The organism is Kitasatospora sp. NPDC038210, from assembly GCF_055600605.1.
In genome coordinates this window covers 287,244-330,410 of sequence record NZ_JBVJYK010000009.1, presented here as the reverse complement: position 1 = coordinate 330,410, position 43,167 = coordinate 287,244, and the positions used below count along the sequence as shown (strand labels likewise).

The 43,167-nt window shown below is 72.7% G+C and carries 35 protein-coding genes and 2 pseudogenes; 8 read left to right on the top strand and 29 right to left on the bottom strand.

Features of this window, described 5'->3' with window-relative positions; translation table 11 throughout:
* From ACZ7KX_RS20880 to ACZ7KX_RS20825, 12 genes are all read right to left on the bottom strand, one after another.
* Window positions 1-309 (bottom strand): hypothetical protein (locus ACZ7KX_RS20880; protein ID WP_470327720.1); only part of this gene is annotated, 309 nt, incomplete at its 3' end.
* Window positions 310-485: 176 nt separating this feature from the next.
* Complete coding sequence (locus ACZ7KX_RS20875) at window positions 486-1,982, bottom strand: hypothetical protein (protein WP_470327719.1); 1,497 nt, start codon at window positions 1,980-1,982, stop codon at window positions 486-488.
* Between the two features lie 301 nt (window positions 1,983-2,283).
* Window positions 2,284-3,441: an RICIN domain-containing protein gene (locus ACZ7KX_RS20870; RefSeq protein ID WP_470327718.1), complete on the bottom strand. Its 1,158-nt coding sequence runs from the start codon at window positions 3,439-3,441 to the stop codon at window positions 2,284-2,286.
* A gap of 258 nt (window positions 3,442-3,699) precedes the next feature.
* The gene (locus ACZ7KX_RS20865) at window positions 3,700-4,374 is read right to left on the bottom strand and encodes a response regulator (RefSeq protein WP_470327717.1); all 675 of its coding nucleotides are present in this window, start codon (window positions 4,372-4,374) and stop codon (window positions 3,700-3,702) included.
* On the bottom strand, window positions 4,371-6,947 hold the full coding sequence (locus ACZ7KX_RS20860; protein ID WP_470327716.1) for an ATP-binding protein: 2,577 nt from the start codon (window positions 6,945-6,947) through the stop codon (window positions 4,371-4,373). The genes ACZ7KX_RS20865 and ACZ7KX_RS20860 overlap by 4 nt, the downstream gene beginning before the upstream one ends.
* A 127-nt stretch (window positions 6,948-7,074) precedes the next feature.
* Window positions 7,075-7,710: a potassium-transporting ATPase subunit KdpC gene (gene kdpC / locus ACZ7KX_RS20855; RefSeq protein ID WP_470327715.1), complete on the bottom strand. Its 636-nt coding sequence runs from the start codon at window positions 7,708-7,710 to the stop codon at window positions 7,075-7,077.
* Between the two features lie 17 nt (window positions 7,711-7,727).
* Window positions 7,728-9,842: a potassium-transporting ATPase subunit KdpB gene (kdpB, locus tag ACZ7KX_RS20850; RefSeq protein ID WP_470327714.1), complete on the bottom strand. Its 2,115-nt coding sequence runs from the start codon at window positions 9,840-9,842 to the stop codon at window positions 7,728-7,730.
* On the bottom strand, window positions 9,842-11,506 hold the full coding sequence (kdpA, locus tag ACZ7KX_RS20845) for a potassium-transporting ATPase subunit KdpA (RefSeq protein ID WP_470327713.1): 1,665 nt from the start codon (window positions 11,504-11,506) through the stop codon (window positions 9,842-9,844). Before kdpA ends, kdpB begins: the two co-directional genes overlap by 1 nt.
* A gap of 1 nt (window position 11,507) precedes the next feature.
* On the bottom strand, window positions 11,508-11,597 hold the full coding sequence (gene kdpF / locus ACZ7KX_RS20840) for a K(+)-transporting ATPase subunit F (RefSeq protein WP_396531890.1): 90 nt from the start codon (window positions 11,595-11,597) through the stop codon (window positions 11,508-11,510).
* Window positions 11,598-12,114: 517 nt separating this feature from the next.
* Window positions 12,115-12,189, bottom strand: coding sequence for a 50S ribosomal protein bL37 (locus ACZ7KX_RS20835; protein WP_373313685.1), 75 nt, complete (start codon window positions 12,187-12,189; stop codon window positions 12,115-12,117).
* 68 nt (window positions 12,190-12,257) lie between these two features.
* Window positions 12,258-13,076 carry an SDR family NAD(P)-dependent oxidoreductase gene (locus ACZ7KX_RS20830; RefSeq protein ID WP_470327712.1) on the bottom strand — a complete coding sequence of 273 codons (819 nt, stop codon included), beginning with the start codon at window positions 13,074-13,076 and terminating at the stop codon, window positions 12,258-12,260.
* A 397-nt stretch (window positions 13,077-13,473) separates the two neighbouring features.
* Complete coding sequence (locus tag ACZ7KX_RS20825; RefSeq protein WP_470327711.1) at window positions 13,474-13,872, bottom strand: hypothetical protein; 399 nt, start codon at window positions 13,870-13,872, stop codon at window positions 13,474-13,476.
* Between the two features lie 304 nt (window positions 13,873-14,176).
* Between ACZ7KX_RS20825 and ACZ7KX_RS20820 the strand changes: the two genes are divergently transcribed.
* Both ACZ7KX_RS20820 and ACZ7KX_RS20815 read left to right on the top strand, forming a co-directional pair.
* The gene (locus ACZ7KX_RS20820) at window positions 14,177-14,968 is read left to right on the top strand and encodes a GNAT family N-acetyltransferase (protein WP_470327710.1); all 792 of its coding nucleotides are present in this window, start codon (window positions 14,177-14,179) and stop codon (window positions 14,966-14,968) included.
* Between the two features lie 186 nt (window positions 14,969-15,154).
* Window positions 15,155-15,652: a universal stress protein gene (locus tag ACZ7KX_RS20815; RefSeq protein WP_470327709.1), complete on the top strand. Its 498-nt coding sequence runs from the start codon at window positions 15,155-15,157 to the stop codon at window positions 15,650-15,652.
* On the opposite strand, the gene ACZ7KX_RS20810 is transcribed toward ACZ7KX_RS20815, so the two are convergent.
* The 3 genes from ACZ7KX_RS20810 to ACZ7KX_RS20800 all read right to left on the bottom strand — a co-directional run bounded on the left by ACZ7KX_RS20810 (window position 15,649) and on the right by ACZ7KX_RS20800 (window position 20,445).
* Window positions 15,649-18,189 (bottom strand): ATP-binding protein, encoded by a 2,541-nt coding sequence (locus ACZ7KX_RS20810; protein ID WP_470327708.1) that lies wholly within the window; start codon window positions 18,187-18,189, stop codon window positions 15,649-15,651. The two genes, ACZ7KX_RS20815 and ACZ7KX_RS20810, sit on opposite strands and share 4 nt — an antisense overlap.
* A 947-nt stretch (window positions 18,190-19,136) precedes the next feature.
* A complete protein-coding gene (locus ACZ7KX_RS20805) occupies window positions 19,137-19,907 on the bottom strand; it encodes a class I SAM-dependent methyltransferase (protein WP_470327707.1) in 771 nt (256 codons plus the stop codon).
* Window positions 19,908-19,914: 7 nt separating this feature from the next.
* A complete protein-coding gene (locus ACZ7KX_RS20800) occupies window positions 19,915-20,445 on the bottom strand; it encodes a hypothetical protein (protein ID WP_470327706.1) in 531 nt (176 codons plus the stop codon).
* Window positions 20,446-20,525: 80 nt separating this feature from the next.
* On the opposite strand from ACZ7KX_RS20800, the gene ACZ7KX_RS20795 reads away from it, so the two are divergent.
* Window positions 20,526-21,299, top strand: coding sequence for a class I SAM-dependent methyltransferase (locus tag ACZ7KX_RS20795; protein ID WP_470327705.1), 774 nt, complete (start codon window positions 20,526-20,528; stop codon window positions 21,297-21,299).
* Here ACZ7KX_RS20795 and ACZ7KX_RS20790 read toward each other — a convergent pair.
* From ACZ7KX_RS20790 to ACZ7KX_RS20775, 4 genes and pseudogenes are all read right to left on the bottom strand, one after another.
* On the bottom strand, window positions 21,280-21,642 hold the full coding sequence (locus tag ACZ7KX_RS20790; RefSeq protein WP_470327704.1) for a DUF5958 family protein: 363 nt from the start codon (window positions 21,640-21,642) through the stop codon (window positions 21,280-21,282). The genes ACZ7KX_RS20795 and ACZ7KX_RS20790 overlap by 20 nt on opposite strands.
* A gap of 212 nt (window positions 21,643-21,854) precedes the next feature.
* Window positions 21,855-23,072 carry a glycosyltransferase gene (locus ACZ7KX_RS20785; RefSeq protein ID WP_470327703.1) on the bottom strand — a complete coding sequence of 406 codons (1,218 nt, stop codon included), beginning with the start codon at window positions 23,070-23,072 and terminating at the stop codon, window positions 21,855-21,857.
* Window positions 23,073-23,239: 167 nt separating this feature from the next.
* Window positions 23,240-24,007, bottom strand: a pseudogene (locus tag ACZ7KX_RS20780) (MerR family transcriptional regulator); the annotation flags it as partial.
* A 123-nt stretch (window positions 24,008-24,130) separates the two neighbouring features.
* Window positions 24,131-24,804: pseudogene (locus ACZ7KX_RS20775) on the bottom strand (DUF6745 domain-containing protein); the annotation flags it as partial.
* 411 nt (window positions 24,805-25,215) lie between these two features.
* On the opposite strand from ACZ7KX_RS20775, the gene ACZ7KX_RS20770 reads away from it, so the two are divergent.
* Window positions 25,216-25,596, top strand: coding sequence for a VOC family protein (locus ACZ7KX_RS20770; RefSeq protein ID WP_470327702.1), 381 nt, complete (start codon window positions 25,216-25,218; stop codon window positions 25,594-25,596).
* 236 nt (window positions 25,597-25,832) lie between these two features.
* Here the strand turns inward: ACZ7KX_RS20770 and ACZ7KX_RS20765 are convergent, their stop codons facing one another.
* From ACZ7KX_RS20765 to ACZ7KX_RS20750, 4 genes are all read right to left on the bottom strand, one after another.
* Window positions 25,833-28,553 carry a ligand-binding sensor domain-containing protein gene (locus ACZ7KX_RS20765; protein WP_470327701.1) on the bottom strand — a complete coding sequence of 907 codons (2,721 nt, stop codon included), beginning with the start codon at window positions 28,551-28,553 and terminating at the stop codon, window positions 25,833-25,835.
* A 189-nt stretch (window positions 28,554-28,742) separates the two neighbouring features.
* Entirely contained in the window at window positions 28,743-29,453 is a 711-nt protein-coding gene (locus ACZ7KX_RS20760; RefSeq protein WP_470327700.1) for a rhomboid-like protein, read from the bottom strand.
* 253 nt (window positions 29,454-29,706) lie between these two features.
* Entirely contained in the window at window positions 29,707-30,135 is a 429-nt protein-coding gene (locus ACZ7KX_RS20755) for a hypothetical protein (RefSeq protein ID WP_470327699.1), read from the bottom strand.
* 88 nt (window positions 30,136-30,223) lie between these two features.
* On the bottom strand, window positions 30,224-31,123 hold the full coding sequence (locus tag ACZ7KX_RS20750; RefSeq protein WP_470327698.1) for a helix-turn-helix transcriptional regulator: 900 nt from the start codon (window positions 31,121-31,123) through the stop codon (window positions 30,224-30,226).
* A gap of 273 nt (window positions 31,124-31,396) precedes the next feature.
* Here ACZ7KX_RS20750 and ACZ7KX_RS20745 point away from each other — a divergent pair, with 273 nt between their 5' ends.
* The 4 genes from ACZ7KX_RS20745 (at window position 31,397) to ACZ7KX_RS20730 (ending at window position 33,400) form a co-directional block, all read left to right on the top strand.
* On the top strand, window positions 31,397-31,597 hold the full coding sequence (locus ACZ7KX_RS20745; RefSeq protein WP_470327697.1) for a hypothetical protein: 201 nt from the start codon (window positions 31,397-31,399) through the stop codon (window positions 31,595-31,597).
* Window positions 31,598-31,602: 5 nt separating this feature from the next.
* Entirely contained in the window at window positions 31,603-31,815 is a 213-nt protein-coding gene (locus ACZ7KX_RS20740) for a response regulator transcription factor (protein ID WP_350522705.1), read from the top strand.
* Window positions 31,816-31,964: 149 nt separating this feature from the next.
* Entirely contained in the window at window positions 31,965-32,609 is a 645-nt protein-coding gene (locus ACZ7KX_RS20735) for a response regulator transcription factor (RefSeq protein WP_350522706.1), read from the top strand.
* Window positions 32,609-33,400, top strand: coding sequence for a thioesterase II family protein (locus ACZ7KX_RS20730; RefSeq protein ID WP_470327696.1), 792 nt, complete (start codon window positions 32,609-32,611; stop codon window positions 33,398-33,400). Before ACZ7KX_RS20735 ends, ACZ7KX_RS20730 begins: the two co-directional genes overlap by 1 nt.
* A gap of 46 nt (window positions 33,401-33,446) precedes the next feature.
* Here ACZ7KX_RS20730 and ACZ7KX_RS20725 read toward each other — a convergent pair whose 3' ends face one another.
* Genes ACZ7KX_RS20725 through ACZ7KX_RS20700 form a run of 6 tightly spaced genes read right to left on the bottom strand, consistent with a single transcriptional unit; the run spans window position 33,447 to window position 43,001 of the window.
* Window positions 33,447-35,681 carry a pyridoxal-phosphate dependent enzyme gene (locus ACZ7KX_RS20725; protein ID WP_470327695.1) on the bottom strand — a complete coding sequence of 745 codons (2,235 nt, stop codon included), beginning with the start codon at window positions 35,679-35,681 and terminating at the stop codon, window positions 33,447-33,449.
* A gap of 34 nt (window positions 35,682-35,715) precedes the next feature.
* A complete protein-coding gene (locus ACZ7KX_RS20720; RefSeq protein WP_470327694.1) occupies window positions 35,716-36,624 on the bottom strand; it encodes a GHMP family kinase ATP-binding protein in 909 nt (302 codons plus the stop codon).
* The gene (locus tag ACZ7KX_RS20715) at window positions 36,621-38,204 is read right to left on the bottom strand and encodes a lyase family protein (protein ID WP_470327693.1); all 1,584 of its coding nucleotides are present in this window, start codon (window positions 38,202-38,204) and stop codon (window positions 36,621-36,623) included. Before ACZ7KX_RS20715 ends, ACZ7KX_RS20720 begins: the two co-directional genes overlap by 4 nt.
* Window positions 38,195-39,805 carry a condensation domain-containing protein gene (locus tag ACZ7KX_RS20710; protein ID WP_470327692.1) on the bottom strand — a complete coding sequence of 537 codons (1,611 nt, stop codon included), beginning with the start codon at window positions 39,803-39,805 and terminating at the stop codon, window positions 38,195-38,197. The genes ACZ7KX_RS20715 and ACZ7KX_RS20710 overlap by 10 nt, the downstream gene beginning before the upstream one ends.
* A complete protein-coding gene (locus ACZ7KX_RS20705; RefSeq protein WP_470327691.1) occupies window positions 39,802-40,800 on the bottom strand; it encodes a TauD/TfdA family dioxygenase in 999 nt (332 codons plus the stop codon). The genes ACZ7KX_RS20710 and ACZ7KX_RS20705 overlap by 4 nt, the downstream gene beginning before the upstream one ends.
* Entirely contained in the window at window positions 40,797-43,001 is a 2,205-nt protein-coding gene (locus ACZ7KX_RS20700) for a non-ribosomal peptide synthetase (protein WP_470327690.1), read from the bottom strand. Before ACZ7KX_RS20700 ends, ACZ7KX_RS20705 begins: the two co-directional genes overlap by 4 nt.
* Between the last annotated feature and the right edge of the window lie 166 nt (window positions 43,002-43,167).

Genomic DNA, 43,167 nt, shown 5'->3' with positions numbered 1-43,167 from the left:
CCGACGACAACGACTGACGCACACCATCCAGCGAGACCAACGGATGGCCCACAACTGACCCGCTGGAACCGGCCCGTTTTGAGCCGTTGCCGACACCTTCGACGGTGGGAAGCGGAACATCTGCCGACGTAGCCGCCCGTCCGGCAGGACGGCCCGGCCGAACATGGTCAGGCCGATTCCGAGCGAGGCGTCGGCGCCGTAGACGCAGACCGTGGACAGCCAGCCGATCCCGCGCTCCTCGGCGATGCCGCCCACGGCGGCGACGACGACGAACGAGACGGCGCAGGCCGCGCTGAACAGCCCGTACACCCACCGTGGACGCATGGAAACCCCCCGATCGTCCGCTCACCCGCGATGTGCGGGGGGCCCGTTCCTGCGCACCTCGGACGCGGCAGCGCCTTGGTGTCCCTCGGACTGTAGGGCAATCCCGATCCGGACCACCGGGGAAGAAGACGAACCGGATGTCGGCCGCCCCGCCTGCCCGGTCAGGCGAACTCGCGCAGGCGGGGCCGCACTCCCAGCGCGGTCAGGGCCAGCGCCGCCGCCAGTGCCGCCCCGCCCAACCCGGCGGTGATGGCGTCGAGGTCATTGTCGGTCGTCGCGACCGCGGCCTCGAAGGCGCGCTGGTTGATGGCCTGGTTGTCGTCCAGGGCTGCGCTGAGGACGCCGAAGTCGGCGTTGGACTGACCCGGGGTGAGGCCGGTGTTGTAGGTGACGGCGTCCTTGAGCTTGCCCTGGGCGTTCAGCTCGCGGATCTTCCGGTCGTCGCGCTGGTACTGCTGGAAGGCGGCCAGCACCCGCTCCGCCGCGTCCTGTTCACCGGGGAACGTGATGTTGCGCAGTTCGTCGCCGAGGTACCCGCCGAAGCCCACCTGGCCGTGGTCGGCCCGGTGCTTGTCGGCGAGCGCGGCGAGCCTGTCGTTGTACGTGGCCAGGGTGGCGCCGTCGACACGGGCGAAGGACTGGGTCTTGTCGAGGAAGCTCTGCTCGTAGGCCGCCGCCCGGACGGGGTCGGTGAGGTAGCGGCTCTCGTCGGCGTTCAGGTCGTACGCCACCGCTCGGGCCCGGCTGAGGGCGATCACCGAGTCGAAGGAGTTGCTCTTGGCCACCACCAGCTGGTGGTCGGCGCGGGACGTCAGGGTCAGCGCGGTGATCAGCCCCGCGAGGGCGAGCACACTCGTGACGGCCAGCGGCACGTTCACCAGCCGCCGGAAGCGCACCGCCAGCAGCCGCTGCAGCAGGCCGAGCACGGCCAGCGCGAGCAGACCGGTGAGCAGGATCCACCACCAGCCGCCCGCCAGGGCGTCGCGCTGAGCGGTGTAGTTGCCCTCCACGACGGCCGCGTTGGCCTTGGTCACCTCGTCGACCGCCGGGAGCAGCTGCTGGCGCAGCAGGTCGGTGGCCTGCCGGTAGGCCGTGAGCGCGTCCGCGGAGGGGCGGCCGGCCGGCGCGTGGGTCTGCTCCTCCAGCAGCTGGGCGCGGGCCACCAGCGCTTCGTAGCGCCCGAGTTCACCGATGACGGTCTGGACGGCCCGCTGCCCGGCCGCATCACCCGCGACCGCCTCCGTGACGCGCTGCAGGTCGGTGTCGGCCTGGGCGCGCCGCTGCTCGTAGGTGTCCAGGGTCTCCTTGCACAGCGCCGTGAAGTCCGGGTCGGCGCCGAACAGCAGCAGGTTCGCGGCCTGGGCGTCCATGTCGTTGAGCGCGAAGTAGAGGTCCGCCGAGCGCACCACCTGCGGGGCGGCCTGGTGGCCGATGACGTCGGTGCCGTCCCGGGCGCCGCCCAGGACGGTCGCGGTCGCCGTCGCGGCGACGATCAGCGAGGCGAGGCAGAGGCCGGCGAGCCCGCGCACCAGGCGCGGGGTGTTCCACCAACCCCGGCTGCGCCAGGAGCGGCCGAGCCAGTGGCGGGGGGCGCGCGGCGCGGGGAGTGGTACGGCTGTCTCCTGTCGCGCCGTCTCCGGCGTGACCGTTTTCCCCATGACCGCCGTACCGCCCGACGTTCCCGTTGGCATCGCCGCGCGCCCCCTCCCCTGTTTTCACTGGCCGCCGAACCTTTCCCGGAGGAACCCGCCGGGGTCGGGGTTCGGCAAACGGTCCGCCGCCAGGCCCCACGCCCGGGCAGCGAACCGTTTCCTCGCAGCTCACAGTAGGTGCGACCGAACACCTGTCCGCCCGCCCTGACGGGTCCTTGACGCGGCCGAAGGCCATCTTGACGGGGCATTCACGCGGGATCCGTCCAGGTGCGCGGACCCGGCACGGTGCGTGCGGCGCTGCTGGCTCTCAGTGCGCGATCGTCCACTGCTGTTCGGCGGACCCGTCGCAGGTCCACACGCCGAGCGCCTTCCGGTCCTCGTGGTAGGTCAAGCAGTCCTGGTCGGTGATCCTGATCTGGTAGGTGTCACCCGTGACGTTGATGACCTCCCACTTCTGCTCCGCGCTCGCCTTCCAGCCGTTGACATTGGCGAAGTAGGTGCCAGCATTCTCGGTGAGCTCCGGGCCGAGGCCGTTGGTGATCCGGTAGCGACCGCCGCCCGCGTCCTTGAAGGTCCAGCGGGAGTCGGCACCGCCGGGCTTGCCGGCGATCACCGTCGAGCCGGGGGCGTCACCGGTCGCGACGGCACCGAGACCGTTGACCGTCCGCAGGTACACCGGGGTGTCGAGCGGCGGCCGGCCCGAGCCGGACGGCTTGCCCGGCTTGGCGGGCTTCCCGGGCTTGGCGGGCACGCCCGGCGTCCCGGGCTCGCCAACGGGTACGGCGGGCACCACCACGGGCACGGCCGGTACCGCCGGAGAGGCGGTCTGGCCAGGCACGCCCGGGGAACCGGACGGGACGGCACCGGTCAGCGTCCGCCGGAAGTTCACCACGGCGTCGGTGTGGTTGTACCGCTGGCCGGGGCGGCTGGTGCCCGGCGGGTAGGCCCAGTTGTGCTCGCGGCTGGTCCGGTCGAACAGGCCGTAGAAGGCCCAGTTGCCCCAGCCTCCGTCGAAGCCGTTGGCGAACGTGCCGCCGCCGTGGAAGATCCAGATTCGGTAGGTCTGGTCCTCCCGGGAGGTCTGGTCGTGGTAGGTGACGTCGTACGTGAAGTCGACGTCCTCCAGGTGCTCCTCGTAGTTGTGGACGTACCACGGGTCCCCGAAGGCGTTGTTGCCCTTGATGTCGAAGATCATGACGTTGTAGTAGCCGCCGGTCTTGTTCACCAGCAGGTCGAGCAGGCCCTTCACGAAGCCCTCGCGGGCCAGCCGCTTGGCCTCTCCGCTCTGCTGGGCCGCCTGGATGCACCAGACGAAGGCGGTGGAGCCCGGTGTCACCACGTTCGCGGCGTTGCAGTTCTCCTTGACCGGGTCGACGCTCCCGTCGGCCGCCGCCGGCCCGGCCAGGCCTGCGACGGCCAGGGTGCTGAGGCCCGCGGCCGCAGCCGCCAGCTTGATCCTCGACAACACGTGCGCTCCTTCGACTTCGGACCCGAACGGATCCGCCTGGGGAGCACGATGGCAGCGCAGAACGTCGGTTCCGGGGTTCCGTCGGTGATCCTTACGGGATCCATGCGAGCGGGATCAAGAAGGCGCGAATTCCTTTGAACTCCCTCTTCTGAAAGGGCCGTTGGTACGTAAAGGAGCCCCAGGTCGGATGGGCGGAAGCGACGCGACCGCCGGTTCCGGCCGTGCCTGGGCACGGCCGTCCCGGGCACAGCCGGATCAGGGCTGGAAGCGGTAGCCGATCCCGGGCTCGGTGATCAGGTGGCGCGGCCGGGATGGGTCGGGTTCGAGCTTGCGCCGCATGCTGGAGAAGAAGACCCGCAGGTAGTTGCTGTGGTGCGCCGAGTCCGGGCCCCAGACCTCCCTCAGGATCTGCTGCCCGGGCACCAGTCGTCCGGGGTTGGCCAACAGCAGGACGAGGATCCTCCATTCGGTCGGGGTCAGCCGGACCGGGCCGTCCGGACCGGTGACCGTGCCCGCGGCCAGGTCGACGGCGCTGGGCCCGATGCGGGTCGACGCCGGGGGGTCGTGTTCGACGGGCCTGCGCAGCACCGCGCGGAGCCGGGCCAGCAGTTCGTCCATCACGAAGGGCTTGGTCACGTAGTCGTCCGCGCCCGCTTCGAACGCACGGAGCTTGTCCTCGATCTCGGCCCGGCCGGTTAAGACGATGATCGGCACCTTCAGCGTGGAGCGGATGCCGTGGATCACGTCCACCCCGTCGAAGTCGGGCAGCCCGAGGTCGAGCAGGACGGCGTCGGGCGGCGTCCGGCCCACCGAGTCCAGTGCCCGCTGGCCGGTGTCCGCGGTGAGCACCGAATAGTGGCCGGCCTGGAGGGTGATCCGCAGGGTGCGCAGCAGGGCGGGTTCGTCGTCGACGACGAGGATGTGGCTCACCGGTCCTCGTCCCTCTCCGACTCGACGGTGACGAGCCCGTGCCCCGCCTGCGGCGCTACCGGCAGGGTGAGCAGCATGGTGGTGCCGCCGCCGGGGGTGTCCTCGACCTCCAGGCTGCCGCCCATGGCCTCGGCGAGGCCGCGGGAGAGGGCGAGGCCGAGGCCGACGCCGGTGGTGTTGTCGGTGTCGCCGAGGCGCTGGAAGGGCAGGAAGACCCGGTCGCGGTCCTCGGGGGCGATGCCGGGGCCGCGGTCGATCACCCTGATCTCGACCTGGTCGGCGTGGTGGCTGGCGGTGACCAGGACGGGTGCGCCGGGGGCGTTGTGGCGCAGCGCGTTGGTGATCACGTTGGCGAGGACGCGTTCCAGCAGCGGCGGGTCGGCGAGCACCGCTGGGGCGGTGTCCAGGTCCAGGGGCTGGATCGGCGCGTACGGGTCGGGAAGTGAGTCCATGGCACGCACCAGAACGCCCTCCAGCGGGATGGGCGCCAGGTGCAGGGTGAGCGCGCCGGCCTGGAGGCGGCTCATGTCGAGCAGGTTGTCGACCAGTCGGGTGAGCTTGACCAGTGACTCGTCGGCGGTGGCGAGGAGTTCGGCCTGGTCCTCGGGCGAGAACTCGACGTCGGGACTGCGCAGCGAGCCGACCGAGGCGCGGGCGGCGGCGAGCGGGGTGCGCAGGTCGTGGCTGACGGCGGCGAGCAGGGCGGTGCGCATCCGGTCGGCGGCCTTGATGGGCTCGACCTCGGCGGCGACCACGGCGAGCCGGTCGCGTTCCAGGGCGGCGGCGACGTGCGCGGCGAAGGCGGTCAGGACGCGCTGGTCGGCGGCGGGCAGCCGGCGGCCGGTGAGGACGAGCCTGGCCTGCTCCCCCACCGCGACCTCCGTCACCTCCCCTCCGTCGCCGTCCTCGGTGCCCTCCGCCATGCCGTCGTTGCGGGAGATGGTCTCCCCGGTCACGTTGTCGAGCAGGGCGACGGTCCGCATGCCGAAGGCCGTCCGGGACTTCTCCAGCAGGGCGGGCAGTGCGTCGGCGCCACGCAGCACGCTGCCGGCCAGGGTGGAGAGGGTCTCGGCCTCGGCGGTGGCCCGGGCGGCCCGGGCGGTCAGCCGGCCGGCGTGGTCGACGACGGTGGAGACGGCGAGCGCGACCGTCGCGAACACCAGCAACGCGACGATGTTGTTGGCCTCGCCGATGGTCAGATTGTGGATCGGCGGGATGAAGAAGTAGTTGAGGAGCACCGAGGCGATCAGCGCGGCCACCACGGCTGACACCGCACCACCGAGCAAGGCCACTGCCACGACGCCGAGTTGGAAGATCAGTGCGTCCGTGGTCAGGTTCAGCGTCCCACGGAAGTGCGAGAGCACCGCCGTGAGCAGCACGGGCACGATCAGTCCCGAGATTAATCCGGCGATGGTGCGGCGCTTGGAGTGGCGGCGGCCGAGCGAGGGCAGCCGGCCGCGGCCGGTGAACTCGTGGGTGACCATGTGGACGTCGATGTCCTCGGAGGCGTCCACGGTGGTCTGTCCGGTGCCGGGGCCGGTGAGGAAGCGGTTGATCCGGCCGCGGCGGCTGGTGCCGAGGACCAGCTGGGTGGCGTCGTGGGCGCGGGCGAAGGCGAGCAGCGCGGTGGGGATGTCGTCGCCGACGACCACGTGGTAACTGCCGCCCAAGTCCTCGACCAGCTGCCGCTGTTCGGCGAGCGCGCCGGAGGAGGCGCCGGCCAGGCCGTCGCTGCGGGTGACGTGGACGGCCAGCAGGTCCCCGCCCGCCGTCCGGTCGGCGATCCGGGCGGCGCGGCGGATCAGGGTCTCGCCCTCGGGGCCGCCGGTAAGGGCGACCACGACGCGTTCGCGGGTCTCCCAGACCCGGTCGATGCTGTGGGCCGCCCGGTAGTCGCGCAGTCCCTCGTCCACCCGCCCGGCGACCCACAGCAGGGCGAGTTCGCGCAGGGCGGTGAGGTTGCCGACCCGGAAGTAGTTGGAGAGCGCGGCGTCCACCTTCTCCGCCCTGTAGACGTTGCCGTGGGCCATCCGGCGGCGCAGCGCCTGCGGGGCCATGTCGACGAGTTCGATCTGGTCGGCCCGGCGGACCACCTCGTCCGGGACGGTCTCGCGCTGGGGGATGCCGGTGATCTTCCGGACGACGTCGTTCAGCGATTCCAGGTGCTGGATGTTGACGGTGGTGATGACGTCGATCCCGCCGGTGAGCAGCTCCTCGACGTCCTGCCAGCGCTTGGCGTGCCGGCCGCCGGGGATGTTGGTGTGCGCCAGCTCGTCGACCAGGACGACGGACGGGCGGCGGGCGAGCACGGCGTCGAGGTCCATCTCTTCGAACTCGGCGTCCCGGTAGCTTCGTCTGGTGCGCGGCATCACCTCCAACCCGTCCACCAGCCCTTCGGTGAACCTCCGCCCATGGCACTCGATGAACCCGACCACGACGTCCGCGCCACGGTCCTGTCTGCGGTGGGCCTCGTCCAGCATCCGGTAGGTCTTGCCGACCCCCGGCGCGGAGCCGAGGTACACCCTCAGCCGGCCGCGGCGGTGCACGGTGCCGGGGGCGAGGTCGCGAGCCATGGGCGCTGCTCTTTCCTTGTGTGGCTGGCAGGTTGGTGGTGCGCAGACATGGGCTACCGACCCGGGCACGGAGGTGCTCCCCCGTGCCCGGGTCGGTCCGGTCACTCGGCAGATCGATGAAGTTCCATCACTTCTGCTCGCTGAGCGCCTTGTTGAGCAGCACGACGTTCACGCCCTCGTTGCCGAGGAAGCCGATCGAGCGGCTCTCGGTGTACTCGTCGACGAGCTGGTTCAGCTTGTCGACCGGCAGGTTGCGGGCCTTGGCGACCCGGTCGACCTGCTCCTTGGCGTAGGCCGCCGAGATGTCCGGGTCGAGGCCGGAGCCGGAGGCGGTCAGCGCGTCGGCCGGGACGCTCGCCGGGTCGACGCCGTCGAAGGCGGCGACGGCGGCGCGGCGGTCGTTGACGGCCTTCAGCAGGTCGTCGCTGTTCGGGCCCAGGTTCGAGGCGGCGGACGAGGACGCGTCGTAGCCGGTCCCGGCGGCGGAGGGGCGGGGCTGGAACCACTTCGGGTCCGGCTTGGCCTCCTCCTTCGGGTCGTCGGGGTTGACCTTGGCCAGGTTGAAGTTCTGGCCGATCAGGCTGGACCCGATCTCCTTGCCGTCGGACTTCACGATCGAGCCGTCGGCCTTGTCGCTGAAGGCGACCTGGGAGATGCCGGTGACCAGCAGCGGGTAGGCGACTCCGAGGATGACGGTCAGGACCAGGAGCACGCGCAGGGCGGTGAAGTAGGTCCGCACGGAGGCGGGCAGGGGCTTGGACATCGCGGTGGACTCCTCTCTCAACTCAGGCCGGGGATGAACTGGACGATCAGGTCGATCAGCTTGATGCCGACGAACGGCACCACCAGGCCGCCGAAGCCGTAGATCCCGATGTTGCGACGCAGCAGGGAGCTAGCGTCGGAGGGGCGGTAGCGCACGCCGCGCAGGGCGAGCGGGATCAGGCCGATGATGACCAGGGCGTTGAAGATGATCGCCGAGGTGATCGCGGACTGGGGGCTGTGCAGGCCCATGACGTTGAGGTGGCTCAGGCCCGGGTAGACCCCGGCGAACATCGCGGGGATGATCGCGAAGTACTTGGCCACGTCGTTGGCGATCGAGAAGGTGGTCAGGGCGCCGCGGGTGATCAGCAGCTGCTTGCCGATCTCCACGATCTCGATCAGCTTGGTGGGGTTGGAGTCCAGGTCGACCATGTTGCCGGCCTCCTTGGCCGCCATGGTCCCGGTGTTCATCGCGACGCCGACGTCGGCCTGGGCGAGCGCGGGGGCGTCGTTGGTGCCGTCGCCGGTCATCGCGACCAGCTTGCCGCCCTCCTGCTCCTTCTTGATCAGGGCCATCTTGTCCTCGGGCGTGGCCTCGGCGAGGAAGTCGTCCACGCCGGCCTCCTCCGCGATCGCCTTGGCGGTCAGCGGGTTGTCGCCCGTGATCATGATGGTCTTGATGCCCATCCGGCGGAGCTCGTCGAAGCGCTCCCGCATGCCCTCCTTGACCACGTCCTTGAGGTGGATCACGCCGAGGGCCCTCGGGGCCGCACTGCCGATCCGGGACGCGACGAGAAGCGGGGTGCCGCCCGCGGCGGAGATGCCGTCGACGAGTTCGGCGACGTCCTTGCCGACGGTGCCACCGTTCTCGGTCACCCAGTTGGTGACCGAACCCGCAGCGCCCTTGCGCACCGAGTGCACGCCGTCGGCCTCGTCCAGGTCGACACCCGACATCCGGGTCTGGGCGGTGAACGGCACCCAGGTGGCGTGCGTCAGCTCGCCCTGGGCGCGGGCCCGCAGGCCGTACTCGGTCTTGGCGAGGACCACGATCGAGCGGCCCTCAGGAGTCTCGTCCGCGAGGGACGAGAGCTGCGCGGCGTTCGCGAGCTCGTCGACACTCACGCCCTCGGCCGGCTGGAACTCGGCGGCCTGGCGGTTGCCCAGGGTGATGGTGCCGGTCTTGTCGAGCAGCAGGGTGTTGACGTCGCCGGCGGCCTCGACGGCGCGCCCCGACATGGCCAGCACGTTGCGCTGCACCAGGCGGTCCATGCCGGCGATGCCGATCGCGGAGAGCAGCGCGCCGATGGTGGTCGGGATGAGCGCCACGATCAGGGCGACCAGGACGATCATCGACTGCGGGGCGCCCGCGTAGGTGGCCATCGGCTGCAGGGTCACCACGGCGACCAGGAAGACGATGGTCAGCGAGGCCAGCAGGATGTTGAGCGCGATCTCGTTCGGCGTCTTCTGCCGGGCGGCGCCCTCGACCAGGGCGATCATCCGGTCGATGAAGGACTTGCCGGGCTCCGAGGCGATCTTCACCACGATCCGGTCGGACAGCACCTTCGTGCCGCCGGTCACCGCGGACCGGTCGCCGCCGGACTCGCGGATCACCGGCGCGGACTCACCGGTGATCGCCGACTCGTCCACGGACGCGACGCCCTCGACGACGTCACCGTCGCCGGGGATGACCTGCCCGGCCTCGACCACCACGTGGTCGCCGAGCCGCAGGGCCGTACCCGGGACCTCCTCCTCGTCCTGCGTGGCCGGCCAGTTCGTCAGCCGGCGGGCGACACTCTCGGTCTTGGTCTTGCGCAGGGTGTCGGCCTGGGCCTTGCCGCGGCCCTCGGCGACGGCCTCGGCCAGGTTGGCGAAGATCGTGGTGAGCCAGAGCCAGACGGTGATGGCCCACGCGAAGACGCTGGGGTCGGCGATCGCGGAGATCGTGGTGACCACCGAGCCGACCTCGACCACGAACATCACCGGGTTCTTGACCATCACCCGGGGGTCGAGCTTCTTCACCGCGTCCGGCAGGGACGCGACGATCAGCTTCGGGTCCAGCAGCCCGCTGGAAACTCTGTGTGGAGTCGCGTTCCCGGTCTGGTCGACCGGTTCAGGAGTACGAGTGGGGGTGGACATCAGGAGGAGAGACCTTCCGCGATCGGCCCGAGAGCCAGGGCCGGGAAGTAGGTGAGGCCGACGACGATCAGGACGACGCCCGACAGCAGGCCCACGAACAGCGGCTTGTGGGTGGGCAGGGTGCCCGGGGTGGCCGGCACCGGCTGCTGCTGCGCGAGCGAGCCCGCCAGCGCCAGGACGAACACCATCGGCAGGAACCGGCCGAAGACCATGCACAGGCCGAGCGCGGTGTCGTACCAGTCGGTGTTGACGGTGATGCCGCCGAAGGCCGAGCCGTTGTTGTTGCTCGCGGACGTGAAGGCGTACAGCACCTCCGAGAAGCCGTGGGCGCCCGAGTTGAGCATCCCGGCCCGCTCGCCCGGCAGGGCCATCGCCACACCGGTGCCGACCAGCACCAGCGCGGGAGTGGTCAGGATGTACAGCGAGGCGAACTTCATCTCCCGGCCACCGAGCTTCTTGCCCAGGTACTCCGGGGTGCGGCCGACCATCAGGCCGGCCACGAACACCGCCACGATCGCCAGGATCAGCATCCCGTACAGGCCGGAGCCGGTACCGCCGGGCGCGATCTCGCCCAGCATCATGTTGAAGATCGTCAGACCGCCGCCGAACGGCGTGAACGAGTCGTGGAAGGAGTTCACCGCACCGGTCGAGGTCAGCGTCGTCGAGGCGGCGAAGAGGCCGGAGGCCGCGATGCCGAAGCGCTGTTCCTTGCCCTCCATCGCCGCACCGGCCGCCTGCAGGGCGGTGCCGGAGTGCTGCGACTCCGCGAATGTGATCAGGGCCGCCGAGGCCACCCAGAAGATCCCCATCACGGCGACGATCGCGTAGCCCTGGCGGTTGTCGCCGACCATCTTGCCGAAGGTCCGCGGCAGCGCGAAGGAGATCACCAGCAGCAGGAAGATCTCCAGCCAGTTCGTGAACCCGGTCGGGTTCTCGAACGGGTGCGCCGAGTTGGCGTTGAAGAAGCCGCCGCCGTTGGTGCCCAGCTCCTTGATGACCTCCTGCGAGGCCACCGGGCCGCCCGGGATCTTCTGCACGTCGCCCGCGAGGTTGGTCACCTCGTGGAAGCCGTGGAAGTTCTGGACCACGCCGTTCGCCACCAGCACGAGTGCAAAGACGAACGCGATCGGCAGCAGCAGCCGCAGGTTGATCCGGACCAGGTCGACCCAGAAGTTGCCCACCCGGTCGGTCTTGTTACGGGTGAACCCGCGGATCAGCGCGGCGACGATGGCGATGCCGACGGCCGCGGAGACGAAGTTCTGCACCGCCAGGCCGGCCATCTGCACCAGGTGGCCCATCGCGGACTCACCGCTGTAGGACTGCCAGTTGGTGTTGGTGACGAACGAGATCGCGGTGTTCCAGGCCTGGTGGCCCTCCATCTGCTGGACACCCAGGTTCAGCAGCAGGTAGCCCTGCAGGCGGATCAGGCCGTACAGGAAGAGGACGGAGACGGCCGAGAAGGCCAGCACCGAACGCAGGTACACCGGCCAATGCTGATCGGCGTCACCGTCGACGCCGATCACCTTGTAGATGCCGCGCTCGACTCTGAGGTGCTTGGCAGTGGTGAGGAGCTTGGCGATGTAGTCGCCAAGGGGGCGGTAGCACAGGGCCAGCGCGCCGACGAGGGCGAGGGCCTGCATCCAGCCCGCGAGAGTGGAGCTCATGTCAGAACTTCTCCGGGAAGATCAGCGCGACGACGAGATAGCCGACGAGCGCGACGGCCACGATCAGACCAGTGATGTTTTCGACGCTCACAGCTTCTCCACCCCCCGCGCGATCAGGGCGATGACGGCGAACACGGCGACCGTGACACCGACGTAGATGAGATCGGACATGGGCTCCACCAGGGGGCTCAGGGGCTGGAACCGTGGGACGCCACGTGGGCGTCACGGCACCGGGGGAAGACCGGCGGGGAGCAGCCAACCAGCCGGCGGGGGCGCGGTGCCGTCCCCTTACGCCGTCCATACGGGTGATTCCGAAACGTTGACGCGGCTTTGATATCCGCGTCATGCACCCGAGACCCGGGGTTGTCCGAAACGTCTCGGGCCGCCGAACTGCGCCGTCCACGGACGGCTTTCACGGAACTCGCACCAGGGGCGACTCCGGTCGGCCGATGTCACCGGGTGTTCGCAGACCCGCAGTCACCCGTCGGGACGTTCCGGGAATGCGACGGCCCCCGGCATCCTCGTCCGCCACAGTCAGGACGAGGACGCCAAGGGCCGCTGGGGTCACCCGGTGCCGGTGGCACGCGGCACCGGGTGGGTCTGTCGGGCTACTGCCCGGCCTTGCGGCCGTGGTTCGCCTTCTTCTTCCGACGGGCCCTCTTCTTGCGGGCGCGCTTCGACATCGGGTGGGTTCTCCTCGGTACGGGTCGGGTGTCCGGATCAGGCCTGGGTCGGACCGGGTCGGACCGGGTCAGGCCTGGGCGACGAGCTGGTCGGCGAGCTTGGCGAGGCGGCGCTGCGAGCGCTCCTCCTGCGCGATCGCGGCGGTCGGGGCGAGGTCGCCGCCGTCGTAGTACTCGCCGTTGACCAGTGCCGTGTCCGGCAGGCAGAGCTTGACGACGGCCGCCGCGCCCTCCACAGCCGGTGCACCGGTCCGCCCGTAGAGCGGCAGCAGCGCGGTGTCGCACTGGCCCGGGTTGAGGCTGACGGCGGTGACGCCGGAGCCGGCCGGCGCCATGTCGGCGGTCGCCATGGTCAGCGCCAGCTGCGACTGTGCGTAGGCGGCGACCCGGGAGTACTTCTTCGCCCGGTGCGGGTCCGACCAGTTCATCGACGCGGTGCGGTGCAGGGAGGAGGAGACGTTGACGATCCGGGCGTCACCGGCCGCCGACAGCGGGGCGCGCAGCAGCTTCGCCAGCAGGTGCGCGGCGAGGAAGTTGACCTGCAGCGAGACCTCGTTGCCGTCGTCGGTGAGGGTGCAGCGCTCCGGCGCCATGACGGCCGCGTTGTTCACCAGCAGGTCCAGCGCCGGGTAGTGCTTGACGACCGTGCCGGCCAGCACCGCGACCTCCGCGAGGTGGGTGAAGTCGGCCGCCAGCTCGACGAGTTGGTCGCGCCGTGCGCCAGCTGCGACCAGTCGCTCGACGGCGTCCCCGGCCTCGGCGGCCGTCCGGGCATGGACCAGGACGGTGGCGCCGTGCCCGGCGAGGAGTCGGGCGGTCTCCCAGCCGATACCGGAGGAGGCACCGGTGACGAGGGCGGTGCGGGCGGACAGAACAGCGTCGGACATGACCCATCCAAGGGTGAAAGGGCACGGCGGGGTGCCGCCGGGCGCGGTGACGCGCCCGACGGGTGCCGTCCGTGCGGAGATGGTGCTGCGATGAAAGGCTCAGCAGCCCTGCGCCGTCCGTGGACGGCTGCGCAGCGATGCGCCGGGGCTGTTGGCGGCGGAACGAACTTCGACCGAAGCGGCGGCAGTTCGCCCGGGTCCTGGCTCTGCGGGCGGAAGTCCCGCGCTACCGGACCGTGATGAGGACCGCGACAGCGACGACCCGCGGCCGCGTATGCGGCGGGCGGTCGTGGTGGCGTGTCGAGCGGTTCATGTCCTTCATCAAAGTCGGCCCGGCCCCTCGGTGCAAGTCCGCCCCGCCCTCCTGACGAAACCCTGATGCGGACCGGACGACTCGTCAGATCTTCAGAGTCCTCAACCGCACCCGCTTCCGCGGCCACGCGGCGGGCAGGGAGGTGGCCAGCGCCGCTGCGGCGAACAGCGCGAGATGACCGACTTCGGCACCCGACCAGTCGAGCTCGGCGTAGCGGTGCTCGGTGAAGCCGTCGAAGAACAGCCAGGCCGAGAGGGCGGTGAGCGGCGCGGACTGCGGCCGGGCGAAGACCCCCATCAGGGCGCAGAGCGCGGCGTACGCGCCCACGGCGATCCACCCGGTGCGCACCCCGGCGGCGAGGGTGAGACCGGTCGCGAGGAGGCCCCCGGCGACCAGCGTGACGGCGACGGACGTCCCTAGCGACAGCCGCCGGAGCACCGGGTAGTACGTGCGGCCGCCGGATCGGGCGGAGTACATCTGCACGGACGGGAGCTCCTTGGGCCTCTCATGCCGGTCCGGCCGGCGGGCGCAGGCGGGGGTGCAGCTCCCCAGCAAAAGACCCGGGTGGGCGGGGAAGGCGCGTTCTTGACGCGATCCTGATGTGCGCGGGGGCGATTCGAACGCAATCTTGACGGGCGAGCCGCGCCGGGCACCCGAATGCCGACGTCCGGACCGGCCATCAGGGGTTTCGCCCGGACGTCAGGGTTTCGTCAGAGCCGGCCCCGCCGGCGCCAGGCTTCCGTCAACCCGGGTCCGTCGGAGCGGTACCGGGTGAGCCACTGGTGCGGTGTCCGTCTCTACCGCCCTTCTGCCCTTCACCACCCTGCTGCCGTTCGAGGAGCCCGGTACCGAGGCCCTCGCCGCCCACGTCGAACGCACCGGCCACGGCGGCTGGTGGACCGACCGGCCCGACCGGCCCGACTCCGCCCGGACGCTCCTGGTGCACAGCGGGCCCGAACGGCTGCTCCGCGGCGACCCCCGGCACCTCGACCCGGCGGCGCTGGCCCCGCTCGGCCGTGGACAGTTCACGGCGCCGGAGCGCTTCCTGCCGCTGCTCGGACGCACCTTCACCCACGTCACGCCGTGGGTGCGCACGGTCTACGTCCAGCACACCGCGCCACGGCCGGTCTCCCCCCACGTCGCCGACTGGGTAAGGCCGTTGACCCCTCCTGACGTGCCACGGTTCGCCCGGTTCGACACCCGCTCCACGGCATCCGTACCGACCCCCGGCCTTCCGCACTGGCTGGCCCGGACCTGGGGCGGGCACGCGGAGCTGGCCGCGAGCGGCTTCGCCTGGGGCGCCGTCCTCGGCCCCTGCCTGGCCGCGGTGGCCTGCGGGTACCTCGTCGGGCGCCGGCACATGGACATCGCCGTCGCCACCGACCCGGCGTTCCGTCGGCTGGACCTCGCCCTCGCCTGCGCCACGGCCGCCGCCGACGCGGCACGCCACGCAGGTCTGACCCCGACCTGGGCCGCCTCCCGGGTCAACCTCGCCAGCCGGGCCCTGGCCGTGGCCGCCGGCTTCCGCCCGGTCCGCGACGAGGTCGTGTACTGGACCGGCCCCGCCATCGCCCGCTGAGGGCGCCGGACCGACCGGCCGACCGGGCTCCCCGCGTGGCCTGCGGAGCGGCATCCGTCAAGGAGCCGCCAAGGCCTGGTCCCGGGACGTCATGGTTCCGTCAGCACCGGCCCGTCCGAAGCGGGTGCGGACTTCACTGGAGGTGTGGGCGGACAGCCGCCCGCACGAAAGAGGAGTTGAACGGCCATGACCGACACCACACGTGTGATCGTCGGGCTCGACGGGTCCTTGGGCAGTCTCGCCGCGCTGTACCGCGCGGTGGCGGAGGCGACCGCGCGCGGCGCGGTCCTCGTGCCGGTCACCGCGTGGCAGCCGACCGACGGGGACGGCCTCCGCCCGCTGTCGGAGCTGGAGCACGCCGCGCACAAGCGGGTCGACACCGCGTTCGAGCAGGCCTTCGGCGGCTACCCGACCGATGTGGTCATCCACCCCATAGTGGTCCGGGGCGACGCCGGTCCCGCGTTGACCTCGGCCGTCACCTCGCAGGGCGACCTCATCGTCGTCGGATCCGCCGGCCACGGCCGACTGCGGCGGGTCCTGCACGAGTCGACCGCCCGCTACTGCCACGCGCACGCCGCCTGCCAGGTGATCACCGTCTCCCCCTCCGAGTTGCTGCACAGCCTGGAGTCCGCCGTCCGCCGAGGCGAACCGATGCTCCTCGCCGCCGGCGCACGTACGCGCTAACCAGCGATAGTCGCCCCGCCCGGACCGGACCGACGGAGGCCGAAGACGAAGGTCGTGCCACCGCCCGGCGTGCTCTCGACGGTGAGCTCGCCGCCCATCGCGTCGGTGAAGCCCTTGGCGACGGTCAGACCGAGCCCGACACCCGCGACCCGGCCGCCGACCCCGTGGTGGCTGTGGTGGAACGGCTCGAAGAGGTGCTCGCGCTCCCGGTCGCCGATCCCGGGGCCGTGATCCACCACCCGTACGTCCACCCGGTCCGCCACGGCGCCCGCGTCCACCCGGACCGGGACGCCGGGCGGCGACCAGGTCTGCGCGTTGGCCAGCACGTTCGCCAGCGCCCGCTCCAGCAAGCCCCGGTCGGCCTCCACCGGAGGAAGCCCCTCGGGGAGGTCGAGGACCACGGGCGGCCCACCGGACGGGAGACTGTCGACCGCCGCGACCAGGACGCCGGCCAGGTCAGTCGGCCACAGCGTCACCGGCACCCGCCCGGCCTGGAGACGGCTCAGGTCGAGCAGGTTGGCGACCATGCGGGTCAGCCGGTCCGCCTCGGCGTCGATGATCACCGCGAAGCGCCGGACGTCCTCAGACGACCAGGCCACGTCGTCGGAGTCGTCGGAACAGAGGCTCGACGCCGACGCCTTGATCCCCGCCAGCGGCTCGCGCAGGTCGTGGGCCACGGCCTCCAGCAGGGTCGTGTGCAACGCGTCGGTGCGGGCCAGCGCCTGCGCCGACGCAGCCTGCGCGCTCAGCCGTTCCAACTCCCGGAGCAGGCGCAGCTGCGTGACGAACGGGCCGAGCAGCCGGGTGTTCTCCTCGCTCAGCGTCGGGCCGGCCAGCACCAGGACGGTGTCCGGGTCCAACTCGGCGGTGAAGGCCGCGTCCTGCGGCCGATTCGGCAGTGGCCCGCCGGCCGTCGTCTGAGGCCGCCAGCCCGCACCGTCGCGGACCAGGATGCCCGTCGCGAACAGGCCGAACGCCAGCCGCAGCCCCTCCAGCAGCTCGGGCAGGTCGCGTTCCCCGTCCTGCACCGACTCCCCGGCCAGCCGGGCGAGCGCCTGTGCCTCCGCACGGGCGCGGGCCGCCTGCTGGGAGCGGCGGGCGAGCCCGTCGATCAGGTGGCTGATGATCCCGGCGACCGCCAGGAACACCACCAGGACCGCCACGTCGGCGCCGCGCTCGACCACCAGGCTGTGCCACGGCGTCGTGAAGAACCAGTCCGCCGCCAGTGCCGAGGCCGCGGTGGTGGCCGCGGCCGGCGCGAGCCCGCCGAGGCGGGCGACCCCGGCCACCACCAGCAGCAGGCACAGCAGGGCGCCGGACAGCCCGAGCGAGTCGCGCAGCGGCGACAGCGCACTCGCCAGGGCCACCGCCCCGACCGGCCCGAGCAGCCATGCCGTCCGGCGTCGGCGGGACGGGACGAACGCGGGCCGGCGCCGACGCGGTGCGTGCGGCAGCGCCAGCAGGTCGGGTGCGGGTGGCGGCAGCACTCGGACGTCGATCGGGCCGGCCAGGCGGATCACCCGGTTGATCACCGAGCCGCTGACCAGTTCCCGTAGGCGCGAACGGTCGGTCGGGCCGAGCAGGATCTGCGTCGCGCTCTCCGTGCGGGCGAAGTCCACGAGGGCCCGCGCGACGTCGTCGCCGGTGATCTCGACGTAGGCGCCGTGCAGTTCGCGCAGCAGCTCGCGTTGGCCGGCCAGGTCGGGCGGCTCCCGCCGGACGGTCCCGTCGTCCGCGCGGACGTGCACCCCGATCAGGTCGCCGTGGACGCGGGTGGCCGTCCGGGCGCCACGGCGGATCAGGTGCTCGCCCTGCGGTGCCCCGTTGAGCGCGACCATGATCCGTTCCTTCGTCTCCCACGGCGCCCGGATGCCGTGCCGGGCCCGGTAGTCGGCCAGCTCCTCCTCCACCCGGTCGGCCAGCCAGAGCAGGGCCAGCTCCCGCAGCGCGCCGAGGTTCCCGGCCCGGAAGTAGTTGTCCAGCGCCACGTCGACCTTGTCGGCCGCGTAGACGTCGCCCTGCGCCATCCGCGTGCGCAGCGCCTCCGGGCTGAGGTCGACCAGCTCGATCCGGTCGGCGGCCCGGACCACCTCGTCCGGGATCTTCTCCCGCTGGACGATCCCGGTGATCTGCTCGACCACGTCGTTGAGGCTCTCCAGGTGCTGGATGTTCAGCGTCGTCGCCACGTCGATCCCGGCGTCCAGCAGCTCCCGCACGTCCTGCCAGCGCTTGGCGTTGCGACTGCCCGGGACGTTCGTGTGCGCCAGCTCGTCCACCAGCGCGAGCGCGGGGCGACGGACGAGCAGGAAATCGAGGTCGAGCTCGGTCAGCGCGATCCCCCGGTACGGAACGGTGCGGCGCGGGACCACCGGCAGGCCGGCCAGCTGCTCCTCGGTGCCCCGGCGGCCGTAGGTCTCGACGAACCCGACCACCACGTCCAGCCCGCCGTCACGCAACCGCCGCCCCTCGGCGAGCATCGCGTACGTCTTCCCGACGCCCGGCGCCGCCCCCAGGTACACCCGCAGCTTCCCGCTCACCACCTCCACCTCCACGTCCATCGTCCGCCCGGACGGACCAGGCGGAAGGGCAAGGAGCGGAAGTCAGGTCTCCGCGTCGGACCTGCCTTAGCCGAAGAACCCATCCTGCGCCCCCGCCGACGTCCCCGTTCGGGCGCCACCCAGGCGGCGACAGGGCGAAAGGCTACGCGCCCGGTCGTTCCGCGCCCGGCAACCAGCCCGGCGGGTCGCCCGGTCGGCCGACGGCGGTCCGCGGGCAGTCGTTGATGCAGGCGCTACACCCGAGCGCACCATAGACGGGAGGGCCGAAGCAAGCACGTCCCGAGACGGCGTACACCCTCGACCGAGGCAACCGGCGGCGGCCGGCCCGCTGGACAGCTGGCCGGCGGCGGGGCCGACGCACCGGTGAACGACTCCACAACCGTGCCAGCCGCGACCATCGGAAGACTGGCGGGCCCGGGTCGCCGGTCTGCCGGCCTTCGGGTCGCCTGCCTTGTCGGCGACGGCCCGGTCTTCGACAGCATCGCGCCCGAACACTCCGCGTCGGCCTCCGCCGCTCGCCGCAGGCTCTGTCACCGGACGGCCGGTCTTCTGGACGGGCTGCCCCTTGCAGCCACAACGCTCACCTGACGATCCATCAGATAAGGTCAGCAAAAGGTCAGCATAGGTACGAGCAGACCCTGTCCGACATGCACAGACATGAGACTCGAAGCCGCTCAGCGTGCCCACCCGGGAAGGCCCTCAGCGAGAGGCCCATGAATCCGATCGTTTTGGCTGCAGCTGACCACCCAGCACCTTTCGGAGGGTTCTGGACGCGGGGCTGCGTAGGACATCTCTCCAGTTCAGAGCGCTTTCGAGCCGTCTCTCGGATAGCACGGCGCTCACCCTGGCACGGACGGCCGGCCGGATCTTCCAGACTTCCCTCAACTCCGGCATATCTATACAATGCTGACACCGGATGAGTCGATCTACTTGCGTGCCTCGATCAGGAAGCGCGCCGAGTGCGCCACGAACGGGCCCTCGGCGCGAATCTGCTGGTCAAGCTCGCGCAGCCGGTCCCGATAGTCGTCGACGGTGAAGCCCGGGACCATCCAGATCACCTTGCGCAGGAAGTACACCACCGCACCGATGTCGCGGAACTCCGTCCGCAGCCGCTCGGAGCGCAGGTCGACCACGTCCAGCCCGGCGGCACGGGCCTCCTCGCTCTCGACCTCGGGGCGGCGGCCCTCGCGCGCCTCGGGCTGCGGCCCGAGGAAGTACTCGACCAGTTCGAAGACGGACGCCGGGCCCACGTGCTGGGCGAAGTAGCTGCCGCCGGGCCGCAGCACCCGGGCGATCTCCGTCCACCAGGCCCGCACCGGGTGGCGGCTGGTGACCAGGTCGAAGGCCTCGTCGGCGAAGGGCAGCGGAGGCTCGTCCTGGTCCGCGACCACCACCGCGCCCAGCGGGTGCAGGAGTCGCGCGGCGCGAGCGACGTTCGGTGGCCAGGACTCGGTCGCGGCGAGGACGGGCGGGAGCCAACCCTTCGGCTCGGCGAGCCGCAGGGCACCGGCCAGCACCTCGCCGCCACCGGTCTGGACGTCCAGCGCAGCCGTCACCGAGCCCAGCCGCTCGGACAGCAGCCGCTGGTAGCCCCACGAGGGGCGTTCCTCGGTGGCCCGGCCGTCCAGCCAGGAGAAGTCCCAGCCGTCCACGGACACGGCCTCGGCCTCGGCGATCAGCTCTTCGAAGGTGCGCATGCACGCATCATCCCGGCGTGCGCCCCGCAAGGCCACCGGATTCCGCGCCGGGCGCGTGCCGAAGTACCAGCTCGACCCGCATCTGCAGGGTGCCGGCGGCGATCAGCCCGGTCACCGGCTCCGAGCCCCCGCCCTCCGCCTCGAAGGCCACCAGCACTCCCGGTGGCTCGCCGCACTGCCGCTCGACCGCCTGCCGCTCCTCGGGCGTGGGTACGCGGAACACCGGGTCGTGGAAGTCCGCCGGGCACCGGACGTACAGCGGATCGGCGAAGACCAGTTCCAGGCCGTGGTGGTAGGACAAGTCGTACCCGGCGGCCAGGCGCAGCTCACCCGGGCGCCAGGAGAAGACGTCCCAGTCCCACCAGGACCCCTCGGGCAGTTCGACCGGCTGCTCCTCCGGGGCCGCTGCGAAACACGCTCCCAGCGCGGCTTCCGGCTGGGGTTCCGGCTCGGGTGCTGATTCGGCTCGTAGCCCGGCTTCCGGTTCGGCTTGCAGCCCGGCTCGCTGCGCGGTCGTCCGCTGCTGCCCCGGATCCATCCGGTCCCCCTTCTCACCCCGGCCGTGACGTCGCCGAAAACCGGTGTCCCGCACCGGCTTTCCTCCGCAACGATGGTGGCATGACCAGCTCTCCCATCGGGCGTTTCTACGACGCCTTCGCGGCCGACTACGACCTCCTCTACGCCGACTGGGACGCTTCCGTGGCCCGCCAGGGCGCCGCGCTGGACACCCTGATCCGGGACCGCCTCGGCGACCGCGTGGCCGAGGTGCTGGACTGCGCCTGCGGCATCGGCACCCAGGCGATCGGGCTCGCCGGGCTCGGGCACCGGGCCACCGGCACGGACCTCAGCCCGGTGGCCGCCGGGCGTGCTGCCGCCGAGGCCGCCCGGCGCGGGCTCGACCTTCCCACCGCGGCCGCCGACATGCGGCAACTCCCCTTCCCGGACGGTCGCTTCGACGTCGTCGTCTGCGCCGACAACGCGCTGCCCCACCTGCTCACCCCCGAGGACGTCCTGGCGGCGCTCGGCGAGATGCGCCGTGTTCTGCGTCCGGGCGGCCTGCTCCTGCTCACCACCCGACCGTACGACGAACTGCGCCGCAGCCGCCCGTCCTCCACTCCGCCGCAGACCGCCGAGCGGGAGGGGCGGAGGTCCGTCGTCTTCCAGCTCTGGAAGTGGCACGAGGACGGCGAGAGGTACGACCTGGAGCTGTTCCAGCTGCTGCGCGACGACACCGCGCAGTGGCGGGTCGACGTCCACCGCTCCACCTACTGGGCCCTCACCCGGACGCAGTCGAGCGGCTTCGCCACGGAGGCCGGCTTCACCGGGGCCACCTGGAAGGAGCCCGCCGACACCGGGTTCTTCCAGCCCGTCCTCATCGCCCGGAGGCCCTGAGCGTCGCCCGGAGACTCTGAGCGTCGCCCAGAGGCCTGATCGCAGCCCGGAGGCCCTGAGCGTCGACCGGCATCCGTGCCGGGCAACGCCGCTGCCGGCTCACACCGCGGATCGCGCCCCGCCGGGAGGTCGAGCCACCGGGTGGCGCCAGTCGTGCCCGCTCCCCGTGGCGCAGGACGCACGGCGTGTACGTCGGCCCGAGCCCGGCCAGCCGGACGGCTTCCAACGCGTCGCCCGTGGTGGCACGGGCCTGCCGGCAGAAGCGGTCGGGCTCCCGCAGCGTGCGGCGCTGGTCCTCGTCCGCCAGCCCCTCGAACCAGCGGATCCCGTCCGCCGGCCGCAAGCCCTATGCCAGTCAGTTGAGGATCACTGCCCGCTCATACATCCGCCCTCCTGCGCTCGGTGCGCGCGACTCTCCCGGAACCGACGGCCGTCCTCCGACCAGCTGTCCGGATCCGTGTCCCTCCCCTGCCCGCCGTCACCGCCCGGGTCCGACGCTCACCGTTCCGTTGGCTCCCCCCGCCCCGTCCCTCGGCGCCGCCGCGGCTCGCTCCGCTACGACCTCATCGTCGCCACCACCTCCCCGACCCGCGCAGAACCGTCCTCCCGGGCCATCGCGCGAGCCGCCGCCTCGGCCCGGGTGCGCAGGGACCGGTCCTCGACGGCCCGGCGTACGGCCTCCGCCAGCCCGTCGGCCGTCAGATCGGCGAACCGGACCGGCGCGCAGGCAGCGCCGACCCGGACGAGCCGCTCGGCCCAGAACGGCTGGTCCGCCATCACCGGGACGGGAACGCTCGGGACCCCGGCGCGGAGGGCCGCGGCTGCGGTACCGGCTCCGGCGTGGTGCACGACGGCGGCCATGCGGGGGAAGAGGTGGGCGTGCGGCATCTCACCGACGCTCAGCACGTCGTCCCCCTCCGCGGCGGTTCCGGCCCAGCCCGCCTGCAGGACCCCCCGGACTCCCGCCCGCCGCAGCGCGTCCACCGCGAGCGCGCCCAGCCGCTGGCCCTGCCCGGCCGCCATGCTGCCGAAGCCGATGAACACCGGCGGTGGACCGGCCCGGAGGAAGTCCTCGACCTCGGGCGGGAGCCGGTAGTCCGCGGCGACGTGCGGCCACCAGTTGCCGACCACCTGCAACCCCTTCCGCCAGTCGGCCGGGCGGGGCACGAGGGTGGGACTGAACCCGTGCAGCACCGGCCAGTTCACCCGTTCCACGGCCCGCCGCCGGGCGCGCTGGGAGACCGCCGGGAGGCCCAGCCGCTCCCGCAGCCGACGTGCGGCCCCGGTGTGCAGGCGGTCGACGACCCGCTGGCCGAGCGCGCCCGCGGCACGGTTGCCCCACCCGCCCAGCGACCGGCCTCCGCCGACGACCGGCGGGAACTCCCGCGTCGGCAGCGTGGGTTGGAGGTAGACGCCGAGGCTCGGTACGTCCATCGCCTCGGCGAGGTGCCAGCCCAGCGGTGCGGTGGTGGTGCTGAGCAGCAGCAGGTCGGCACCGGGCGCAGCCGCGTCGGCGAGCCCGTCACCGAGCCGGTCGATGAACGCGGCCGCTCGCGCGAGCAGTTCGGAGCGGCCGCCCCGGGGACCGGCGGGCGCGCCGCGCGGGTCGACCGGGAGCGGGCGGAAGTCCAGGCCGCTGTCGACCGCCGACTCGCGGAAGGTCTCCGGCGCGGCGAGCGCGACGTGGTGCCCCTCGCCGCGCAGGTGCGCCCCGAGTCCGGTGTACGGCGCGACATCACCGTGCGAGCCGGCCGCCATCACGAGGATCCTCATCGCGCCCCCTCCGGGTCGGTCGCGGTCGCGAGGTCGTTCGCCGCCACGGGGGCGCTCGGCGAACTCGCCGTCCCGGGCTCGTTCACCGAGTTCGCCGTCCCGGGCTCGTTCACCGAGTTCGCCGTCCCGGGCTCGTTCACCGAGTTCGCCGTCGCGGGGGCGTTCGCGCTGTGCCGTTCGGCGTTGCGGCCGATGGCCGTGCGGAGGTAGCCCGCCAGTCCCGGGCGTTGCTCGGTCGCCGGTACCACGAGTGCGAATGCGCGGGCGTCCGCCTCGTAGTCGTCGGCGATCCGGCAGTGCATCTCGGGCGGGCAGGGCGTGAACCACCGGGTGATGTGCCGCCGGTGTTCCTCGGCGAGGTCCAGCACCGCCCCGTGGTCGGCCGGCAGACCGTCGTCGAAGGCGGCCAGCAGCCGGCTGCGCCACTCGGCGGCCTCCGTCATCAGTTGCCGCCAGTCCTCCTTCGAGTGGGTGGCGGCGCGGGCCAGGGCTTCCCGGTGGCTCTCCCGCTCGCCCCACTTGAGGTGGGCGTCGGCGGCGTAGCTGAGGTCGAAGACGACGTCGCCGAAGACCTCGAAGCGTTCCTCCGGGCCGAGTTCGACCCCGGTGCGCCGGACCTCGATGGCCCGCTCGGCGACGTCGACCAGTTTCTGCAGCCGGGTGATCTGCTCGGTGAGGGCCTGCCGCCGCGCCAGCAGGTGGTCCAGGGCGTTGGCCTGCGGGTCCGCCAGGATGTCGCCGATCTCGTCGAGCGGGAAGCCGAGTTCCCGGTAGAAGAGGATCTGCTGCAGCCTGGCGAGGTCCGCGCCGTTGTAGAGCCGGTAGCCGGCCGGGCTTCGTTCGCTGGGCGACAGCAGCCCGGAGCGGTCGTAGTAGTGCAGGGTCCGAATGGTGACCCCGGCGAATCCGGAGACCTGTCCCACCGACCAGCTCATGCGTCCTCCCGTACCGTCCGTGCATCCGTGCGTTCGCTGCGGCCCCACTGTGCGGCCTGACGTGGGGTGAGGGTCAACACGCGCAGCTCGGCGGCCCGCTCCGGGGCCGGGAAGCGGGCCCGGTCAGGTCTCGCGCTGCGGGTGGTAGGCGGTCTCGGGTGTGCCGAAGGTCCAGGCGACGCCGGCGCGGGCGGTGCGGGTGCTCGGGGGAACGCGGAGCCAGTAGGTGCGGTGGGTGCCGTCCGGCTCGGGGTGGAGTTGACCACCTCGACCATCACGACCGGTTCGTCGTCGGGCAGGACGATCCGCCAGAGCACGCCGGTCTCGTCACGGTGGACGGGCTCGGCACCGGAGTCGGCCAGGTAGCGGTCGTAGCCGTAGTGCCCCGGCAGGACGCGGCGCAGCTCGGCGTTCTCCTCGGTGCGGATCCGCTCGACGCTCACCTCGGCCGGCACCGCCAGGAACTCCGCGGGGACGGGCATGCCGCTCCGGGCGTGCAGGGCGAAGCCGTCGGCGTACTCCAGCGCGGGCCCGTCCGCCCGGTCGAGCCGTCCGGCCTCGTCGCGGTGCAGTTCGGTCGGCCGCTCGCTGAGCAGGGCCACCTCGCGGTAGGGCCACCACCAGCCGGCCTCGCGGGCCGACTCGGCGAGCGGCGCGACGGCAGCGGCGGCATTCGGCCTGGCGGCCTCGAAGGCCGCGAACCACGGCGCGTCGTGGTGGCCGCGGACGGCGTCCAGCAGCGCGAGCCGGACGGTGGTGCGGCGGGCCCGGGCCTCGGTCGCCACGGCGACGTCCGCCGCGCGGTCGGCTTCGGGCCTCCTGGAGCGCGTGCCGCACGAGTGGCCGCGGCGCAGGTCATAAATCGGTTGCGAACCGACCACGCTGCGTGAAAGCGTACGAACAACCGCACACGACCAGCATGTTCAGGAAGGAGGCCCGACATGATCAGCGGCATACGACCGGAAGCCGTGCCGGGCCCCGCGCCCGGAGGCAGCCCGGCTCGGTCTCGGCCTGCGCACCGCTCCTTGACAACTGAATCGTGTGCCTTCTACGCCGCGACATGATCGACGCCCGCCGGCCGCCCGCACGCTCACCCCGCGCCGATGACTCCCGGCGACCCCGCGCCTACCCCCTGCAGCGCCTCCTCGCCCACCGGGCGGCCCGGCTCCGGATTCCCTAGCCTGATAGCAGGGAGGAGGCGATACACCATGCTTGGAGACGCACCGCTGCAAGCAGTCATCCCCGCCGCCGATCTCGCCCGCGCCAAGGCCTTCTACACCGACACCCTCGGCCTCAAGCTCACCGATGAGAGTGAGGAGGAGTTCGCCTGCGACTCCGGCGGTACCCAGTTCACCGTCTACCACACGCCGAGTGGTGGGCAGGCGGCCCACACGCTCGCCAGCTTCAAGGTCGCCGACCTCGACGGCGAGATGGCCGGCCTCCGCGACCGCGGCATCACCTTCGAGGAGTACGACTTCCCCGGCCTGAAGACCGTCAACGGCGTCGCCGAGGGCGAGGGCATGCGCGCCGCCTGGTTCAAGGACAGCGAGGGCAACATCCTCTGCGTGGCTCAGCGCGTCGGGCCGTAGGCCGTCCCACCACCCACCCGGCCGGTGGACGGTTCCGCGAGGGTCCGCCCACCGGTCCGTCGTGCCTCCCGCGCCTCCCGCGCCTCCCGCGCCTCCCGCACCCGCGACAACGGCGACTCCCCACGCGGTGACGGCGCTGCCCGGCCCACTCGTGCGGAGCGGACCGGGCAGCGACCGAGGCGGCGACGGGGACCCGGGCGAAGGCGGGCCCGTCAACCGGTCACCGGGTCAACCGATCAGTCGTCCGTCTCGTCGTAGCGGCCGTGGCCGAGGCGGCTCAGGTCGAAGGACCAGATGCCACGGCCGAAGGTGGCGGCGTAGAGCTTGCCGTCCGGGCCGATCTTCAGCTGCTGCACCGAGGTGGTGGGCAGGTTGCGGCCGAGGACGCGCCAGTCGGTGGTGCCGGGGGCGCGGTAGAACGCGGCGAGGTCGGTGCCGAGGGCCAGGCCGCCGTTCGGCAGGATCTTCACCGAGGTGGCCGGGACGTCGGGCAGGTTGGCGGACACGTCGGTCCAGGTGGTGCCGCCGTCGCGGGTCTCGAAGAGGTGACCGATGCCCGCGCCGGGGCCCTCGGTCCAGGTGCGCGAGAAGCCGTTGAAAGCGACGAGGACGTGCCGGGCGTCGTTCTCGTCCACGGCGAAGGAGGAGATGTAGCGGTTGGGCAGGGTGCCGTCGACGGGCAGGGCGAGCTGGTGCCAGCCGGTGCCGTCGGTCTTGCCCACCGCGATGCCGCGGCTGAAGCCGACGTTGTTGCAGGGGCCGCACCAGCCCGCGTACACCGTGCCGTCGACGGTCGCGACGGCGCTGGCGACGTGCCCGGCACCGAGGTCGTAGGCCGAGGTCCACTCGCTGCCGCTGCGGATCGCGTAGCCCTTGTGCTGCACCCAGACGTGCTGGCCGCCGGCGATCCAGGTGTTGCCGTCCTTCGGGTCGCTGGTGATCGGCGCGATGAAGCGCGCGGCGCCGGCGTCCTTGTCGGGCGGGGCGACCTCGTAGGAGGTGGCCTTGCTCGGGTCCTTCGTCCAGCTGCCGTCGTTCACCGCGCAGTTCTGGGTGACCCACATGTCGAGGTAGACGTACTCCTCGGCCATGTTGCAGCCGTTGTTCGGGTCGACGAGGGTGTCGGCGCCGTCGCCGCCGAAGTTGGATCCCATCACCTTGTCGTGAGCGCGCAGGATCGACTGGCCGTTGTCCTGCAGGCCGCCGGTGACGATCACGCCCTTGCCCGAACGGTCCGCCGGGTCCTTGCCGACGCCGACCGAGTAGTACTGCAGGGTGTCGATGGTGCCGTCGTTGAGCGGCGTCCAGTCCTTGGCGTGGCCGTAGGCGTCCAACTGCCCCGCGGCCGGACGCCGGTAGATGCCACCGTCGTTGCCGACGAACACGGTTGCCTTGCCCTGGTAGCCGCCGAAGGCGACGGCGTGCTGGTCAGAGTGGGTGGTCGGCGAGCAGTCGCCGGTCTGCTTCGCCGGGTCGATGCTCCAGCAGGGGAATCCGTTGTTCCAGTACGGCCCGACGGTGGCCCATTCGGCGCCGCCGTCGGTGGTCTCGAAGACCTCCTCAAGACCGGCGTAGACGTGGTCCGGGTTCGCCGGGTCGACCTGGAGGGACTGGTTGTACCAGGCCTGGATGCCGGGCTGGTAGCCCTCGTCCTGCAGCGCGGAGCCGGAGTTCTTCAGCTTGTCCTTGTCCGCGATCTGGGTCCACGGTCCGTACGGCGAACCGGACTTGGAGACGTAGATGCCCTTGAGACCGGTGTCCGGGTCGCTCGCCGTGAGGGCCGGGGACTGGTCGATCGCGTAGTAGCGCGAGCCGTCCGCCGAGCGCGCGAAGGTCACGTTGCCGACGTTCGCGGCGTCGGTCGGCAGGTCCCCGAGCGAGGCCGCACGCTGCCAACTGCCGTCGGCGGCCTTGCTGTAGAAGCCGTTGTAGGTGTCGCCGCCGCGCCAGCCCACCGCCAGGACCACCTTGGACGGGTCCTTGGGGTCGATCGCAATGTCGTTGGCGATGTTCTTGTACGGCGCGGCCGGGTCCCCGGCCTCGGCGCCTCCCGGCAGGTACTCCGGGTTGGGCGCGAACTCCAGCGTCCACGGGCCCGACAGCGTGGTGGCCGAGTGGCTCCACACGCCCCGGCTGGTGGCCGCCCACACCTTGCCGCCGCCGAAGCGCAGCGCGTGGATGATGGTCGACTCCAGCTCGGCGCCGCCCACCCGCATGCCGGGCTGGAACTCGCCGTGCTTGGGATCGCCCAGCACGTACACACCGGTGCCGACGTACGAGGTCGCGCCGGTGTTGGACTCGCCCGTGGCGTACCAGAGCCGGCCGCCCTCGTCGAGGTTCAGGGTCCCGGTGGACAGGGTGGGCAGCTTGTCGGCGATCGGCTCCCAGTGACCGCCGCCGGTGCGGGAGCGGAACACCCCGCCGTTGGCTCCGCCCGCGTAGACGTATCCGTCCTTGTCGGCCGCGAGGCCGGTGATCCGGCCCGTGACCAGACCGGTTCCGCCGCTGGAGTTGGAGTTGACGTCGCGGTAGCGCGGGTCGTCGGAGTTGTACGGCTTATCGGTGACGTGGTCCCAAGTGCCGCCGGTGCGCGGCATGGACTGCAGTTGGGCCCAGGCCGCACCGTAGGCGCCGGGCGCGACCACACCCGGGGCGGTGCGGGCCTCGGTGTACTGTGCGGTGCCCTCGGCGGAGTTCTCCGCCTCGTCACCGCCGTCCCCGGCCTCCGTCTCGGCCCGCGGGCTGAGGCCCGGGGCCGCCAGGGCTGCGGTCGTCGCGCCGGCGGCGTTCCGCACCTTGCGGGCGTGCTGCTTGCCGATGTCCGCCTGGTGCCGGACCTGCCACGGCTGCGAGTCCGTGGGGGCGGGCGGCGCGGCGAGCGCCTGGGTGGTGGTCAGTCCGATCGCGGTGAGCGTGACGGCGCTCAGCAGCAGCCGTCGTCGTTGCCTGGTGGGCACGGTTGCGGTCCTCCCCTGCGGCCGGTCGCGCGGTCGCGCGACTCGGCGGAAACAGGGGGACAGCCTGGTCGGCCGATCCGTCCGGGGGAAGGGGCGCACGGTAAGAAGACGGTAATGCTCTTACGGTTTCAGACAGTTGGCATTCACCGAATACTGACTGGCCGTCATGCCGACGCGGGGGTCTTCCGATCAGTGCCCGCGCACCCGTCGCCAGGACGCGCGCACGAAGGCGACCGGGTCGAAGGTGCCGGGGCGGTCCCGGGTCAGCGGGTAGCAGGCGAATCCGATCAGCGCCGCGCTGAGGTGGCCGATGCTGGTGTAGTCCCGGTTCTGCTGGACGCCCAGGCCGTAGACGAGCAGCACGCCGACCGCGTACAGGTACCGCCAGGGCCGCACGATCAGGTAGGTGAGCACCGCGACCACGCCGGCGAGGGCGTAGCTGACGCCGTAGTCGAGGGTGTAGACGGCCCTCGGCGGGGCGAGCCCGCGGTGGATCGCCCAGCCGAGCACGCCCTCGCTGAGGTAGGTCGCGCCGACGTGCGCGATCCCCGCCACCGAGATCCAGCGCAGCGTGCCGAGCCAGCGCTCGGCCGGCACGTGGAAGAGGTTGTAGAGCAGGAAGTAGGACAGCCACCCGCCGCCCGCGATCCACAGCGCACTGGTCACCAGGACCCGGACCGGCGAGACCTGCAGGTGGTGCAGGTTGGTCGAGCGCCGCTGCAGGATGCGGTCGGCGGTCATCGGGTCGACGTGCCGGATCACCTGCGTGGTGACGAGCAGGATCGCCAGCCAGATGTAGGTGCCCGGCGCGCGCCGGACGTAGGCCCACACCGCGTGGGCGGCGCGCGCCCACCAGGGCCGCCGGTGCGCCTCGGAGCTCCTGGCGGTACTGCCGGCCATCGACGCCTCCTCGGCACTCCTCCCCGCACCGTCCTCCCCTCACCCTCCCCCCGCCCCGCCGCCACCCGCCGCCGCGGCGGCCCGTCCGGGTGATCCGCCGCCTCCCCGCTGCCTCCCTGACCGGGCGTCCCACGAGCCGGGAGCCCTAGCGGACCGGGAAACCTCACGGACCGGGGCCCGGACGGACCCGGTCCTGCCCGGCCCCGTCGTCCGGCGGCAGGGCAGCCAGCGGCACGGCAACCGGCGCCGGCGGCTACTCCCCCGGATCGGTGACCACGAGGAAGACGTGCCTCGCGTCGTCGCTGTGCACGGCGCTGGAGCGGTAGCCGGGCGGGACGTACAGGGCCTCGCCGCTCAGAGTGGGGACTTCGGCGGCGGGGGCGCCCGGCGACCGGAGCGTCCAGCGGCTCGATCCGGCGGACTGGATCACCAGGACGTGGCCGGAGGGTGGTCGCGCGCCGGTGGCGTGCTCGACCTTCCAGCCCAGGAGGCTCGTGAGGCCGGCCGCGACGTACCCGGCCAGTGCCGCGTCCGGAGGTCCGCCGGCACCTCGGGGGACGACGGGGTCGTTCTCGGGCCAGAGCAGGCCGAAGGTGCGGGCGAAGTGGGCGTCCAGGAAGAGCGCCAGCTCCTGGAGGTAGGGATCCGTCCCGGGGCGCTCGCTCAGACGTTCCCAGTTCACGTGTCGTCTCCTTCGACGGTGCCGTCCACCACAGTGATGTCGGAGTGTCAAGAATGGTGCATCGGCGTGTCGCGCGGCATCACGATTTTCAGGTATCCAGCAGGCCCGCCCGACTGGCGGCGACGCCCGCCTGGAAGCGGCTGTCCGCACCGAGCTGCTCCAGGATCTCGGCGATGTGACGGCGCGCGGTGCGCAGCGACATGCCCAGCCGACGGGCGATCGCCTCGTCCTTCAGCCCGTCGGCGAGCAGGCGCAGGATCGTGGAGTGCAGTTCCCGGGCGACGGCCTCCATCTCGCGTCCGGTCGACTCCTGGAACGGGGTGGCCTGGCCCCAGGTGAGTTCGAACATCTCGTAGAGGTAGGCAACGGTCGACGGGTCGCGGACGACCGCCGCTCCCAGCTCCGGGCCCGCCGCCGGGAGGAAGGCGGTCTCGCGGTCCATGATGATGAGCCGACCGGCCAGTTCGTGCGTGGTGCGGTACTCGGCGCCCAGGTCGGAGGCGGCGGCGACGTAGGCCTGGCTGGGGCCGTTGAAGCGGGCGGTGTGGTGGTAGAGGGTGCGGATGCGCACGCCGCGCTCCAGCATCGCCCGGTCGCGCACCAGTGCCTCGGACATCGCCTCGGGAAGCCGGGCACCGCCGCCGGGCTGGCAGGAGACCACCTCGGTGGTGCACTGTTCGCCCAGCCGGTTGAGCAGGAAGCGCACCTCCGCCAGGGTGGGGATCACCTCGATGCCCGCGCCGGACTCCCGGCTGTCCGGGAAGAGCGGGGCGAACTCGTCGAACCGGCTGCGCATCCGGGCGATGTCGTCCTGGCGCCGGCGGATCTCCGCCTCGACAGGCGCGGCGCACCGGAAGAAGGCCGAGTCGGGGGACACCACCCGCAGGCCTTCCTGCCGGGCGCCGGCCGGCGCCAGCAGTCCCGCGTCGAGCAGCCGACCGACCGCCGCCGACACGTCGGACGGGGACAGTCCGGTCGCCCGGGCCACGACCGCAGCATCGTGGGCGCCGGTGTACCGGTTCTCCGCGAACCATGCGTAGACGGAGAGGTCGGGTTCGCGCCCCGGGCCTGCTTCGCTCCGACCCTCCCGACGCTCTGTCACATCGCGATCGCAATTGTCCATATTTACCCCCACACCCCTTTGCTGCCAGGCAAGTTGATGAACGGTTCCAAGCATGTCGACGATCTTCGGTGCCCGCCAGAGTGGAGCCATGGCCCCGTCACCCCATGGGGCGAATGCAAACGACCCCGGGAGATCCCCATGAAGCGCACCATCCTCACCACCGTGGCGCTGCTCGGCGCGGCCGCCGCCTGGCTGACGCCGACCGCCTCGGCCGCCGTCCCGGGGCACGCCCACCGCGCCGGTGCGACCGCTGCCACCCACCGCACCGGGCCCGCCCCGTCCGCCACCGTCATCTGCCCGGCCAGTACCCGCTGCAACGACACCTCCTGGGGAGGCTGAGCCCTTTGTTCACAACGCGGGAGAGGGAGATCCTCGTTCACCTCGCACAGGGCCGCACCTCCCGGGTGATCGCCCACCTGCTGCACCTGAGCCACCACACCGTCGAGACCCACATCCGCAACATGCGGGCCAAGAGCGGGGCCAGCAGCCGCACCCAGTTGCTGGCCATCGCCCTCGGGGTCGACGCCGTCGGGCCCGCCGGGCCCAACAGGGGCTGATCGCCGATCCAGTCCGAATCCGCTCAGCACTCCCGACGGGGGTCGGACAGGTCCGGCCGGCCGGCGACCCGCCCTGCGGCGACGCCAGGACCGGCGGGTACCGGGCGTGCTGGGAGGACCACTCCGGAGAAGGGGGATGTCACAGACCGATGGAAATACCGATCCTGATTTGTGCGGGCCAGCCGCTGATGCGCAGCGGACTCTCCTCGGCCCTCGTGGCCGAGCCGGACATCCGGGTGGTCGGCGAGACCGCGGACGGGAGCACCGCCAGCGCGCTGGCCCGGGAGCTGAACCCCGCCGTCGTCGTGGCCGACTTCGAACTCGCGGACATGACGGGGATCGATCTCGTCCGCGAACTCCTGGGGCCGAGCCGGGAGGCCCCCCGCACGCTGCTGATGGCACCGGCCGAGGACGACGCCGTCCTGGAGTCCATCCTGGCGGGAGCGACCGGGATCGTCACCCGGAACACCCTGGTGGAGGACTTCCCCCAGGCGATCAGAGCCATGGCCACCGGCCACTCCTTCCTCTCGCCCGACATCGCGGCCCTGCTCCTGGGCTGGGTCCGCGACAAACAGCCCGCGTTGTTCCCCGCGCTCGGTCTCAACCTCCTCACCTTCCGCGAACGCGAGATCCTGGCGCTCCTGGCGAACGGGATGTCCAACGCCGAGATCTCCAAGCGGCTCTGCATCGTGCAGTCGACGGTCAAGTTCCACGTCTCCCAGCTGCTCAGGAAGCTCGGCCTCAGGGACCGCCTGCAGGCCGCCGTGTTCGCCCACCAGAACGGTGTCATCTGATGCTGCGACAGAACCAGGACCACGGTGCCCGTTGGCTGCCGTGGACCGAGGGGACGACGGGCCTGCCCCGCGTCTACTGCCTCCCCTTCGCCGGCGGGGCGGCGCACTTCTTCCGCCCGTGGACGGAGGCGGCCCGGCACCTCGCGGTCGAGGTCGTCCCGGTCGAACTGCCGGGCCACGGGACCAGGTTGCGCGATCCCCTGGTGAGCGGCATGGCCGCCATGGTGGACGCGCTGTGCGAGGAGGTCCTCCGGCAGGAGAGCGGGCCCTTCGCGATCCTCGGCCACAGCATGGGCGCGAAGATCGCGTACGCGGTGGCCGAGGAACTGGAGCGGCGGCCCGGGGCGACGCCGCCGGCCCGGCTGTTCGTGTCCGGGGCCCTGCCGGCCTCGGCCCCCGAGCCGAAGCCGCTGCACGGCCTGCCGGACGCCGCGCTCACGGCGGAGCTGTCCGCGATGGGCGGCACGCCTCCCGAGATCCTCGCCAACGCCGAACTGATGGAGATCATGCTGCCGGTGATCCGGGCCGACCTGACCCTGCTGGAACAGTGGCACGCGTCGCCGCGGAGCCGGGTCTCCTGCCCCATCACGGCGTTCGCCGGCCGGGACGACCGGATCGTCCCGGCGGAGCTGACCACGGGCTGGGCCGACCACACCTCGGCGTCCTTCGCGCTCCAGGTCCATCCCGGGGACCACTTCTTCCTGCGGGAGGAGAGGAACGCCGTGCTCGCCCGGGTCGCCGCCGACCTCCACGACCGCCCCGGCGACCGTCCGGCCCCGAGCGAGGTGTGACGAACCGCCGCATTCCGCCGGCCCGTCACACCTCCCGGGCCGCCCGTCACCCCTCCTCGACGCCGACCTCGATCAGTCCGGTCGCCTCGGCCAACGCCCGTCCGACGTCCCGCGGCGACGACCCGACGGCGATGACGTGGCCCAGCCGGTCGTAGGCGCTCCGCGGCGGGCGGACCTCGCGCCCCGGCGTCCCGCTCACCAGGACGCGCTCCACGCCCGGCACCCGCTCGGCCTGCCGGACCCCGTCCACGCCGGTCAGCCGGCCCGGCCGCGGCGCGGTCAGGAACCGCAGGCCGGCCCGGCGTGCGTGGTCGGCCGACAGGTTCAGCGGCAGGCCCGCGGCGGCGCGGATCTGCTGCTCCAGCAGGTCGATCCCGGTGGCCGGGCGGATCAGTTCCGGGATCATGCCGCCGGCCAGCCGTCCGTTGATCTCGATGACGGCCGGGCCGTCGGCGGTCAGCCTGAGCTCGACGTGCGCCGGGCCGCGTTCGAATCCGACGGCCTTCAGCGCCTGCCGGGCCGTGTCGGCGATCCGCTCGGCCAGCGCGTCGTCGATGTCGGCGGGGAAGAGGTGACCGGTCTCGACGAAGTGCGGCAGCGGGCTGACGGTGCGCTGGGTGACGCCGATGCACCGGGCCTCGCCGTCCACGCCGAACATCTCGGCGCTGAACTCGGGCCCGTCCACGTACTGTTCGACCAGCACCGCGCCCGGGGTCCGCTGGCCGCGCACGTTGTGGGTGACGGCGAGCAGGTCGACGGCGTGCGTGACGGCGGTCGCGGCGTCCTCGCACCACAGCACGGACTGCGAGCCGGACTCCCCGACCGGCTTGACCACGCAGGGCAGCCCCACCGCGGCGACGGCGGCCGCGACCCGGTCCGGGTCCGTGACGATCGCGAAGCCGGGCTGGGTCACCCCGGCCTCGTGCAGCGCCGTGCGGGTCAGCGCCTTGTTGCGGCAGCGGGTCATCGCCTCCACCGGGTTGCCCGGCGTGCCCAGGGCTGCGGCCGCCCGCGCGGTGTGCTCCAGGTAGAACTCGCTGGTCGTCGTGACGCCCGCCACCCGGCGTCCGGCGCTCACCGCGGCGACGGCCCCGGTCAGCGCGGCCTCGTCGTCGGTGTCGCAGACCACGACCCGGCAGCCGGTGCCGGGCAGTTCCGGGTAGCGGGCCGCGTCCTTGGTGAACAGCACCGGCTCCAGGGCCAGCCGGACGGCCGTCCGCAGCGCGATCATCCCGGTGCCGGTGGTGTTGGACTCGACGAACAGCAGCAGCTTCCGGTCCCGGCGGGGTATCCGGGCGAACGACCAGCTGGAGACGGTGGCGCCGTACTCCACCTCCTCCGGGACGGTGGCGACGGTGCCGAGCTCGGTGCCGTCGGCGTAGACGGTGTCCACGTACCGGTCCCCGCGGTCCGGCATGATCCCGACCAGCCGGGTGCCCGGCTCGGCGCGGGCCGCGAGGTGGGTGAGGATCCGGTAGACCGAGCCGGAGGTGTTCCCGCCGAAGATCTTCTGCTCCCGGGCGAGCCGGCGGGTGGCGTCGAAGGCCTCGTCGTCGGACAGCCAGTGCACCTCGTCGAGGAGCCGGTAGTCGATGTTCTCCGGGACGAGGCTGTTGCCGAGTCCGCTCTGCCTGCGGGTCGGGCGGTCCGGCTGGCCGAAGAGCACGCTGCCCACGCAGTCCACGCCCACCACCGAGACGTCCGGCAGGCGCTCCAGCAGCGCCCTGGACGTCCCGCAGAGCGAGCCGCCGCTGCCCACCGCCCCGACCACGACGTCCACCGGGCCCAGGTCGGCGACCAGTTCGTCGGCCAGGCCGCGGTACGCCGCCGGGTTCTGCGGGTTGCTGTACTGCTGCGGCCAGAACGCGCCGGGCAGACCGGCCATCAGCTCGGCCAGCCGCTCCAGCCGGGCGCTCTGCCAGCCCTGACCGGTCATCGCCGACACGACGTGGACCTCGCAGCCCAGCGTGCGCAGCTTGGCCAGGGTGACGGGGTCGATGCGCGGGTCCGTGACGATGTGCACGGGGTGGCCGAGGTAGGTGCCGACCAGGGCCACACCGAGCGCCATCGTGCCCGAGGAGCTCTCCACGATCGGCCCGCCCTCGGCGAGCGCGCCGGTGCGCCGGGCTTCGAGGATCACCTGCCGGGCCACCCGGTCCTTCATCGCGAAGAGGTTCTGCATCTCCAGTTTGGCGAAGACCTCGACGCCCTCGGGGGCGTCCACCCGCAGCCGCACCGCCGGGGTGTGGCCGATGCCGTCGATGACCGATTCCTGCCGCATGTGTGCACGTCCTTGGGAGGTGTGGGATCCGCCGCTACCGGGCGGGCTGGGTGAGGGTCCGGAACAGCGACGTGTCGTCGCCCAGGGCCTCGCAGGCCGCGTGCGCCTCGGCCACCTTGCGGGCGCGGTCCGGGTCCGCGTCGTCGAACAGCAGGCCCAGCATGGTGCCGCTGTGCGCGCACACCACGCCGAGTGCCCCGGTCCGCGCCGCGATGGCCAGCATCGCGTCCAGGTGCCGCTTGGGCGCGAACCGCTGGTTGAGGACGGCACTGCGGGTGGTCACCCGGCCCACGGCCGCGAGGTCCCCGGCGCGCACGGCCGCGGTCAGGGTGTCCAGCAGTCCGGTGAACTCGGCGGTCTCGGCGGGCGAGTAGCGCTTGGGACGCTTGTTGAAGGCGACGGTGTCCAGGTGGCCGCCCTCGTCCACCGCCACCACGGTGGCCGGCGCCAGGCCGCCGAGGGCCTCGCGCAGCCGCACCTCGCGGTGCTCGAAGACGACGACGCCCGGGTGCATCACCCCGTCGGTCGGCTCGATCGGGCGCAGCCAGTGCTCCACCGCGGCCGGACCGGTGTCCAGTCCCAGCGCGCCGCCGACCGCGCGCGCGGTGGCGACCAGGTCGGCCGAGGAGCTGGCCAGTCCCTTGCCGACGAGCAGGTCGCTGTCCAGGATCAGGGTCCCGCCGCCACCTGGCTGGTGCGAGGTCAGCATGGCCTCGGCCAGCCGCAGGGACTTCGTCTTGTGCGCGGGGAAGACCCGGAGCGGACCGGCCGGGTCGTGGCGGAACCAGGCCCGGGAGCGGAGCGTGATCGGCAGGGTGACGAGGAAGTCGGTGCCGTCCGGCAGCCGGCCCTGGAGCAGTTCGCCGAAGGTGCCCGAGGCGTCGGCCCGGCCGCTGCGCAGATCCGCGCCCGGGCGGCGGGTGATGAGGCTGGGGCCGGTCACGGGGCGCCCGCCGGGGTGCCCTCGCCCTTGTCGGCCGCACTGTTCCCACCGACGCCCTCGGCACTGCCCGCACCGATGCCCTCGGCGGAGTCCCCGACGATGCCCTCGACGGCCAGCAGGGCCTCGACGCGCGCCGCGGCGACGCCCGCCGCCTCGCCGCGCAGCCGCCACTGCTCGGACACCTCCCGGAACCCGCGTTCCTGCGCGGCGAGCACGGCACGCACGGCGTCGGGGTGCGTCGAGCCCGCGGAGTGCTTGACCCGGACGGCCTTGTCGGCGTCGAGGGAGCCGGACAGCAACTCGGCGGGTTCGGGCACCCGGTGGCCGTGCTCCTCGGCGATCGCCGCGAGCAGCGGGCCGTCGGGGGTGGCCGCGGGCAGGCCCTTGGCGATGGCGGCCCTGACGTAGGCTCCGGCGATCACCTGCGCCGTCCGCCACGGCACGCCGGCCTCCAGGGTCAGCAGGTTCGCGAGGGTGAAGGCGCCGAGGAAGTCCCCCTCGCAGGCCTCGCGCATGCGCTCGGTCCGGAAGGTGGCGGTGGCGAGGGCGGTGTGGGCCAGCCGCAGGGCCGAGCGCAGCGCGGCGAACTGGGCCGGGAGGTGCCGCCCGGCCTCCTTGGAGACCTCGACGCTGTTGGCGTACGGGGTGCCGTGCTGGGCGAAGGCGAGCTGGGTCGCGCAGCCGACGACGTGCGAGCAGCGGCCCCGGATCCGTTCCAGGACCGGGAAGTTGCGCTTCTGCGGCATCGCGGCCGAGATCCCGGCCAGCGCGTCGGGGAAGTCCACGAACCCGAACCCGGCGCCGCTCCACGTCATCAGGTCGGTGGTGAACCGGCTGAGGAGCACCGCGAAGTTCGACAGCTCGGACGTGACCGCGAGGGCCCAGGACCGGGAGGCCACCGACACGAGGGCGTGCGGCTGCGGCTCCCGGAAGCCCAGCAGGCCGGCCATCCGGTCACGGTCCCAGGGTAGTTCCTGGCCGGCCATGCTGCCCGCGCCGAGGGGCGAGCGGTCGATCTCGTCGTAGGTGGCCAGCAGCCGCCGGGCCGCGGCGAGGGTCTCCTCGGAGAGGGCCGAGAGGTAGAAGGCGGGTGTGATGGTCTGCGCGGCCTGCGCGTGGGTGTAGCCGGGCATCGGGCTGTCCGGTAGTTCGGCGGCGCGCGCCGCCGCCGTGCGCCCCAGGGCGACGAGGTCCCCGGCGAGGGCACGGACGTTCTCGCGGCAGGACAGCAGCTGGCCGCAGGCCTGGAAGTCGTTGCGGCTGCGGTCCACGTGCCAGGCCGCGAACGGGGCGGTGCCGCCGCGGGCCACGTGGCGTTCCATGGCGAAGAAGATGTCCGACATGTTGTCCCGCGGGTCCGCCCGGATCAGCTCGGGGGTCAGCTCGTCGAGCCGTCCGGCGATCGCGGCCGCCCCCTGCGGGTCGACCAGGCCCATCCTGCGGTACTCCAGCAGCAGCACCTTCTCGATGGACACGTAGTGCGGCAGCAGGGCCTGGGCCTCGTAGCCGAACTGCGGGGCCAGCACCTCCTCGTCCCAGACCTCGCTGGGCACGCCGTCGATCCGGCCGGTCACTGCCATGTCTCTCCTTCGGGGTCGGTCCTGTCCTCCCGGCGCGTCGCGCTGTGCCGCTCCGGCCCGGCGGTCTGCCGCTCCAGCTCGGCGGCCAGCCGTGCGACGGTCGGGTGCGAGAAGAAGGCGTCGGCGGTGGTCTCGACGCGGTGGTCGGACGACAGCCGGGCGAGCAGGCGCAGCGCCTGCAGCGAGTGGCCGCCGACGGCGAAGAAGTCGTCGTCGACGCCCACCTCGTCGACGCCGAGGACGTCGGCCCAGGCGCGGGCCACCAGTTCCTCGGCGGCGGTGCGCGGCGGAACGCGGCCGGGCCGCGGGGCCGGGGCGTCGCCCGCCCCGGGCCCCGGGCCGGCCGGGAGCCGGGACAGCGGTGTCGCCGGGTCGGCGAGGGCCGCCGTGAGCACCGCCGCGTAGTCGGCGAGCAGCCCTGCGGCGGTCTCCCGCCCGAACAGGGCGGTGTCGTACTCAAGGCGGGCCGTGGTGCCGGACACCTCCAGCAGCAGGTCGTCCTCGGCCGCGGTGGACGGGGGCCCGAAGCCCTCGGCCGGGGTGACGTTGAACGCCAGCTGGTAGAGCGGGGGCAGGCCGGGGCCGCGCTGCGGTGCGAGCTGCTCGACCACGGTCTGGAACGGCATCTCCTGGTGGTCGCGGGCCGCCCGCCAGACCGCCCGGACGCGTTCGACGAGCCCGGCGTACGAGGGGTCACCCGAGGCGTCCACCCGGAGCACCACCATGTTCACGAAGGTACCGACGAGGGGCAGCAGTTCGGGGCGGTCCCGGCCGGACAGCGGCACCCCGAGGACGACGTCGTCCCGGCCGGAGCGCCGGTGGAGCAGGGCCGCGTACCCGGCGAGCAGCAGCTCGAACGACGTGACCCCGTACCGGCGGGCGGCCTCCGCGAGCGCGGACGCGGTGCCGGCCGGGAGCTCGGCCCGGAGTTCCGCGCCGGCGAAGGACCGCCGGGCCGGCCGCGGCCGGTCCAGCGGGAGGCCGTGCGCGGCCGGCAGACCGGCGAGCTGTGCCCGCCAGTAGCCGGCCAGCTCGGCGGCCCTGGCGCCGCCGAGCCGTTCGCGCTGCTTCCGCGCGTAGTCGCCGTAGGAGAGCGGGAGCCGGGGGACGCGCGGCGGACGGTCCTGTTCGGACGCCGCGCAGAACTCGGTGATCTCGGCGTGGAGGTTGAAGAGTGACGGAGCGTCACAGACCGCGTGGTGGGCGACGAACAGCAACCGCCAGCGCCCGGCGCCGAGTCCGACCAGGCCCGCGCGCCACAGCGGTGCGCGGGAGAGGTCGAAGGCGGTGTGCTTCAGCCGGTCGGCGAGGGCGGCACGGTCGTCGCGCTGCTCCTCCTCGGTGCGGCCGGACAGGTCGACGACCTCCAGGTCGAGGTCGACGCGGTCGCGGACGACGGCGGTCAGCGCGCCGTCCACGACCCGGAACCCGGTGCGCAGCGCCTCGTGCCGGTCCACCACGGCAGCCAGTGCCGCCCGGATCTGCGCCTCGGAGACGTCCCCGTGCAGCGGCCACTGGTCCGCGACGTGGTACAGAGCGGTGTCGGCGGCGAACCGGCTGGCCAGCCAGGCGCGTTCCTGTGCGAAGGACGCGGCGGTCATCCGGCCCCACCGCCGGGCCGGGGGTGGTCGGCGGCGCGGACGGGGCTATCCAGGACGTGGCCGGCGAGGCGGACGGGATCGCCGAGCACGACGGCGACCTCGCGGCGGCCCTCGTAGGGCTCCCGGCTGTGGGCCATCCGGACGTTGTCGACGACCAGGACGTCGCCGTCCTGCCAGGACTCGCCGAAGGCGGCAGCGTCGTACACCGCGTTGACGGTCTCGACGGTGTCGGCGTCGATCGGGGTGGTGTCGCCGTGGGCGGTGGTGAACGGCAGACCGGCCGGCCCGTACTGGTCGAGCAGGTACTCGCGGATCTCCGGGTCCATGGTCAGTTCGTTGAGGAAGGCGATCTGGTTGAACCAGCCGGGCACGCCGGTCCGGGGGTGGGCGACGACCGCGGCCCGGCGCTGCACGGTGCGCAGCCGGCCGTCCTCGTACCACGCGTGCCGGATGCCCCCGGCGGCGCAGTAGGCGTCGACCAGGGCCCGGTCGTCGGTGCCGAAGGCGTCGGTCCAGGGCACGCCGACGTCCTGGTAGGTCCGCAGCAGCAGCCAGCCGTGCCGGCGGAACGGCTCGACCAGGTCCGGGGGGAGGCTGCGCAGCACCTGCTGGGAGTCGGCGAGCATGGTCCGGCCGCCGCGCTCGGGGGCGGTCAGGCACCCGAACACCAGCAGTCCGGGGACCTCGGCGGCGTAGCTCTGCTCGTGGTGCATGCACATCGGGGCGTCGGCGGGCCAGTGCGAGGCCGAGTAGACCGCGTCGCCGTGGCGGTCGCGGGGCGCGAACCCCTCCCGTTCGGCCATCGGCTCGACGCCGAGCGCGGCGGTGACGGCCGCGAGGTCGGCGGCGGAGGCGACGCCCAGGCCGCGGAGCAGGACGGCCCCCGACGCCTCGACCTCGGCGAGGACCTCCTCACGGTGCTCGGCGGCCCACTGCGGGCCGGGGGCGGCCGCCAGCACCCGCAGACCCGGCGCGGTGCGGGTGGCGGGGGTCATCGCCGCGCCTCCGTGCTCCGGCCGGCCGCCTTGCGGTCGAGGAGTCCGGCCACCTCGGCGACGGTCGGGGTGGCCTTCAGCTCGCCGACCGTCACCGCGCGGTCCAGGGCGATCGCCAGCCGGATCGCGGCGAGCGAGGTGCCGCCGAGCTCGACGAAGCGGGAGCCGCGGCCGACCTGGTCGAGCGGGACGTCGAGCAGTTCGGCCCACAGCCGGGCGACGCGACGCTCGGTGTCGGTCTCGGGGAGCGCCACGTCGCCGTCGGCGGCCGGCCGGCCCTGGGCCCTGGCCTCGGCGGTCAGCGCCTTCTTGTCGATCTTGCCGTTCGCGGACAGCGGCAGCCGGGCGAGGCGGTGCAGCCGGCCGGGCACCATGTAGTGCGGCAGCACGGCGGCCAGGGCCCGGTCCACGGCCCCGGGTTCCGGGGCGGCGGCGCCGCTGTAGAAGCCGACCAGTTGCGGGTCCTCGGCCGACCCCGCGATCACCACGGCGCCGTCCCGGACCCCGGGGACCTGCAGCAGGCGGTTCTCGATCTCGCCGATCTCGATCCGGAACCCGCTCACCTTCACCTGGGAGTCCCGGCGGCCGAGGTACTCGAACTCGCCGGAGGGCAGCCGGCGGCCGAAGTCACCGGAGCGGTAGAGCCGTTCGCCCTCCCGGTACGGGTCCGGCCGGTACGCGGCGTCCGTGCGGGCGGCGTCGTTGACGTACCCGCGGCCGACGCACACCCCCGCGAAGACGATCTCCCCCGGCGCCCCGTCGGGGACCATCCGCAGCCGCTCGTCCACCACGTACACCCGGACGTTGCGGGTCGGCGGGCCGAGCGGGACGGCCCGGCCGGCCGGCGGGCGGCGCAGCACGCCGTGGTTGGTGTCGTCCGAAACCTCGGTCGTGCCGTAGCAGTTGACGAGGGGGATGCCGGGGAAGGCGGCGAACCAGCGGTGCACCAGTTCGGCCTTGAGCGCCTCACCGGTCACCGCGAGGCAGCGCAGGGACGGCAGGCCGAGGCGGTCGTCCTGGAGGGTCTCCAGCACCAGGTCCAGGTAGGAGGGCACCAGTTGGGCCACCTGGACGCCCGCACGGGTGACGGTCTCCACGAACCGGCGGACGTCGGTGACGGTGTCCTGGCCGATGATCTCCGTCCGGCCGCCGACCAGCAGTGCGCAGACCAGTTGCCACAGCGAGATGTCGAAGCACTGCGGGGCGGTCTGGGCGATGACGTCGCCCTCGCGGACGCCCAGGTCCTCGATCTTGGCGTAGAGGTGGTTGAGGAAGCCGGCGTGCTCGCACATCGCGCCCTTGGGCTCACCGGTCGATCCCGAGGTGAAGTAGATGTACGCCAACTGGTCGGCGCGTACGGCCAGTCCGAGGTCCTCGTCGGACTCGGGCGTCGCAACCTCCGCCGGCACCTCGGTCGGCACCTCGGTCGGCACCTCGGTCAGCACCGAGACGGTCACCTCGCCGCCGCGCCCGCGCACCGCCTCGTCGAGCTGGGCCAGCCCCGGGTCCGCCAGGACCCGGCGGCAGCCGCTGCGCTCCAGCACGACGGAGATCCGCTCGGCCGGGAAGGCCGGGTCCAGCGGGAGGTAGCAGCCGCCCGCCTTGAAGACCGCGATCACCGCGGCCATCCACTCCAGCGAACGCTCGGCCACCACGGCCACCACGTCCTCGTCGGCCAGCCCCTGCCGGCGCAGCGACCGGGCGATCCGGTTGGCGCGGCGGTTCAGCTCCGCGTACGTCCAGCTCCGCCCGGCCTGCACCGCGGCGACCGCGTCGGGGTGCCGGCGCACCCGCTCCTCGAACAGCTCGTGGAACCGGCGGTCCGGCAGCGCCCGGACCGGACCGGCGGAGGCCGCGAGCGTGGCCGCGAGCTCCTCCCCGGCGACCAGGCCGTGCTCGTCATGCGCCTCGTCCGGGGAGCCGGTCATCCGCTCCAGGACCGTCCGGACGTAGCCCTCGGCCCGGTCCGGGCCGACGTGCCCCTGGGCGGCGGCCTCCTGCCGGACCCGCTCGGCCTCGGCCCGCCCCTCCGGGGTGGCGACCCGGGCGACCAGCTCGCGCCAGCTCCGGCCGTCGTCGCCGAGCGCGTCGGAGCCGGTGAGCACCGCCGCCACCTTGAACGACGCGGCCAGCCGCACCGTGTCCGGGCCGACCCCGGTCTCGGCCGCCAGGGCCGCGATCGCCGCTTCGGCGTTCTTCATCGGATGCCTCCAAGGGGACCCCGGCCCGTGGGCCGGGGAGGAATCGGATTGCCCGCGTAGCGGGTCAGGGGGGTGGTCGGGCTGCCGTCAAGGCAGTACGGAGTGACGGAAGGTCATGTCCGGCCGCAGCACCGGCGGCCACGACCCGCCCGGCCGCAGCGGCTCG

Excerpts from the sequence above, each read along its gene's own strand:
- ACZ7KX_RS20875 (WP_470327719.1), bottom strand. The coding sequence starts at position 1,982 with ATGGGGAAAACGGTCACGCCGGAGACGGCGCGACAGGAGACAGCCGTA.
- ACZ7KX_RS20860 (WP_470327716.1), bottom strand. The coding sequence starts at position 6,947 with ATGGCTCGCGACCTCGCCCCCGGCACCGTGCACCGCCGCGGCCGGCTG.
- kdpC (WP_470327715.1), bottom strand. The coding sequence starts at position 7,710 with ATGTCCAAGCCCCTGCCCGCCTCCGTGCGGACCTACTTCACCGCCCTG.
- kdpB (WP_470327714.1), bottom strand. The coding sequence starts at position 9,842 with ATGTCCACCCCCACTCGTACTCCTGAACCGGTCGACCAGACCGGGAAC.
- kdpA (WP_470327713.1), bottom strand. The coding sequence starts at position 11,506 with ATGAGCTCCACTCTCGCGGGCTGGATGCAGGCCCTCGCCCTCGTCGGC.
- ACZ7KX_RS20830 (WP_470327712.1), bottom strand. The coding sequence starts at position 13,076 with ATGTCCGACGCTGTTCTGTCCGCCCGCACCGCCCTCGTCACCGGTGCC.
- ACZ7KX_RS20815 (WP_470327709.1), top strand. The coding sequence starts at position 15,155 with ATGACCGACACCACACGTGTGATCGTCGGGCTCGACGGGTCCTTGGGC.
- ACZ7KX_RS20805 (WP_470327707.1), bottom strand. The coding sequence starts at position 19,907 with ATGCGCACCTTCGAAGAGCTGATCGCCGAGGCCGAGGCCGTGTCCGTG.
- ACZ7KX_RS20800 (WP_470327706.1), bottom strand. The coding sequence starts at position 20,445 with ATGGATCCGGGGCAGCAGCGGACGACCGCGCAGCGAGCCGGGCTGCAA.
- ACZ7KX_RS20795 (WP_470327705.1), top strand. The coding sequence starts at position 20,526 with ATGACCAGCTCTCCCATCGGGCGTTTCTACGACGCCTTCGCGGCCGAC.
- ACZ7KX_RS20785 (WP_470327703.1), bottom strand. The coding sequence starts at position 23,072 with ATGAGGATCCTCGTGATGGCGGCCGGCTCGCACGGTGATGTCGCGCCG.
- ACZ7KX_RS20770 (WP_470327702.1), top strand. The coding sequence starts at position 25,216 with ATGCTTGGAGACGCACCGCTGCAAGCAGTCATCCCCGCCGCCGATCTC.
- ACZ7KX_RS20760 (WP_470327700.1), bottom strand. The coding sequence starts at position 29,453 with ATGGCCGGCAGTACCGCCAGGAGCTCCGAGGCGCACCGGCGGCCCTGG.
- ACZ7KX_RS20745 (WP_470327697.1), top strand. The coding sequence starts at position 31,397 with ATGAAGCGCACCATCCTCACCACCGTGGCGCTGCTCGGCGCGGCCGCC.
- ACZ7KX_RS20735 (WP_350522706.1), top strand. The coding sequence starts at position 31,965 with ATGGAAATACCGATCCTGATTTGTGCGGGCCAGCCGCTGATGCGCAGC.
- ACZ7KX_RS20730 (WP_470327696.1), top strand. The coding sequence starts at position 32,609 with ATGCTGCGACAGAACCAGGACCACGGTGCCCGTTGGCTGCCGTGGACC.
- ACZ7KX_RS20725 (WP_470327695.1), bottom strand. The coding sequence starts at position 35,681 with ATGCGGCAGGAATCGGTCATCGACGGCATCGGCCACACCCCGGCGGTG.
- ACZ7KX_RS20715 (WP_470327693.1), bottom strand. The coding sequence starts at position 38,204 with ATGGCAGTGACCGGCCGGATCGACGGCGTGCCCAGCGAGGTCTGGGAC.
- ACZ7KX_RS20710 (WP_470327692.1), bottom strand. The coding sequence starts at position 39,805 with ATGACCGCCGCGTCCTTCGCACAGGAACGCGCCTGGCTGGCCAGCCGG.
- ACZ7KX_RS20705 (WP_470327691.1), bottom strand. The coding sequence starts at position 40,800 with ATGACCCCCGCCACCCGCACCGCGCCGGGTCTGCGGGTGCTGGCGGCC.
- ACZ7KX_RS20700 (WP_470327690.1), bottom strand. The coding sequence starts at position 43,001 with ATGAAGAACGCCGAAGCGGCGATCGCGGCCCTGGCGGCCGAGACCGGG.